The organism is Pseudanabaena sp. CCNP1317, from assembly GCF_034931345.1.
In the GTDB taxonomy this organism is placed as follows: domain Bacteria; phylum Cyanobacteriota; class Cyanobacteriia; order Pseudanabaenales; family Pseudanabaenaceae; genus Pseudanabaena; species Pseudanabaena galeata.
Genome location: NZ_JAYGIF010000103.1, coordinates 1 through 53328 on the forward strand (window position 1 = coordinate 1; position 53328 = coordinate 53328).

At 43.8% G+C, this 53328-nt stretch carries 40 protein-coding genes and 7 pseudogenes; 27 read left to right on the forward strand and 20 right to left on the reverse strand.

Annotated features, from left to right (window positions below):
• Positions 1 to 166: 166 nt before the first annotated feature.
• The 9 genes from VB775_RS18565 to VB775_RS18605 all read left to right on the forward strand — a co-directional run bounded on the left by VB775_RS18565 (position 167) and on the right by VB775_RS18605 (position 11270).
• Entirely contained in the window at positions 167 to 583 is a 417-nt protein-coding gene (locus tag VB775_RS18565) for a DUF3122 domain-containing protein (RefSeq protein ID WP_281009951.1), read from the forward strand.
• Positions 584 to 791: 208 nt separating this feature from the next.
• A complete protein-coding gene (locus VB775_RS18570; protein WP_281009845.1) occupies positions 792 to 1187 on the forward strand; it encodes an SCP-2 sterol transfer family protein in 396 nt (131 codons plus the stop codon).
• 291 nt (positions 1188 to 1478) lie between these two features.
• On the forward strand, positions 1479 to 1832 hold the full coding sequence (locus tag VB775_RS18575) for a rhodanese-like domain-containing protein (RefSeq protein WP_281009846.1): 354 nt from the start codon (positions 1479 to 1481) through the stop codon (positions 1830 to 1832).
• 43 nt (positions 1833 to 1875) lie between these two features.
• A complete protein-coding gene (locus VB775_RS18580; protein ID WP_281009847.1) occupies positions 1876 to 3180 on the forward strand; it encodes an efflux RND transporter periplasmic adaptor subunit in 1305 nt (434 codons plus the stop codon).
• A gap of 23 nt (positions 3181 to 3203) precedes the next feature.
• Positions 3204 to 6479 (forward strand): efflux RND transporter permease subunit, encoded by a 3276-nt coding sequence (locus tag VB775_RS18585; protein ID WP_281009848.1) that lies wholly within the window; start codon positions 3204 to 3206, stop codon positions 6477 to 6479.
• A 9-nt stretch (positions 6480 to 6488) separates the two neighbouring features.
• Positions 6489 to 7166: a DsbA family oxidoreductase gene (locus VB775_RS18590; RefSeq protein WP_281009849.1), complete on the forward strand. Its 678-nt coding sequence runs from the start codon at positions 6489 to 6491 to the stop codon at positions 7164 to 7166.
• A gap of 122 nt (positions 7167 to 7288) precedes the next feature.
• Positions 7289 to 8731, forward strand: a complete 1443-nt coding sequence (locus VB775_RS18595) for a cytochrome ubiquinol oxidase subunit I (RefSeq protein WP_281009850.1) — start codon at positions 7289 to 7291, stop codon at positions 8729 to 8731.
• Between the two features lie 93 nt (positions 8732 to 8824).
• Entirely contained in the window at positions 8825 to 9838 is a 1014-nt protein-coding gene (gene cydB, locus VB775_RS18600; protein WP_281009851.1) for a cytochrome d ubiquinol oxidase subunit II, read from the forward strand.
• Positions 9839 to 10037: 199 nt separating this feature from the next.
• Positions 10038 to 11270 (forward strand): FAD-dependent oxidoreductase, encoded by a 1233-nt coding sequence (locus VB775_RS18605; RefSeq protein WP_281009852.1) that lies wholly within the window; start codon positions 10038 to 10040, stop codon positions 11268 to 11270.
• A 101-nt stretch (positions 11271 to 11371) separates the two neighbouring features.
• Here the strand turns inward: VB775_RS18605 and VB775_RS18610 are convergent, their stop codons facing one another.
• The 3 genes from VB775_RS18610 to VB775_RS18620 all read right to left on the reverse strand — a co-directional run bounded on the left by VB775_RS18610 (position 11372) and on the right by VB775_RS18620 (position 13339).
• Positions 11372 to 12313, reverse strand: a complete 942-nt coding sequence (locus VB775_RS18610) for a tyrosine-type recombinase/integrase (RefSeq protein ID WP_281009680.1) — start codon at positions 12311 to 12313, stop codon at positions 11372 to 11374.
• A 130-nt stretch (positions 12314 to 12443) separates the two neighbouring features.
• Positions 12444 to 12914, reverse strand: coding sequence for a hypothetical protein (locus VB775_RS18615; RefSeq protein WP_281009679.1), 471 nt, complete (start codon positions 12912 to 12914; stop codon positions 12444 to 12446).
• Positions 12911 to 13339 carry a nucleotidyltransferase family protein gene (locus VB775_RS18620; RefSeq protein WP_281009678.1) on the reverse strand — a complete coding sequence of 143 codons (429 nt, stop codon included), beginning with the start codon at positions 13337 to 13339 and terminating at the stop codon, positions 12911 to 12913. The genes VB775_RS18615 and VB775_RS18620 overlap by 4 nt, the downstream gene beginning before the upstream one ends.
• A gap of 134 nt (positions 13340 to 13473) precedes the next feature.
• On the opposite strand from VB775_RS18620, the gene VB775_RS18625 reads away from it, so the two are divergent.
• From VB775_RS18625 to VB775_RS18635, 3 genes and pseudogenes are all read left to right on the forward strand, one after another.
• The gene (locus tag VB775_RS18625) at positions 13474 to 13845 is read left to right on the forward strand and encodes a hypothetical protein (RefSeq protein ID WP_190401307.1); all 372 of its coding nucleotides are present in this window, start codon (positions 13474 to 13476) and stop codon (positions 13843 to 13845) included.
• An 83-nt stretch (positions 13846 to 13928) separates the two neighbouring features.
• A complete protein-coding gene (locus VB775_RS18630; protein ID WP_281009677.1) occupies positions 13929 to 14126 on the forward strand; it encodes a hypothetical protein in 198 nt (65 codons plus the stop codon).
• A gap of 1013 nt (positions 14127 to 15139) precedes the next feature.
• Positions 15140 to 15940 (forward strand): annotated as a pseudogene (locus tag VB775_RS18635) (Tex-like N-terminal domain-containing protein); the annotation flags it as partial.
• A gap of 5 nt (positions 15941 to 15945) precedes the next feature.
• Here VB775_RS18635 and tnpC read toward each other — a convergent pair.
• Positions 15946 to 17424, reverse strand: a complete 1479-nt coding sequence (tnpC, locus tag VB775_RS18640; protein ID WP_281009676.1) for an IS66 family transposase — start codon at positions 17422 to 17424, stop codon at positions 15946 to 15948.
• Here tnpC and VB775_RS26560 point away from each other — a divergent pair.
• A pseudogene (locus VB775_RS26560) lies at positions 17371 to 17481 on the forward strand (alpha/beta hydrolase); the annotation flags it as partial. The gene tnpC and the pseudogene VB775_RS26560 overlap by 54 nt on opposite strands.
• Before the next feature lie 52 nt (positions 17482 to 17533).
• Here the strand turns inward: VB775_RS26560 and VB775_RS26565 are convergent.
• Positions 17534 to 17635 (reverse strand): annotated as a pseudogene (locus VB775_RS26565) (hypothetical protein); the annotation flags it as partial.
• A gap of 312 nt (positions 17636 to 17947) precedes the next feature.
• On the opposite strand from VB775_RS26565, the gene VB775_RS18650 reads away from it, so the two are divergent.
• Together VB775_RS18650 and VB775_RS18655 are read left to right on the forward strand one after the other, a co-directional pair.
• Positions 17948 to 19060, forward strand: a complete 1113-nt coding sequence (locus VB775_RS18650; protein WP_281009675.1) for a mechanosensitive ion channel family protein — start codon at positions 17948 to 17950, stop codon at positions 19058 to 19060.
• Positions 19061 to 19184: 124 nt separating this feature from the next.
• A complete protein-coding gene (locus VB775_RS18655; RefSeq protein WP_281009674.1) occupies positions 19185 to 20849 on the forward strand; it encodes a mechanosensitive ion channel family protein in 1665 nt (554 codons plus the stop codon).
• 105 nt (positions 20850 to 20954) lie between these two features.
• On the opposite strand, the pseudogene VB775_RS18660 reads toward VB775_RS18655, so the two are convergent.
• Positions 20955 to 21155: pseudogene (locus tag VB775_RS18660) on the reverse strand (ISKra4 family transposase); the annotation flags it as partial.
• Between the two features lie 84 nt (positions 21156 to 21239).
• Between VB775_RS18660 and VB775_RS18665 the strand changes: the two are divergent.
• Positions 21240 to 21413 (forward strand): annotated as a pseudogene (locus VB775_RS18665) (IS982 family transposase); the annotation flags it as partial.
• 20 nt (positions 21414 to 21433) lie between these two features.
• Here the strand turns inward: VB775_RS18665 and VB775_RS18670 are convergent.
• The 4 genes from VB775_RS18670 to VB775_RS18685 form a co-directional block, all read right to left on the reverse strand.
• Positions 21434 to 23599: a DEAD/DEAH box helicase gene (locus tag VB775_RS18670; RefSeq protein ID WP_281009673.1), complete on the reverse strand. Its 2166-nt coding sequence runs from the start codon at positions 23597 to 23599 to the stop codon at positions 21434 to 21436.
• An 87-nt stretch (positions 23600 to 23686) separates the two neighbouring features.
• Positions 23687 to 25006: a BREX system ATP-binding protein BrxD gene (gene brxD, locus VB775_RS18675; protein ID WP_281009672.1), complete on the reverse strand. Its 1320-nt coding sequence runs from the start codon at positions 25004 to 25006 to the stop codon at positions 23687 to 23689.
• A 148-nt stretch (positions 25007 to 25154) separates the two neighbouring features.
• Positions 25155 to 27785, reverse strand: a complete 2631-nt coding sequence (pglZ, locus tag VB775_RS18680) for a BREX-6 system phosphatase PglZ (protein WP_281009671.1) — start codon at positions 27783 to 27785, stop codon at positions 25155 to 25157.
• Positions 27786 to 27863: 78 nt separating this feature from the next.
• Complete coding sequence (locus VB775_RS18685) at positions 27864 to 28196, reverse strand: DUF433 domain-containing protein (protein WP_281009670.1); 333 nt, start codon at positions 28194 to 28196, stop codon at positions 27864 to 27866.
• 85 nt (positions 28197 to 28281) lie between these two features.
• Here VB775_RS18685 and VB775_RS18690 point away from each other — a divergent pair, with 85 nt between their 5' ends.
• Positions 28282 to 28749 (forward strand): DUF29 domain-containing protein, encoded by a 468-nt coding sequence (locus VB775_RS18690; RefSeq protein ID WP_281009669.1) that lies wholly within the window; start codon positions 28282 to 28284, stop codon positions 28747 to 28749.
• A gap of 202 nt (positions 28750 to 28951) precedes the next feature.
• Here VB775_RS18690 and VB775_RS18695 read toward each other — a convergent pair whose 3' ends face one another.
• From VB775_RS18695 to brxE, 6 genes are all read right to left on the reverse strand, one after another.
• Positions 28952 to 33817, reverse strand: a complete 4866-nt coding sequence (locus VB775_RS18695; RefSeq protein ID WP_281009668.1) for a DUF559 domain-containing protein — start codon at positions 33815 to 33817, stop codon at positions 28952 to 28954.
• A 373-nt stretch (positions 33818 to 34190) separates the two neighbouring features.
• Positions 34191 to 34892 (reverse strand): Uma2 family endonuclease, encoded by a 702-nt coding sequence (locus tag VB775_RS18700; RefSeq protein WP_281009667.1) that lies wholly within the window; start codon positions 34890 to 34892, stop codon positions 34191 to 34193.
• Positions 34893 to 34970: 78 nt separating this feature from the next.
• Positions 34971 to 38639 carry a BREX system P-loop protein BrxC gene (brxC, locus tag VB775_RS18705; RefSeq protein ID WP_281009666.1) on the reverse strand — a complete coding sequence of 1223 codons (3669 nt, stop codon included), beginning with the start codon at positions 38637 to 38639 and terminating at the stop codon, positions 34971 to 34973.
• Positions 38640 to 38902: 263 nt separating this feature from the next.
• Entirely contained in the window at positions 38903 to 39532 is a 630-nt protein-coding gene (locus VB775_RS18710; RefSeq protein WP_281009665.1) for a DUF1788 domain-containing protein, read from the reverse strand.
• Positions 39529 to 40365 carry a BrxA family protein gene (locus tag VB775_RS18715; RefSeq protein ID WP_281009664.1) on the reverse strand — a complete coding sequence of 279 codons (837 nt, stop codon included), beginning with the start codon at positions 40363 to 40365 and terminating at the stop codon, positions 39529 to 39531. Before VB775_RS18715 ends, VB775_RS18710 begins: the two co-directional genes overlap by 4 nt.
• A gap of 325 nt (positions 40366 to 40690) precedes the next feature.
• Positions 40691 to 41248 carry a BREX-6 system BrxE protein gene (gene brxE, locus VB775_RS18720; RefSeq protein ID WP_281009663.1) on the reverse strand — a complete coding sequence of 186 codons (558 nt, stop codon included), beginning with the start codon at positions 41246 to 41248 and terminating at the stop codon, positions 40691 to 40693.
• Between the two features lie 232 nt (positions 41249 to 41480).
• On the opposite strand from brxE, the gene VB775_RS18725 reads away from it, so the two are divergent.
• Together VB775_RS18725 and VB775_RS18730 are read left to right on the forward strand one after the other, a co-directional pair.
• Positions 41481 to 42287, forward strand: coding sequence for a ParA family protein (locus VB775_RS18725; protein ID WP_094536001.1), 807 nt, complete (start codon positions 41481 to 41483; stop codon positions 42285 to 42287).
• A gap of 2 nt (positions 42288 to 42289) precedes the next feature.
• On the forward strand, positions 42290 to 43426 hold the full coding sequence (locus VB775_RS18730; RefSeq protein ID WP_281009662.1) for a ParB/RepB/Spo0J family partition protein: 1137 nt from the start codon (positions 42290 to 42292) through the stop codon (positions 43424 to 43426).
• 66 nt (positions 43427 to 43492) lie between these two features.
• On the opposite strand, the gene VB775_RS26570 is transcribed toward VB775_RS18730, so the two are convergent.
• Complete coding sequence (locus VB775_RS26570; RefSeq protein WP_407073016.1) at positions 43493 to 43714, reverse strand: transposase; 222 nt, start codon at positions 43712 to 43714, stop codon at positions 43493 to 43495.
• A 463-nt stretch (positions 43715 to 44177) separates the two neighbouring features.
• Here VB775_RS26570 and VB775_RS18740 point away from each other — a divergent pair, with 463 nt between their 5' ends.
• The 4 genes from VB775_RS18740 to VB775_RS18755 all read left to right on the forward strand — a co-directional run bounded on the left by VB775_RS18740 (position 44178) and on the right by VB775_RS18755 (position 47764).
• Positions 44178 to 44468, forward strand: a complete 291-nt coding sequence (locus tag VB775_RS18740) for a YiaA/YiaB family inner membrane protein (protein WP_281009661.1) — start codon at positions 44178 to 44180, stop codon at positions 44466 to 44468.
• Between the two features lie 309 nt (positions 44469 to 44777).
• The gene (locus VB775_RS18745) at positions 44778 to 45437 is read left to right on the forward strand and encodes a Uma2 family endonuclease (RefSeq protein ID WP_281009660.1); all 660 of its coding nucleotides are present in this window, start codon (positions 44778 to 44780) and stop codon (positions 45435 to 45437) included.
• A gap of 489 nt (positions 45438 to 45926) precedes the next feature.
• Positions 45927 to 46523, forward strand: a complete 597-nt coding sequence (locus tag VB775_RS18750) for a hypothetical protein (protein WP_281009659.1) — start codon at positions 45927 to 45929, stop codon at positions 46521 to 46523.
• A gap of 173 nt (positions 46524 to 46696) precedes the next feature.
• Positions 46697 to 47764, forward strand: coding sequence for a hypothetical protein (locus tag VB775_RS18755; protein WP_323216903.1), 1068 nt, complete (start codon positions 46697 to 46699; stop codon positions 47762 to 47764).
• A gap of 125 nt (positions 47765 to 47889) precedes the next feature.
• Here VB775_RS18755 and VB775_RS18760 read toward each other — a convergent pair.
• Positions 47890 to 48048, reverse strand: a pseudogene (locus VB775_RS18760) (DNA topoisomerase); the annotation flags it as partial.
• Between the two features lie 31 nt (positions 48049 to 48079).
• Here VB775_RS18760 and VB775_RS18765 point away from each other — a divergent pair.
• The 4 genes and pseudogenes from VB775_RS18765 to VB775_RS18780 all read left to right on the forward strand — a co-directional run.
• Positions 48080 to 49258 (forward strand): annotated as a pseudogene (locus tag VB775_RS18765) (DNA topoisomerase); the annotation flags it as partial.
• Between the two features lie 71 nt (positions 49259 to 49329).
• Positions 49330 to 49581 (forward strand): type II toxin-antitoxin system ParD family antitoxin, encoded by a 252-nt coding sequence (locus VB775_RS18770; RefSeq protein WP_281009656.1) that lies wholly within the window; start codon positions 49330 to 49332, stop codon positions 49579 to 49581.
• Positions 49582 to 49638: 57 nt separating this feature from the next.
• Positions 49639 to 49884, forward strand: a complete 246-nt coding sequence (locus tag VB775_RS18775) for a DUF433 domain-containing protein (protein ID WP_281009655.1) — start codon at positions 49639 to 49641, stop codon at positions 49882 to 49884.
• Positions 49885 to 50241, forward strand: coding sequence for a DUF5615 family PIN-like protein (locus VB775_RS18780; protein ID WP_281009654.1), 357 nt, complete (start codon positions 49885 to 49887; stop codon positions 50239 to 50241). It begins immediately after the preceding gene.
• An 82-nt stretch (positions 50242 to 50323) separates the two neighbouring features.
• Here VB775_RS18780 and VB775_RS18785 read toward each other — a convergent pair whose 3' ends face one another.
• Positions 50324 to 51448 carry a hypothetical protein gene (locus tag VB775_RS18785; protein ID WP_281009653.1) on the reverse strand — a complete coding sequence of 375 codons (1125 nt, stop codon included), beginning with the start codon at positions 51446 to 51448 and terminating at the stop codon, positions 50324 to 50326.
• A gap of 36 nt (positions 51449 to 51484) precedes the next feature.
• Entirely contained in the window at positions 51485 to 53080 is a 1596-nt protein-coding gene (locus tag VB775_RS18790; protein WP_281009652.1) for a hypothetical protein, read from the reverse strand.
• Between the last annotated feature and the right edge of the window lie 248 nt (positions 53081 to 53328).

Below are 53328 nucleotides of genomic sequence, written 5' to 3' on the forward strand. Positions count from 1 at the left end.
CAATCTATTCCATTTCCCTTGGAAGGTGCTATTTTAATCCCTCTTGATTCGGTATAGCTCAAATGTATGACTGGTCTATATTTGAAGGCTATCTTGCAGGTTTTTACACGTATCCTGTAGCTACCCCGGATTCGGTGTAATCGATACGCCTAGTGCATCCGCCGCAATTCACCAACTTGAGGAAGCGCCAAATCAGATGGTTTATCAGTCACGCCAATCTCTCAAAGATCAGCATGGTAATACTTGGCAAACCGTTGCTTTCAAGCGATCGCGTCCTGATGGCAATAGTAGCTTTGAGTTGCGCCTAGTGGGATTTCCTAATTTAGTAGCGATCGATCATGCTCAGCCCTTAACTTTAAGCAATTCCTTGGGTAAAACCCTCACGGCTATTGATACCTCTAGCAATATTTTTAAAGAGGGAGCGCAGGCGAATGTCGGACAGTATGATCTGCAACCTTTGTTATCAGAATTGCAAGCGGAGATTCCTTTAAAGATTTCTTTGCCCACGCTCAAAGGTGATGCGATTAGTCTATCGGTTCCACCTTCATTAGTCGCAGAATGGCAAACTGTGGCGAATTATTAAAGCCCTCACAATCTCTCAAAAGCTATGGCGTACACGCAAGTTAGCTATACCGTTAGTTGCTAAAGATCCCCCTCAATCCCCCTTGTAAAGGGGGAAGAAGAAAATTCTCCCCCCTTTACAAGGGGGGCTGGGGGGGATCTACACCCCGAAACGAAGACAGAGAGAAGCTAAGGTCTTATAAAAATTTAAATTAACTTAGGAGAGAACAATGGCAGATTTATTTTCCCATGAATGGATGAAAGCTTTTGGTGAACTATGGAATGCTGATGCAGAGATTGTCAATGAACTTGCGAAGATACATTTTAACTCTGTAATTGGCTATGGCTTTGAAGATCAAGACAAACCCAGTGGAATACTGGTGGTTCAGGAAGGCAAGGTGGTTTTTGCAGGAGCCTATGATGGTCAGTCATTAAACTGGGATTTACGCGCCGATCGCCCCCATTGGCAAAAGTGGACGATTAAAGGCTTGGATATGTTGGGTTTGAGTATGGCGTATATGAGCCGCAAGCTGCAATTCCGCGTTGGCGACTACACAGCCATGATTAAAGATCCAAGGATGGCAAGTCCATTTATCAAATCATTTGCAGTGATGAGCAAGGTTTAGGAACCCTCTCCCCCCAGCTCCCTCTCCCATTAAGGGAGCTACCGTGTACACACAAGTCATAAAAACCTGTCAAGTCAACAATTATCTGCCCCCTAGCCCCCAATTCTGGGGGAACAAGAAAATAAAAGTCTTTCAAAGTCCCCCAGAATTGGGGGATTTAGGGGGCTTAGATCAATCGAAACGTAGACAGTTAGACTTGTGACACGGTAGTTCCCAAAAGGGTAGAGGGGCTAGGGGTGAGGGTCTGGTCAACTTCCACTTAACATCAGTAATTTTTAAAGGAATAACATCATGAAACCAAAATCAGCAGCTAAAAAACAAACTAGCCAACCCCTAGCTCCTTCGCCCCTATCTCCATCACAATTAAAGTCTCGCCAGAGTCAATTAATGGTAGTGGATGTGCGGGGATGGTTTGAGTATTTCATGGGACATATCGCAGGGGCAAAGAGAATGAGCCGCGATCGCATTCTTAAAGAAGTTCCCCAAGATCAAGCGATCGCGATTACTTGCCTATCTGGACATCGCAGCGATATGGCGGCGCAATGGCTAGTTGCTCAGGGCTACAGCAAAGTCTATAGCCTCAAGGGTGGTTTATTGGCTTGGCAAGGTGCGGGTTATTCTGTGCATCGTGGCAACCAACCTTAATTTTTTTAAGAACTGGCGTTAAATCGCAGGAGTGGAGATGGCTATGATCACAAATAAAATCACAAATAGTAAAACTCAGCATTTTTGGCAGTCGCTATTACAGAATAAACTGCTGTTGATTGGCTCAATTTCGGGCTTGGTTTTACTTTCGGGCGGCACGATCTGGTGGTTGACTCAAAGCAGTAAAAATGGACAGTCAGCCGCAAATTTGGCAGCGGCAAGTTCTACGGCAAATCCCATACAGGTAAAAACGGCGATCGCCCGTCAACAGGGTGTGAATAATCAGCGCGTGCTTACAGGCAGTGTCGAACCCTTAGAAACGGTGACGCTCACTAGTCGCGTGATGGGACAAATTCGCCAGTTAAATGTGCAGGAAGGCGATCGGGTCAAGGCTGGACAAGTACTGATTGACATTGATGTGGCGGACATTCAGGCACAGGGCAATCAAGCTCTGGCTGGGGTGAGCATGGCGCAGTCCAATTTTCAAAATGCGGAAGCGAGACTACAACAATCGATCGGACAACTGCTTGAAATTGAGTCGGACTTAACTGAGGCAATGCTTGAGCAAAGTCGGATGTCAAGGTTGCAAGCAGAGGGTGCGGTTAGTCAACAACTGCTCGATCAGGCAAATACGCGGGTAAAAATGAGTCAGGCGCGACTGCAACAAACCCAAGCAATGATTGGTCAATCGCAAGCCACGATGAATCAAGCCCAAGCACAGGTCAGTCAAGCCCAATCGCAAGTATCACAGGTTATGGCGAATCTCGACTATGGCACGATCTCGGCTCCCTTTGATGGGGTGGTGACACGCAAACATAGTGAGGTTGGGGCAATGGCTGGACCTGCACAACCTTTGTTGACCATTGAAAGTAGCGATCGCTTGCGATTTAGTACCCAAGTTCCTGAATCGATGATCTCGCAAGTTCGCACAGGGCAGAAAGTATCTATTTTGATCGATGCGCTTAATCGAGATGTCACGGGTACAGTCAGTCACATCATTCCATCAGCCGATCCCACTACTCGTAATTTCACGGTCAAAGTGACTTTGAATGGCACGGCTGGTGTAATTTCAGGGATGTTCGGTCGCCTGCAATTAACCAATCCCACCGTGGCGCAAAAAACTAGTGATCGCCAAGTTTTGATGATCCCTAAAAATGCGATCGTGCAGCAGTTTGGTATCACAGGCGTTTACAAAGTAGTTGCGGGGCAAGCCAATTTTCAGCCCATTACCACAGGACGGATCAATGGGGAAGTGATCGAAGTATTTTCAGGACTAACTGATGGCGAGCAATTAGTATTGCAACCATCTCCTGACCTCAAAAATGGAACTGCGGTTCAAGTCAATTAGTTCACCATCACGGTCATTTCACCATGTCTGAACCTATTAAAAACCCGCCCAAATACAGCCTGATTGGGCAAATCACAAACTATTTCATCAATTCCCAGTTGACAATTTTGGTGATTGCCGTGCTGGTGATTTTTGGGATTGGTGCGGTTGTTCTCACTCCCAAAGAAGAGAATCCCCAAATTATTGTCCCTGCGGCTGAGGTTTATCTTCCCTATGCAGGGGCTTCAGCCTCCGTTGTCGAACAAACCCTGACCAATCCCATTGAAGCCAAACTAAGGGAACTGTCGGGCGTTGAGCATATCTATTCCGCCTCGCAAGATTCGGGTGCAAAGGTAACTGTCCAGTTTGTCGTGGGACAGAACTGGGAAGACTCACTCTTTAAATTACAGAACCATCTCTATAGCAATCAGGACTTGCTGCCCAAGGGCGCAAGTTATCTGGTGAAGCCTGTAATTATTGACGATGTGCCGATTGTGACCCTGACGATTACGGGTAAAGACTACAGCGACAATCAATTGCGCCGCATCGGTGAACGTCTCTTAGAAGACCTTCGCAGCATTCCTAATACCGCCAATCTCGCGATTACTGGCGGACAACCCCGTGCGATTCGGGTCGATCTTGACCCTGACAAACTCGCCAGCTACAAACTCTCAGCACCGCAGATCGCTCAACGCCTCCAGAATGAAAATGTGCGGTTGCCTGCGGGGGATGTGTCCATTGGCAAAACTCGTTTATTTATTGATGGCGGCAATCTCTTTCAGTCCGTTAATGATGTTGGGGAGGTAATTGTCGGCTTTGGACAGGGTTCCAAGTCGCCGATTTATTTGCGGGATGTGGCGAATGTGATTTATGATTTTAGCGATCGCACAACAATCTCACGGATTAATTTTCGCCAAGATTGGGATATTAGCATTCCCTATCCCGACACCAAAGCCCAGCCTAAAGGCGAATTTGTAGCGCAACCTGCGATCACGATCGGCATTGCCAAGCAAAAGGGAACTAATGCTGTCACCGTTGCCCAACAGATTTTCCAACGGGTTGAAGAACTAAAACCGCAGTTACCATCGGGCATCACGATCGCCGTGACCCGTAATGATGGACAGACCGCCGATCGCGCTGTAGGGGATCTTTATCAAAGTTTAGGCATCGCCATTTTTACGGTGGTGGCGCTCCTCGTAATTTTCCTTGGTTGGCGCGAATCCTCGATTGTTGCCTTTGTGATTCCCTTGACCCTTGCGGGTACTCTCGCAGTGGGATTTGTTTCTGGACAAACGATCAATCGGATTACCCTATTTGCCTTGATTTTAGCTTTGGGAACGCTGGTGGATGATGCGATCGCCGTTACCGAAAACATTCATCGCTATTTTGAAGAAACGCCCAACATGAACTGGCGGCAGAAAACCCAAGCCGCAGTCATGGCGGTTAATGAATTGGGAACACCTGTCATTCTTTCCACAATTACGGTCATTCTTGCCTTTGTGCCGATGGCGTTTGTCACAGGCATGATGGGTCCCTATATGCAGCCCATTCCCTTTAATGTTCCCGTTGCCATGATCGTCAGTACCACCTTGGCGCTAACGATTACGCCCTTCTTGGCATTGCGGATGATTAAGATCATACAGGAAAATGGCGAACATCAATTAACTCCCATTGAAGATACAAAGATTTATCGTCTCTATGCAAAGTTGATGAATCCTTTACTCAACTCGGCAAGCCGTCGCCGTTTTGTGTTGTTCTTCATTACAGGATTGATGTTAGCTTCCTTCCTATTGCCGTTAACCCAAACGGTGAAGTTTAGAATGCTGCCCAAGGCGAATAAAGATACATTTTTAGTGCAGTTAGATACACCCTTGGGAACGGAGCTTACTGAAACCGATCGCATTGTGCAGGATCTCGAAGCAATTTTGCGGCAAAATCCTGAAACTACTAATTTTGAAACCTATGTGGGCATGGGCGCACCAATTGACTTTAACGGGATGCTGCGCGGTGCAATCGATCGCTTTGGTGAACATTACGCTGATATTCGCGTGCATCTCACCAATAAAGATGCCCGTTCTATTCAATCAGAAGGCATTGTTTTAAGTCTGCGTCCGAAACTAACAGAAGTTGCTCAAAAAAATAATGCGATCGTGAAATTAGTGGAAGATCCCCCAGGTCCGCCTGTGCGATCGACTATGCTTGCGGAAATCTATGGTTCTGACTATAACAAGCAGCGCCAACTGACTAAAGAAGTACGCGCTGTTTTTGCTCAAACCGCGCAGGTTGTGGATATTGATGATTCTGTGAAAAATCAAATTCCGCAGATGCGTCTGGTCGTTGATCGCGAAAAGGTCAACCGCGCAGGGCTGACTACGCAGGATGTGGCTCAGACCATTAACATGGCGATCGCAGGTTCGCAAGTCTCGATCATGAAAGTATCAGGCGAACTCGCCCCCGTTGGCATTCAAGTGCGTTTTGCCAATGCCAATCGCCAGAGCATTGACGATCTCAGTCGGATTCAATTACCGACTAGCCAAGGTTCCCTAGTGCCGCTAACGGAACTAGTCACCTTCACGCCTAGTACCGTCGATGAGCCGATCCTGCATAAGGATCAACGTCCCGTTACCTATGTCATGGGTGAAATGGGCGATCGCTCCTCGGTCTATGCCGTAATTGAACAAATCATTTACTTCTTTCAGAATCCCTTGCCCAAAGGTTATTACATTCAATGGGATGGGGAATGGAAACTCACGCTCGATGTATTCCGTGACTTGGGACTGGCGATGATGGTAGCGGTGGTACTGATTTATCTAATCCTCGTCGGACAGTTCCGTAGCTTCAAAGTACCGATGATCATTCTCGGTGCGATTCCCCTTGCCTTGATTGGGATTCTCTTAGTCTTTGCGGTAAATGGTGTTTATTTCAGTGCCACAGCAATGATCGGTGTAATTGCCCTTGCAGGGATTGTGGTCAGAAATGCGATCGTGCTTCTAGAATTTATCGGCGACAAGCTCAAGGAAGGCGGCGAATTAAAAGCTGCCATTCTCGAAGCAGGAGCAGTCAGATTTCGCCCAATTTTATTAACTAGCGTGACCACAATGCTAGGCACGCTCTCGATTCTGGGCGATCCTGTCTGGTCAGGTTTAGCATGGGCTTTGCTAGGTGGAATGTTAACTTCTTCTTTCCTGACTCTATTTATTATTCCGATTCTGTATTATGGCGATCGGATTACCCATAAAATCACAGAAGACGAGCAGGAAGATTTAGATGCTCCCGAATCTCCTAATTTCCCTTCCGATCAAAGTCCTATGCCTAGCTAATTAAATCCTATGGAACCAATTCACATTTCTTACTATTCCGATGTTCTCTGCATTTGGGCTTATATCGCCCAAATCCGCCTTGATGAACTAGCTGCTAACTTTCCCGATCAAGTGGAGATCGACTATCATTTTTTCCCTGTATTTGGCAATGCCCATGAAAAACTAGAAAAAAGTTGGCGCGATCGCGGCGGATTACGCGGCTATAGCAATCATGTGCATACAGTCGCGGCTAAGTTTCCCCATATCACCGTGCATCCCGATATCTGGGTCGTCAATACACCAACTTCAGCTACTTCCTGTCATCTATTTCTGAATGCAATTCAATTATTAGAAATCAAAGGGCTGATTCCTAAATCAGAGAAACTGTTTGAAAAAGCCAATTGGGAATTTCGCCGCGCCTTTTTTGTGGAAACTGCGGATGTTAGCGATCGCAAAGTACAGTTTCAGATTGCTGAGAAATTAGGTATTGCGATCGCCGATCTGCAAGCTCAAATTGATAGTGGCGAAGCCTATGCTTTGCTATCAAGGGATTTTGAGTTAATTCGCGAAAAAACTGTGTCCGTTAGCCCCACGATGATTTTTAACGAAGGGCGACAAAGACTAAATGGGAATGTCGGCTATCGAGTCATTGAGGCAAATATTCGTGAGTTGCTGAATAATCCCGAAGATGAACATTCTTGGTGTTAGACGAATGAATCTTAAAATTTCTTGAGAAAATTTACCAAAAAATTATTTGCCAACTATATTACTACCCAAGTATATTGCTAATTAAGCTAGTGATAAGCGCCTAATCCACTTCAAAAGAAATCATGGATATCCTATCAAATACCGTCGCACTGTCACGAATGCAATTTGCGTTAACCGCCATTTTTCATATGCTCTGGCCAGTTCTGACTACAGGCATGGCAATCTATCTCGTCATTGTCGAAGGACTATGGCTGAAGACCCGTAATCCTGATTACTACCGCCACGCTCGCTTCTGGTCAAAGTTATACGTTCTTAACTTCGGGATTGGCGTTGCCTCAGGGCTACCGATGGAATTTCAATTTGGGACAAACTGGGCTCCATTTTCGGAAGCAGTAGGTGATTTCTTTGGCAGCATTCTCGGATTTGAAGGCGCAATGGCTTTCATGCTCGAAGCAGGATTCTTAGGGATTATGTTATTTGGCTGGGAGCGAGTAAATCCAGCAATTCACTATCTCGCCACAATTATGGTTGCCTTCGGTGCAAACCTATCTACTTTCTGGATTTTAGTCGCTAACTCTTGGCTGCAAACGCCATCGGGCGGTGAGATGGTCAATGGTAAGTTTATTGTCAGTGACTACTTTCAGGCGATCGCCAATCCCTTTATGCTGAAAAGCGTATCGCATATGTTCTTTGCTACCCTCGAAACATCACTATTCGTAATCGGCGGTATTAGCGCTTGGTATATTCTCAACAATCGTCATCAAGCTTTTTTTACCAAATCGCTCAAAATTGTCCTAGCCGCTGCGATCGCTGTTACGCCTGTGCAGATTTACATCGGACACCTCAGTGCCGAACAAGTAGCCCAATATCAACCAACGAAACTGGCGGCGATGGAAGCCAAATGGGAAACTAGTCCTGCGGGACAGCCTGCGGATTGGAGTCTATTGGCAATTCCAGACGAAAAGACTCAAAGCAACAAATGGGAAATTACGATTCCCAACGGGCTTGGCTATGTTTTAGAATTTCAAAAGAACTTAACCTCACCCGTTCTCGGCTTAAAAGAATGGAAATATAGCGATCGCCCTCACATGGTGGGCTTGATATATTATGCTTTTCGGATCATGAGTGGGATTGGCTTTTTCCTAGCAGGACTGATGCTCTGGAGTGCCTTGCAATGGTTATTAGGCAATCTCTCTGCGGAAAAAATTGCTAAACAAAAATGGCTCCTCCGCACTTGGATTTTTGCTGCACCATTAGGTTATATTGCCGTAGAGTCGGGCTGGATTGTCCGATGTGTAGGACGACAACCTTGGACAATGTATGGACAGATTCGCACGGCTGATGCAGCTTCCCATGTTCCCGCAGGAAATGTATTAACTTCATTAACCCTATTTGCAGTGGTTTATTCGATCCTATTAGTTGCCACACTGTACTTTGGCAGCAGAATCATTCGTCATGGTCCGAATTTGGATATACCCATTCCGGGGCTAGACAACAAACTAGCCATCAATATGGAACCCGCGACATTCATTCCCGATCAACGTCCAGCAGAAACTCAATTGTAATCGAGAAGATAGGCAGCGCAGAGCGCTGCCTATCTTCTCATATGGCAAGGTTTTCAAAATTTTGAGTATGTGACTAATTCCTAGGTAAATTTCATGGAAGCATTAAAAGATTTTCTACCTCAAGTTTGGTTTGTGATTCTGGCTTTATTCTTATTCCTATACGTCATGCTGGATGGGTTCGATCTTGGTGTGGGCATCTTTTCTCTAACTAGTTCTGACGAAGAACGTCGTGGGATTTTGATGACTAGCCTCGGCAATATTTGGGATGCTAATGAAACTTGGCTAGTGATCATGGGAGGTGCATTATTTGGCGCATTTCCCCTCGCCTATGGCACAATTCTCAGTGCCTTATACATTCCCATCTTCATCATGATTTTCGGACTGATTTTTCGCGCCGTTGCCTTTGAATTTCGCGAACATTCCAGTAATAAAACATTTTGGAATTTTGCCTTTGGTGCTGGCAGTTTTATCGCGGCTCTCGGACAAGGCTTTGCCCTCGGTAGCGTCATAGCAGGGATTAAAGTTGATGCGTCTGGACATTTCATTGGTTCGTCTTGGGATTGGCTCGATTGGCGATCGCTCTTGGTTGCCCTCACCCTGATCCAAGGATATGTGCTGATTGGTTCTACCTATTTAATTTTGAAAACCGAAGGAGAATTACAAAAGACTCACTTCAGGACTGCAAAAATTGCCGCAATTACCACCTTCATCGGCGCAATTTTGATCACGATCGCCACGCCTGTAGTTTATGAAACCCTAAGAACAAAACTATTTAGCGCCCCCTTAGTATATGTTTTTGCGGTGATTCCCGTTATTGGCGTGTGGTTGATTTGGAATCTATTAAGCAGCCTTAACCGTGAGCAGGAAAACACTCCATTTGTCTGGACAATTCTGCTATTTCTGCTGACATTTATTGGTCTAGGATTAATCGTATTTCCTTACATTATTCCCAACCAAATCACCATTTATCAAGCCGCCGCCGCGCCCAGCGCTCTTGTGTTTATGCTCACTTTTATCGGTGTTCTCATTCCGATCATGCTATTTTACAACATCTACAACTATGTCGTATTTCGAGGCAAAGTTGTAGGTAGTGCCTATGGCGATTAAGCAGTTGTATTGACGATTGGGAGCAAGAGGACTGGAAAACATAAACCAGTAGGTCAAAAGTACAGCGCCAAGTGTTGTAGCAGATTAACTTTACTACTTGCTCCCCTAATCATCACAAGTCATCATTGTATTGGTTATACTTCAGGAAAGGGTAATTCTTGCATTTGTGCGATCGCCTAAATTTAACATCAAGTCCCCTATGAAAAATCTAGTTTTGATTGGTGGCGGACATAGCCATGCGATCGCCTTGCGGTTATTTGGTATCTATCCCTTGGCCACAGATATCCGCCTTACCCTAATCACTGATGTCGCAAACGCCCCCTATTCTGGAATGTTGCCTGGACACATTCTTGGCTATTACAGTTTTCAAGAATGTCATATTGATTTAGTGAATCTTGCTAAGTTCGCTCAGGCTGACTTAATTGTAGATCGAGCCATCAATTTGGATTTAGCTCATAAACAAGTGCTATGTCAAAACCATGCCCCGATTGACTTTGATTGGTTATCGATTGATATTGGCAGTACCCCTGACTCATCGGCGATTGTCGGGGTCGATCAATATACGATCGCCGCCAAACCTGTACCTCAGTTTTTGACCCATTGGCAACAGTTATTAACATCCTTAGAAAGCGCTCAAGCGATGCCGACTGATCGCCCGTTACGCATCGGCATTGTTGGCGGCGGCACTGGTGGAGTCGAATTAGCTTTCACAATTAAGTCACGAATAGAAGCCATTCTGCAATCGCAAGGATTATCGCCCATGGTTCTAGGAACTCAGTTGTTAGAAATTCATTTGTTTCATCGACAAGTAACCCTAATGACGGGCTATCCTACAAATGTAGGAAAACGCTTTGAACAAATTCTACTTAATCAAGGAATTTATGTACATCTAAGCGAAACTGTAAATTTCGTCAAACCTGATTCTGACAATCAATCCGAGCAATATCCCCTACAAACACCAAAAATAATCGGCTGCGAATCAGGATTCACATTACTATGCGATCGCATTTTTTGGCTCACTAATGCTATGGCTCCATCTTGGATTCGTGACTCAGGTTTAACCACTGACCAGAAAGACTTTATCCTCATTAACAATAAACTGCAATCTATTTCCCATCCCTACATTTTTGCCACAGGAGATATTGCTTCTAGTATTAGCCATCCCAGACCCAAAGCAGGAGTCTTCGCAGTACATCAAGGCAAACATCTATTTAAAAATTTACAGCGCATATCATCAGGTCAACCACTACTTCCTTTTTATCCCCAAAAGCATCATCTTTCGCTAATCGGCACTGGATATAAAATAGAATCTAGCGAAAAATATTTACAAGCGATGATCGCTTGGGGCGGACTATGTTTTGGTCCATCAAAACTACTCTGGTTTTGGAAAGAATCCATTGATCGTCAGTTTATGCAGCAATTTCGAGGATGAAATCACTGATATAGTCAAAAATCTGCAAGATAGCCGTTAAAGCTTTGCCCAGACTAGTTTTCAGAAACTATTTTAGATTTGTAGTCAATACCACAACTTCTCTAATCCAACTTTTCCGATGCTTTCAAAAAAGCACGTTTCGCCGCAATCTTATTCTTACGATTGGTATAACGCCTAAAACTCCTGACATCCCTATGCCTTGTCAACTCCATCGCCAAAGAAGGATCTAACTCATACTTCACAATCAAATTCGTGGCAAACGTATGCCTGCCCCGATGCGAATGTAAATCAATCCCCGTCTTCTTTGCCAGATCGTCCATCACATGACGAATACCCCAATATGTCAACCGCTTACCCTGACTACGATTAGAGCAAGACACAAACAAAGCACTATCAGGCAATAACTCGACCTCTTGCGCCCTCCTCCAATCCAAATAAGCATCTAAATCTTGAATACCCAACTTCGTCAAAGGCACTTCTCCCTTACTATCCCACTTCGCCTCCTTAATCACCAATTCCCCATTCACATAATCCTCAATATTCAGACGACAAACCTCCTCCGCCCGCAACCCATGCAATAAAATCGAAAACAAAGCCCGATCGCGTAACATCACTTTACTCAACTCAATCGCTTCATAAATCCGCAACACCTCCTCATCTTCCAAATCTTTAGCCACAGGATCGGGCAATCGCTCCTGCTGAATGCCAATCGTCGGATCGGCAACTACATATTCTGACAGCAACATCCATCGATAAAAAGATTTCAGAGTCCGCAGCACCCGATTAACCGAACTTAGTGCTAGTTCGCGTTCCTTCAACAAAAAAGTTTTAAACTGTGTCACTTTGCGCCGACTCACATCCACCCAAGCCAGATCGCACCAATCCATAAATATCCATAAGTCCGCTTGATAAGCCTTACGACTTTTCGGTTGCAAAGACCTCGATGCTAAAAATTCATCAACTCTTGCTTGGCGAAGGTCTGTGGCGGCGATCTCTTTGGGTGGTTCACCATAAACAACTAAAATTGGCTCTGGAATGGACATATCTGTATCAATTGATTAGTAATCTATCCACGAATCACAATGATTTCTCGCCCTGCGGGGCTAATGACATTCTCCGTCGTAGTCCGATCACTTAGTGGCGGCAAACCCTTTCGGCGATCAAATATCAAACTTATTCTAATGCTTGCAAAAATTGGCAGAAGTTCTCTATGTCTCTAACTAATAGTGTGTAACTTGTCATAAGCTTATCCGTTAGCTCAGAAATTCGATTACTTTCTAATTCAAATCCATAGCGATGAATTGCGACATGCCGAAAGCCCCGATATTCATTTAAATTGTGTAGAGTATCACTAAGAATCACAGGAGGTCTTGTATGTGGAATCTCCAGCGACATCTGTTCTAAAAGTAGCTTGTGAGAACTCGAACCTGTCGGCAAGTTGTTTTCCACTTCCTTGGCAATATCTTCAAAAATGCGTTCAACACCCATATAAAAATTTTGCAGACTAAAAGCAGTTGCATACCAATAGTCATCATCTGCTGTTGTTTTTGCTTTTTGAGCTTGTGAGAGGGCCAATTGCACAGTAGTAGCAACTTTGGTCAACTCGTTATTCAGTCTTGCAATCAGGACATTATAACCGTTCATAATTCCATACCTTGAGCGATCGCCTCAATCATGTAATCAGACGCATTTTCTACCTCGATGAGATCGATTGCAAATTCACTAAGACCTTGTAGTTTACCAACTGCTTGGAAATAGTCAGATTTTGATAAGTTCCACACAGCAAGATCTATATCTGAATCAGCATGGATTTTGGGTTGCAGCATTGACCCAAATAGAACTACTCTTGTTGCCCTAAACTGTTGACGTAGAATTCTTGCAGCTTGTTTAGCAGTTTCAACACCACGACTTTGCAACTGTCTGAGACTTTCTTGCCTTACTTGTTCCCTTTTTCTCGCTGCGAGAATGTAGCCATACATTTTGTCAGCATCAACAACATTTTTGCTTTCTGCCTTTCTCTCAGTTGTAGAAGAGAACAAAATGTGAGAGGAAAGTTTATTACTATTCATAATTATCTCCTCTAAGCCAGCAACGAATTTCATATAGGATCAAATATACAGTACAAGGCACTATGTAAGCTTGATCGATCCACACAGAAGATACTATTGTTTCAAGTAATACGATCTAAATACCGAAAAAATCTATGTCTACGAGAGCGATAATTGGCAAACAAATTGATGATGACTCTTATTTATCCGTGTATTTACATCGTGACGGCTATGTTGATTATGCAGGGGTACTCTTGCAAACACATTATGCAACAACAGAGCAAGTTGATCAGCTTCTAGCTTTAGGTAACATGAGTGTGCTGGGAATCTCGATCAACAATTGCTTATTTTATAACCGCGATACCCAAGAATCATGGGGAACAGAAAAACCCAAACTCAGAAATCTGCAAGAGATTTGTTCCGAAGAGTGGGTATATATTTGGGATGGGACTCAATGGCTGGGCAGTGAATCTAACTCGTTTAATCTTATTCCCATCCAAGAACTATTGGTATCTCAGTTTAGCTAAACCTCTGCATCCTAGTTTTTTATCTACATACTCATGACAGAACAATTATCAAAATTAGCTTTAGTGTAGAAGATGAGAGAAAGATGCCTAGAAAAAAGCCTAAAGGATTTGCAGGAGAAAAATCTAAGCACAACCAAGAAATGCAGAAATTAGATCAAGGCGACAATACAAAAGGCAATAACCCACCATTCTGGGTTGAGCTTTTCGTTAATGTCATGATGATATCTAAACTCATTTCGGCGATCGCACTATCAAATTTTCGCAAACCCAAAGATAAATAAATGTTTAACTAACGAGCAGATACCCCCTCAATATATCGCAACGCGCCAAGCAAAGTCCTCAAACCTTGAAAACACGTCAACCAAACTAAGCATAAATACTCATTCACATAAATTTAATGACAAATAAGTATTGATTATTTGCTCTAAGACTAATCTGAGATAAGTTGGAGAACTTAGGGGTGAAAATTATTAATGGCATCAGTTTTGTAATTATGACCATAAGTTTGCCGCTGCGGCAAACTTATGGTATCAACCTCTAGGACAAATGACTCTAACACATAGCCAGTCAGCGTTTTGATAGTAGATGTCCGCTATATTCAGTCTCCTTAAGCCCTTTAGCCCAGCCACAGGCAAAATTTGTCTGTGACTGGAGTGGTAAAATCAGCGATGGGAGAAAAATCCAGATGCAGCAGGAAGATAACACCACGCTGCTCAAGGCTTTTGGGAGCTTCAAGAGTTTACGGTTTTCGGCAAGCTTATGCTTCTTATTCCAGACTTTCGGCAAACTTATGCTTCCTTCTAGAAGGACGAATCTAGGAGAACCTAACGGTGAAATCGGTATTTCAAACTCAGTAGCGGCAAATTTATGGTGTCAATTGCGGCAAGCTTATGGTCATATTCACACAATAAAGCTTCAATAAACTGATTGCTAACTTCATGCGGTGAAAGGGAGGACATAAGCTCTAAAGCACACTTAATGTAGTGAAGTACGTTGATCGCCAACATCTGAAAGCAAGCGTTCAAAAGTTTCCCAACTCATTCCATGTAGTAAGACTCGATTTTCAGATAGTGGTCTGGACTTCTCAATTACGGCTGTAGCAGTTTGCTATCTTGATAAAGTTGGAGTTGTTCATCATGATTGTTTAAACAAGAATACAGGCAGTTGCAAAACTAGATCTTTGGCTATGTGATGGGATCTAAAAATTTAGGTTCAATCTAGCTTATCAAAGATCACTTCGGAGATCGCACATCTGGTAAAGTTAGCAAGAAGCCTAGTGAAAGTTGAAATATTAATGCAAAACCTTGAACAACTGATTGCACAAGAACTTTCGCTACGCCCCGAACAAGTCAAAAATGCCCTAGAGCTATTTGCTGAAGGTGCAACCCTCCCCTTTGTTGCTCGCTATCGTAAAGAGCGCACAGGGGAAATGAACGAGATTCAATTAAGAGATCTGCAAGATCGTTATGCGTATCTGACCGAGCTACGCGATCGCCAAGCCGTAATCATTCAAGCAATCTCTGAGCAAGGCAAGCTTACTGATGTTCTGCAAGCCAAAATAGAATCGTGTTTGCAAAAAACAGAACTTGAAGACCTTTATCTTCCCTATCGTCCCAAGCGAAGAACTAAAGCAGCGATCGCTAGAGAAAAAGGACTAGAGCCACTTGCCGAAGCCATCAAAGCATTTAACCGTCCCAACACTAATACCGCCTCCTTGCCTCAAGAAGCCGCCAAATATTTATCTGAACAAGTGAAAACTGTCGAAGAAGCTCTTAAAGGTGCATCAGATATTCTGGCTGAGGAAGTCGCTGAGAATGGAGAATATCGAGTTTACATCAGAAACTACTTGATACAAACAGGAGTATTTCTCTCAAAAATCAAGGCAGCACATCCAGTGGACACAACCAAGTTTGAGATGTACCGCGACTATCAAGCAAGAGTAAAAGCGATCGCCGCCCATAATCTCTTAGCCCTATTGCGAGGTGAAACCGAAGAAATCCTCACTCTCACTTTAGATTTTGAGGAAGACCATTTATTAACTTACCTAGATTCGCAGCAAATTCAGGCTAAAACCCCAGCCATCAGGCAGTTTTATCGTAACTACTCAGGCTGGAGATTTGGGAAGAAAGGGTTTCCAAGAAACACTTGTTTGAGTGTCTCCAAAACATTAACACCTTGCTTTCTGAGAGTCGAAATATAGCCACGAATGCGACAGAACATTTGAGCACCATTGAGAGAGCGAAAAGTGCCAGATACTTTCTGTTTGAGTTTGATCATGCGTAAATCACGCTCCGCCTGATTGTTATCAAAAGGAACACGAAAATCATACATAAAAGCCAAGACAGCCGATTGATTTTTTTGAAGACGGTCGAGTAAGTTCTTGGCTGGACTTTGTTTAAGACGACCTTTCCTTGGTGGGATATCAGGATCTATGGGGGGCGGCGGATTAGCTTTAAGTCCTTGGTCAATTAATTCCTGATAACGGCGCTCAAAATCCGCTAATTTTTCTGAGGGCAAAGCGCTGAATCCATCAGTTTTGGCAACTCCTATCTGGTCTTTGATTTCAACCAATAACGAGATCATCAGCTCTGCCCATAGCTGTTGGTAACGTTCAACGATAAATATCAATTCCCTTAGATGATGTGCATTGCACAATGCATGTTCACAATCATATTGGGCATAACTAGACAAACCATCATGGACACTGATACCGTCAAAGTTGGGCAGAATATCCATCGCATCCATGGCTATTTGACCCCGTTTGGTATGCATAAAGTAGTAGGTTAACCCTGATGTACTTGCCACATGCAACCACATCAGTTTACCTTTGACCCGCATCCCTGTTTCGTCAAAATGTCCTACTTCGGCAGCTTGCATCCCCTCTTTTAGATGCTGTTCTACGGGTTCTAATTGCCCATAGCAATATTCTCTTGCGTTGTAGATTGTCCCTTCCGATAGTTTGCAGTCAAATATGTCCCTGATTAGTTCCCGTACCCTCTCTGTTGGCAGTAATTGTCCCTCCATCAGATAGACAATTAATCCCTTTAGTCCTGAGCCATACTGGACTACGTTGCTCACATCGGCAGGAAATTTTCCTCGATTTAATAATCCGCAGTGGTTACAGCATTTTACTTCGGCTTGATGTTCTGTTACTTTTAGGACTATTGGTGGTAAATCATGCACTTGTCTTAAGTCCCAATTCAATATCTCTGTGCCCACTAACGAGGCTCCGCAGCTTTCACACTGGTCTGCGCGATGCACGATGATTTCATCGATTTCTTCTCGCCACTCTAATGTCTTGCCTTCATGCCCAATTTGTCCACCGCTTTGCCGTTCACTTTTTCCTCGCAAGCTTTTTGTTCGCTTCCCAAATCCGTCACTCGATGGCGGTTTGCTACTGTTTTGACTATCTTTCTTTGCCTGATTTTCTAATATTTCTAATCGCACTTCTAGTTGCTCTATCTTCTTCAATAGTCCTTCCACCAAAGCGATAACAGCATCTTCGCCTTGGTTGATACGAACGGCATAAAATTGCACTACGTTACCGAGGGTAAAGGTGCGCTGATGTTGATGTTGCATGGATTTCCAGAATTCTGGTACTCTTGGCGACATCAAATCCCTGAATTTGCGAAAGATCGGAAGTCCAAGTGTAAAAAGTTAGACCTCTGCCATAGCCAAAATAACGAGGTAGAGCTACAGCTTGAGAATTTTTGACCGATACTGGAAATCTTTGTCCATCGGAAGAGGAGAGAATACCACCACCCCAGATTTTACTCAGAGAATGGTGCAAGATCTCAGCTATGGTTAATTTCTACCAAGTCTTTGCTCTCGCAGAAAAACCTCATCCAATGATAGTAGAACATTTAGATAAGACGGTTCCTCTATCCAAGAATCTCTTTAACGTCGTGTCTCTATTGATAGGGGCTCAATTGGGAACTCTATTGCTAAAGCTATTTGAGAAGTTGCTAAACAAGATTGCAGCAATGTGTTAGCCTTGAAAGTAAGTAAAGATGAAATTTTGCAGTCTAAGACTACTAGAAATACCCTAACCAATATTTCTAGTAGTCAAGCTGTGATTCTGCTGTGAGTGGATTGATTTGCTATGACAGACGCAATTAACGAGATTGCCCAAGTATCAGAGATTGCTTTAAGTAATGGCGATCGCCTATTACAAGTTGGCTTAATTACGATCGCAGGAGGGGTTGGGTTTGTAGGAGGAGCGGTGATTATTTCTGCACTAAGCTTCCTCTTCAGTTGGTTTACTCCAAAATTCCTAACGGAAATCTACAGCAGAGTTGTGATTGCGTTTAAATCCGTGGTATTGACGTTAATTACTTTAGTAGCAATGGAATTAATGCTGCTGTTAATTCCTGCAACAGAATGGCTAAGCTGGATTGAATTTTGTTTAAGCGTAGGCATTACGATACTCAGTGGATGGCTTTTGTCCAGACTATTTAGAGACTTTTTTGATACCAAGATTTTAGGAATTACCTTTGCATCAAACCCTAAAGTTAAAGGTGAATCAATCTTTTTACTTCGCTATTTGGGTGACTTTGCGATCGCAATTACCTTGATTCTCTTCTTCTGTATCAAACATGATATTAACGTTGTCGGTATCGCCGCCAGTTTAGGAATTGGTGGTATTGCGATCGCCTTTGCCGCCCAGAAAACCTTAGAACAATTTTTAGGGGGAATTGTGTTAACTCTTGATCGACCGTTTACGGTGGGTGATTACATTGGTTTGTCCGATGGACCTACAGGCAAACAAGGTACATTTGGGCGAGTCGAAAGTATCGGTTTAAGGTCAACCAAAATCCGTACCTCTGGTAAAGGCACGCTCACGATTATTCCCAACAATGCCCTCACCCAAGCCACGATTGAAAATTTTTCGGGCGCAAAGAAAGTTATGTCCGTAATGATGATTGCTTTCCCGCAGCATTTATCAAATGAAGAGCAAGCATTGATCCGTCAAATCGTGATGGACAGCACCATCGACATTTTTGGCTTAGACTGGCGTAGCACCGAAGTTGCCTTTGGGGATGATAATGCTCAAATTTCATTCTTTATTTTGGGTTCCAATGAATTGTCAATGGAACTGAGAAGACAGTTGCTAGATCTTGCTAAACAACAAATTACCAAGCAGCTAAAAAATCAGAATATTTCTTTTACTCTAGATGAACCAACAATTTATGTGGATGCTCCAATCTCTATCTAAACAAATATTTAAACAGACAATTATAGCGTTTACCAATCTAGTGAAGTACGGGTTTGTTTCCCCGCCTTTGGCGGGGAAACAAACCTTTTTACCTCGCTTGCTTAAGCTAATCATATTATTTTTCGTGGGTTGGTTACTAATATTCATTCCTATTGGGTTTACGCAAATTTCATCGCCAAATTCTGTTCAAAAATTCAGTCCTAACTTTAGCGATGCTGGTGCCTCTGTGGTTGTTGATGGGATTCCACTGTTTGATTTGCAAGCAGTAGATCGCTTTACAGCTAAGGAGCGATCACAATTTGCAAATAATGTTCTTATTGAGGCGATCTCTACCTCGCCAAACATAAATATTGAGGTAAGGAATGATAGTAGTACCAGTGCCACATCTATTTCCTTAAATAGTGAATATCTGCTTACGGTCACAGCTAATGACGTGTTACCAGATTTTTCACCATTACAACAAGCTAATCGATGGCGGGAAATTCTAGAAACGGCGATTGCTAAAGCTAAGGAAGAAAGAACTCCTCAATATTTTTTGCAGCGAATTTTTTTGATTTTAATGGCGATTGCGGTATTAATCGGATTGAGGATTTTATTTGGTATAGCAACTCGAATATTTAAGCTTAAAACTGGAATTTTCAACAAAATTGCTTTTGGTTTAGGATGGGTTGCAATCGCGGGGCTTAGTTCTGAATGGTTCCCACTTTTCCGAAGCTGGCGTTACTATATTATTTCCCCATTTTTTGAAGCCCAATGGCTTATATTTTTCGGTGCTTTAATCGGCTCTTTTATATTTAGCCACTACGCTACAGATTTAGTAAAATTTGCCTTGAGAAAATTAGCCCCTCAATCTGTCGAAAAGATTTATCAAGATGTTATTCAACCTAGCGATCGCCTGTTGCGATTTGTAGTTCTTAATATTGCCATTAGTTGGTCTTTGATTTTACTAGAGTCCTTAGCGCCTGTTGCTTATAACCTAATCAAACCAATTTCCAATCTGCTTTTAACTGCTAGTTTATATTGGATATCTGTAAAATTAATTAGTCGATATTTGCGTACTTATGGATTCAAGATCGGTAGACACTTTAGCCCTAGTAGTGATGACGCAATACTTGTCTTTGAAACTATTATTAATATCCTCATTTTTATTATTGCTTTAGTTGCCTTTGCCAAAAGTCTTAACTTTGATCTAATTGGCTTAGTTGCAAGTTTAGGATTAGTTGGCTTAGCTGTTGCTTTTGCCGCACAAAAGATTCTTGAACAACTAATTGCCACTCTAGTTCTCTATCTAGATCGTCCTTTTGTAGTTGGTGACTACATCCGCTTACCTGCGGGAGAATTAGGGAAAGTAGAAAGCATTGGTTTGCGATCAACCAAAATTCGCTCTCTTGGCACTGGCACAATTATTATCATGCCCAATTCGATCTTAGTTAGTGTCGAGCTCGAAAATGTGACTCTAGCCAAAAAGATTATGGTGTTGCTATATATGAATTTTGCGGCAGTTTTAGGAGAACGCGAACTTGCGCTTGTGCAGCAAGTAATTGTGGATAAAACCTCTGCATTGTCTGGAATCGATGCGAATAGTACAAATATTTCTGATGCTGATGGTACGGGTAAACGATTGCGCGTTAGTTTCGCAATTCTCGGCTCTCAAGATAATGCGATCGAAGTGCGTAAACGTTTACTAGAGTTGGCAAGCATCGAAATTGCTAGATCTCTTTCAGAACAAGGAATTGTCTTTACGATGGAAGATCCGACAATTTATATACAATCCCCAATTACAATTTAACTGGTTCTCTAGTTTTTAAGGCTGATAACAATGGGTGTGACCAGAATTTGATGAACAGATTTAGAGTGAGAAGCTATAGCATCTGATTTTATCCCAGAACTGCTGTCATCGACTGTTGTTATAGCTCAAAGCTCTAAGACTCAAAACAACAGAAGCGCCCTTGTCTTTCCATTTCATGTCAGAGCAGCACAATCGAGCTTTGATAATTACTTTACAGGCTGCCTCGGTGATCCCCGAACCAATGGGTAAGTTGGCGGACATAGCTTCAACATAATGCATTTGATGATGATGATTGCGAAAATAAGTAGGGCTTACTGAAAAAGAAATAAAAGCATACAAGCAATGGTTTGCAAGGCGATCAAAAACTGATAAGATGCAAGGAAAAGTAAGGTCAATGACCAACTGAAAAACATTTCTCAGATTGAGCATTCAAGACATCGCAGCTTTTTCAATTTCCTCGTTAACCTTTTGGCTGGTTTGGTTGCTTATTCCTATCGAGAGACTAAACCTGCTTTGGATCTTCTCTTCAAAGACCTGCCTGCTCTACCTCCTGCTTGCTTTTAGTTTGTCGAACTCACGTTAGTTTAGATAAAACGGTTTAAAAAAAGACTAGTACTTTCCCAATCGAGTAGATAACGTTCAATAGTCTCAAGAGCATAAGATTCAGGGAGTAGAGGTTGAAACTTGCTAAAGCGATAGAGAGGAAGTTGAGCAAGGATATTGGATCGATGTGCTTCGCTTTGCCAGTCAAAATCCGATCGCAATCTATCTAAAGCCGATCGCAATAACTGCACACTCACCTCAGAGCCTTCAATACCAATTTTGAAGTTATCAGCAATGACTTTCCATTCAGGGTGGAGATCTGCTAGGAGATACTTGATTGTGTAATTAATTTGTCCACCTGCAAATGTCCACCATGTGACGCGATCGCCATCATCGATCGCAGTGAAAGATTGCTGACGGAGAAGAACACCCAGATCTTCACGTTTTTCTGTGAGAGCATAACGAGATTGAGCGTCTATGTAGGGATAGTCGATGTCGGTAGTAAGGATCTCGTAAATTTTTTGACAGAGTTCATAGCTGAGGATTTGCGGCGAAAAGCTATTCCAGTTAGGCTTTTTACCTTTTGGAGAGAGAATTACGCGAATTGAGCGTTCCTTGTGATCGATCGCTTCAACTAGCCAAGCTTTGCCACCTAAGAGAAAGGAACTCATACTTGGTACTAATTTATCGGCAAAGTCTTGTTCTAGAGAACCAACGGTATAACCTGCTGTGGTCTTGACTTTATAGAGAACTGGGCTACTGAATACGGCATAGAGTTCCATAAAGTTTTTGCGCCCAAATATCTTCTCGGCTCTTTCACCGATGGACAGTGAGCCGCCCGATTGAAAAAAATAACCTTCCCTAATGCCATGCTGAATCAAAATTTGATATTCTGTCTCCGCGATGCCCTGAAAATCAGGAATGAGCAATAATTGCTGCCAAGCAAGTTCGGGACTAATTGCGCCAAATTGCAAAGTCAGCGCCAGTAATTGATGGACTAAAACTGTCCATGTGCGGTTATGACACTTAACAGACTCCACCCAGCCCGATCGCGCTAATTCGGCAATGGCGATCGCTTGTAAGACCGTCTCAATATTTTCACAATAAAAGGTAGTGTTAGCAGCCTTACCTCCGCGTCTACCCGTGCGTCCCAATCTTTGCAAAAATGATGACACGGTACTCGGAGCATTGGCTTGGAGAACAAGATCAAGATCGCCAATATCAATTCCTAATTCGAGGGTACTGGTGCAGAGAATGCAAGCATTAGTTCCCTTTTGAAAGTTCTCTTCGGCGGTTTCGCGTTCAGTGCGAGAGACAGAACTATGATGCACAAATACATCGGTACTACGATCGCGCATTCGTTCCGCGACATCTTCCGCAAGCGCTCGACTTTGACAAAAGAATAAGCTCTTATTACCTAGGGCTTTGCGACTGGCTTCACGGGCGATCGCGCCAATCTCGTCACGCTGTAGGATAGCAATTTCACGCTTAGCAGGAATTTTTGGTGGATCAATCACGATTCTTTGACGCTGTGATGAGCCTTGCATCCAGTGGAGAATTTGCTCTGGATTGCCCACAGTGGCGCTCAGTCCAACTCGCTGCACATCATGGGCTTGAAATTTTAGAGGGTGCGGCGAAGCCGCGCCCTCTAAAATTTGGTTATTGGCGGCGGTAATTAGACGCTCTAGTACAGAGAGTAAATGTGTACCGCGATCGCTACCTGCGAGGGCGTGAATTTCATCAATAATTACTGCACGAAGATCACCGAAAAGCTTAGTGTGAGGGACTTTTGCTGATAGAAGCATCACTTCGATAGATTCGGGAGTAGTGAGGAGAACTTCGGCAGGTTCCTTGAGAAAAGCTTGCTTATCTTTCCCTTTAATATCGCCATGCCAGACAAAACTGCGTAAGCCCACCATTTCGGTATAAGTGGCAAAGCGATCGCATTGATTATTGAGCAGAGCTTTGATCGGCGCGATGTAGAGTATGCCCACGCCCTGCGGTTCATTTTCAATTAAATTTGCTAATAGCGGAAATATGGCGGCTTCAGTTTTGCCCCCTGCGGTCGGCGCGAGAACGACAGCATTTTTACCATCAAGGATGGCTTGACCTGCTAGTTCTTGGACGGGGCGTAATGATGACCAACCGAGGCGATCAGCGATCGCCTGTTGTAGTCGGGGCGGAAATCTGGCAAAAGTGGAATGCATGATTAAAAATCCATAGAAAGCGCAAAATTTTCCCTCACCCCCTAGCCCCCTCTCCCAAGTGGGGAGAAGGGGCTGGGGGATGAGGGTCTAAAATTCAACAACGGCGTAAACTTCATTTTCTTCTGGTTCAGGATCGTAATAGGGCAGACCTGACTTAATACGAAGTTCATCATCATTGAGGGTATCTGCGGGCAGAGCTAATGCACTGATCGGATCGAAGTCAGGGTTATCGGCAACTAAATCCAGAAGATTCACATATTGTCGTAAAAACTGACGCGGCACTACCCCCACATCGCCTTTAAATCCTTTAGTTACTTCTGCAATCAGGCGATCGATAAATTCAAGGGTGATTTTCCGTTCTAAATGAATGCGATCGCCATCGTTAAAAAGTTCACGCAGTCTGAGAGCAACTTCCTTTAAACGAATGGCATCAAAGGGGGTGAGTTCCAATTGGGGCTGACGCGGACTACTAAAACCGCTATAGGTTTCAAACTTGATGCGATCGTGAAGCGGTGTTAGTCCCGCAATGCCACGCTTCGTATCAAAAAAGTCAGGCGTACCTGTAAAAATCCAGAGCAATCCATGAAAGCGATCGGCGGCATCACAGATTTGACGAATACCATTTAAGGATTTACCGCGCACGTCTTGACGCATTCGCAAGATCGTTTCTGCTTCATCAATGACGATCGCCCAGCCCTTGTAACCTGCCGCCTTGACGATCTGCAAAATGCCAAGTAAATAGTCGAGGGCTTCACGGCTGCCAATATCGCCTTTAATCCCTGCAATTTTTTTGGCGCTTGCTGCAACATTTTCACTGCCTGATAGCCAAGAAATGAGGGCGCTGGCTTCGGCAAAGTTTCCCTGTTGCTTGAGGGTAAAGATGGTTCGCAATACTCGTGTCATGTCTTCAGGAACTTGTCCACCTGTCATCGAGGCAAGTTCTTCATCGAGGCGATCGCGCACCGCATCATCAAAATTAGGATCATCTTCATCTTTCCCCCCTGCGATCAGCATATCTTCAACTCTCGCAATCCAGCGATCGAGAATGTCGCCTAGCGCTCCCCTTGGGCATACATTTGTGCCAAGTTCCTGTATGGCTTTGCGATAGACATCATCAAATTTATGGAAGTGCAGATCATTATCAGAAACAACTATAAAACTAGTGGCAAAACCGCGATCGCGGGCTTCGAGGGTGGCAAGGCGAGACATAAAGGTTTTACCGCAACCATAACCGCCACGCAAAAATTTAAATACGCCTTCACCATCAGCAGCGAGTTCGAGTTGGCGTTGGATTTCCTTCCGCGATCGATCTATGCCGACAGCAAAGGCTTCTAGCCCCCGTTCTGGAACAACTCCCGATCGCAGTTTTTCAAAAATATGTTCGGTATCCTTAGCGTTCAAATTCATAGCTACACAGTTTTATTTTTTAACTGACGTTACATGGAAGATTATAAGACCCTCACCCCTAGCCCCTCTCCCAAAAAGGGAGAGGGGAACAAGAAATTAGTCTTACTCCCCCTCGCCCTTAATGGGAGAGGGGGCTGGGGGGTGAGGGTTATCTCTTAATATACCGCTTACCTGAAGGGACATTTTCAGCTTGGACAGTAAAGGGAACTTTAGCAGTAAATTCATCAAACTTGCTCGCAAAACTTCGCGCTTTACGTGGTGAACCGAGCATTTGCACAAGTTCAGTTTCCACGATCGCGCCATGTTTTTCTAGATGCTCAAATACCTTGACGATCGCAGGATCATCAAAATTGTCTTGCCAGCGATCGCTAGTCGCACTTATCAACCCTTGATTTGGTTCAGGAACTAGATCGGGAATTAGATCTTGAATAGGATCTGGAATTTGTGGTTGTGCTTTAGCGATCCTATTTTTAATGGATGCTTTAACAGCTAACCGCTTAGTAATTGTGAGAACAGGAATTATACGCTCCTGTAAACTATTGCCACCGTGAGCAAAGGAAGCATTACTGAGTTTAGATTTCCCCTTAAAAATAGCGGTGTCATTCCGAAATAGAAGATAACCTTCTTGACCATCATAATTGAGCGATCGCAATGGTACAGATACACAATCAGCCTCGCGGCGGTAATCATCGAGACGCACATAGCGGCGAGTAGCGGTGGCATATTCCACTTCCTTAACGGTGTGGTCGAGGAGCATGAAGCCATGATCGGCGGTGAGGATACAGGTATGAATCCCAATCTTTTGGAGATTATGGATCGCGGCTTTCAGTTGTTGAATCCAATTGGTAAATGTAACTAGACCCACATTTGCTTCACCTGCATCATCGATTTCGCGGCTATGGATGACGAGCAAGGCTGCCTTTTTAGCTTGACTTTCTAAAGCCTCACTGGTTGATTGGGCGACCTGTTGCAGCGAGAGACTGGATAACGAATGCCGATCGCGACTAGTACTAAAAGTGCGATCGCCCATTGCCCGCGCCCGACTATCAGGATCTTTGACCGTATATTCTCCCGCTTTAATGCCTTTACTAAAGTCTTTGCCATCGGGTAAGCGGATTTTGCCATCCTGCGACACAGGGGCGATCGCATTCATACCCATTGCCGTAATCGTAGGTAGTTCGGCATAGCAGCCGATGAGGTCAGTCTGGAACTCCTCTTGATTGAATTTGTTTCTTAATTCCATTGCCATTTCATAGCGAAAGGCATCGACGAGGAACAGAGCAACGCGATCTCCTTGTTCAGCTTGTCCTAGAGAAGGATGGCGCGAAGCGCCATCCTTCTCTGGAGTAGTAATCAATGGCAAACAGTGACGCTCAAAAATATGGCGCTGCTGTAATTCCTCTTCAGGTAAGAAGCCCACCCGATCGCATAATTTCGCAAAGTCTCGCGCCAAATCATCTGCCCAATCACGATAAAGCTGGCGCAAAAAATGTGTCACTTTCTCCATTGACGCATATTGTGGCAGGTTACTATTTGTGGTTATTTGCAAGCGTAGTTGTTCAAAGCCGCGATGGTAAGAATCGACAATCCAAGCCTTTTGGGTATAGAGATCAAGGGCTTCGCGTAAAGTTGTCACCCCGTTTAAGACATGATGGTGTTGCGTAATTACCTGTCCAAACTGGGCGGCTCTTAAGACCCAAAACCACAGGCGGCGTTTTTGAGAATCGTGGAGAATCCAAAGGGAAGGCTCTTTCAGTCGCGATCGCCCCCAGATGATCACCTGTTGCCAATTTTGCGCGAGCAGGGCTTGAATAGAGGCATTGAGCATAACTCGATCTTCGGTGGCGAAGGTGTCAATTTTGCCGAGATCATGGGGCGTGATTTGTTCGAGTTCCAATTTGATTTTGGCTTCGACTTCTTCAGCGATCGCAATGTAACGCAGGGGATGGCGATCACGGAGATGGTTAATTAGATTTTGACATTGTGCTTGTAATAATTTGGGAAGCGATCGCAAGGGTTGTAATTCGGGCAGATAGGGCGATCGGGTGAGGTCGTTGGTATATTCCACACACATCAACCAAGCGACAAAGGCAAATTCTAAATGGTCTATATCTACAGCATCATTCTTAAGGAAAAATTGTAAAAAGGCGATATCCATTCCTGTATGAATATAAAAATGTTCGATCAGAATATTTAGCTCGGCTGCACTATGGATTTTGGTGCGGAGATTGCTATCTTGATTGAGCAAACCATCGAGAATCCATTGATGATCTAACCCTGCTAAATAATTACGGAATTCATCACCAAGGTCGCCAGTTGAAGAATTATGTCGATTTAATTGTTGATCTAGCCAAGTTTCGGCTCCTGCGAGGGTAAGGTCGGTCGTTTTTAGAAAATCTGCGATCGCATCAGGAGCGACTTTACCTGTAACTGCTTCACGCACAAGGGTAGGTAGGGCTTTTTCGTAGCGTTTTCCTGCTCGATAGAGTTCTAATAATGGAGTTTGCTTAACTGTTTGGGTGTTGTGGTTTGGTAAATGGATTAATAGCCGATCAGGATCAAGTCCATTGCCATAGTTTTCTAGTTGCAGCAATAATTCCAGATAGCTCCCCCGAAAGCCCACCACAGGAAAGTCAAAATTCCCTGTTTGATAACGAGTGATTAGGCGATCAACAAATTCGGTATAGCGGCTCTCAGCATCTAGCCAAATCACTATTCCCTGACGGCGGATGCTTTGTTTAATGTCTTGTTCGAGATAGTCAGCGATCGGATTAGTCATAACGGTAAATAATAGATTTGCCCATCTAAGTCTTCAGGCTGACAACATTCAAATATTAAGACGATATCAGCGAGTGTTTTAAGCAGATTGTGTAGACTGACGGGCAGCAATGCGATCGCGTAAATGTTGAGGGTTAAATCTTGCCTGATTTGTTTGCTGAATAATTTTCGCTTGCTGCTGGCGTTGAGTCAGATAAGTTTCAACTTCGTGCTGATGGTTGAGGTAGTAAGCGATCGCAGCGTAAACATCGGCTAATTTTAGAGAAGGATAGCGAAAGGCAATTTCATCGGCAGTGGCTCCCTGTTGATAAACAGAGATAATCGTATCAAGGGTGACACGAGTGCCACCAATACGGACAACTCCATCAGCATCAAGTTTTAGGGGTATTGGTTGAGGAGCGATCGCAAGCATATTTTCTCCCTATAGTTTGGTATTGTGACAAAATGATCGTAACAGTTTATTCATGCTTATTCATTTGTTATCAGGAGAAAAGTAAATGACTCAAGCAATTTCACCACCACAATCAATAAGCAAGGATATATACGATCGCGATTTGCATTTGTGGTTAGAGACAGCGATCGCCCAGTTAAAGGCGGGTGATTTAGAGAATTTGGATGTAGAAAATTTGATTGAGGAGTTAGAGGGTTTGGCAGGACGCGATCGCAAAGAATTAGATAGCAGATTAATTACTTTGCTAGAACATATCCTCAAACGCTGCTATGTCAATCTGCCTGATTGTTTTAAGGGTTGGCAAAATACGATTCTCACGCAAAGGGATGAACTCAGCTTGCTACTGGAACAATCACCAAGTTTGCGCCGCTATTTTAGCGATCGCTTTGATCGCAGTTTTCAGGCAGCTTTACGCAGGGTCGATGATGGCTATCCTAGCTGTCAATTTCCTAAAACATGGCAATTTGAGCGCGATGTCGATGCATTGTTGAGCGTCAAGTTTTGGGAATTGTAATCGGTATCGATAGGCGTAGGGGCATAGCATTCCTGCGACTATCTTGGCTTGTGGCAACCATTTTGAAACAGGAATGCTTTGCCCTCTTGGATGTTGGCAAGACCCTCACCCCTAGCCCCTCTCCCAAGATGGGAGAGGGGAACCAGAAAATAGTCTTACCCCCCCTCGCCCTTAATGGGAGAGGGGGCTGGGGGGTGAGGGTTTATTCTTCCTGCAATTCAAACGCCATTTGATCTTCTTCTTTGTTCTTTTTGCGATCCCTGCGTTTTTGTTCCTTTTGTCGCAAGTCTAAAACTAGCTCAGGATTGTCTCTGATAAACGCATCGCGCAAAGATTGGGAATCTGGTTCTGCGATATGAAAATCAGGGGCGATCTCATCTTGCAAACGCAGTTCCCACTCGTAGGCTTTGGCGGGGTGATATTTCCAGAAGACGCTGTGGGCAACGGCTAGGGATGGGTCTTTTTGGCATTTGGCATCGACGCGGCTGGGGAAATAGCGGGCTGCGAGGTGCGCCCAGTCATAGTCTTTTTTGTTTTGGGCGGTGCTGAGTTCTGACCACCATGTTTTGGGTTTGTTCCATTGGGGTTCGAGCAATGTCCAGAGGGCGGCGCTGTTGATCATTACGCCGTCATCGAGATCCATTTTGAAGGTGGCATCGACTTCACGGCGCGGATCGCTAGATTTTGTTGGTGGTGCGCCACGTTCAGCGATCGCTTGGACTTTGTTGATCAAGTCTTGCAGTTCTTCTTGGAGTTTGCATAGTTCGCTATAGCGTTTTTCGGCGGTGGCGATTGCCTTTGTGTCAGGTTGGTTACGCGCTGCCATGAGGTCGTTGATTTCACCGATGAGGTGGTTTTGGTCGGGGAGGAGGTGGTCAGCGAGGAGGGTTTGCAGGGTGTTGTCTGTCCATTGGTGTATGGGGATGATGGCGACAAAGTTCTTTTTGGTGGATGAGATGGGGAAGTAGATCGGGCGTTGGTCGTAGCGTTTGAGGTGGTCTTCTTTGAAGTAGTCTTGGCGCAACCATTCGCGGAGTGTTTTTTTGGTGATTTGGGAGCCATGTTCTGTCCATGCGTGATGGATGGGGGCGGCGGCGGGGTGGGTAAGGCGATCGCCGATTTCGGGGAGATCTTGGCTGTAGGCGGAGAGGTAGAGGATGGGAAGACCCTCACCCCCAGCCCCTCTCCCATTGAGGGAGAGGGGAGCAAGAGATTTAGAAGATAAATCTTCTCCCCCTTCTCCCGTTCTGGGAGAAGGGGGCTGGGGGGATGAGGGTGATTTTAAGCTACCACCCTCACCCCCAGCCCCTCTCCCATTGAGGGAGAGGGGAGCAAATTCTCTTGCTCCCCCTTCTCCCGTTCTGGGAGAAGGGGGCTGGGGGGATGAGGGTCTTCCAAACCGCCCCAATGCTAACCCCACGGCGTAGGAAATAAAGTCTTGGGCGGTGGGTGGGTCGTATTCGGGATGGTAGGGGGGGAGGGGTGTGCCTGCGGGTCGGTCTACGGCGGTTTGCGCCCATGTTTGGGCGGTGCGCCAAGGGCTAGGACGGGGGCTAATAAATTCTACGGATGTCTCGCGTCCTGCTTCATGTTCGCTAAATGCTTTTTCAAGTTCTCTAAATATCTCGTCTGCGGATTCTATGGGGAATAACGGAAGACGATTTACATCTCCAACTTCAAAACCTACACCTGGATTTAGTGACTGTAAAATTTGTTTGCCAAGCTGACTATTCATCAAACATACTAGACTTGATGGATTATCAGAATATATAGAAGAACCTTTATTACCTAAAATACTCGGATATCTATGTATTCTAGAAAGAAAAGATTGTCCAATCATTGCAAAAGCAATTCCTTTACCATAAAAATATTTTTCGCTTGATAAAATAAAAGCCTCTCTATTTGTCTGGGTAGATTTTAGAAGCTTTATTTCTAACGCCTTATATTTCCAGTTCACTAAAAATCTTAAAGGCTCAATCCAAGCTAATCCAGAAGCTCCATTAATAAATGGATGCCATGTATTTTTTGAAGGATATTCTTTCCATAAATCTTTACAAAAACTAAATTGTATAAATTCACTTTCCCAAGGACTTCTAACAAATCTTGTATTATCTCCTGTTGATTGCGCGGCTCTTCCTGGAGAAACTTCTTCAATTTTCGGAGTTTCGGCGTAGCGTTTGAGAAAGGCATCATCCCACCAGTAAATGAGAGGCTTTTCTTTGATGACATTAAAATTTTGCGTTTTGAACTCATATCTTCCCACTTGAGCCAATAAAGCCGCACGTTTATTTGGTGTTTGTTGAGAAGATTCGCTAATTTGTGAAGTTTTTGGCTGAATTGCAATACTTAATCGATCAGAAGGTTTTGATTTTCGAAAAATTGTCATAGAAACCGATACAACTTGACCAGAAATTCCTTCAAACGCACCCGTTTCTAAATCTCCTAACAATCGCAAATCATAACTCTCAATCAAAAACTCCCGAATCGCCGAATACTGACTGATAAACATCCAATTTCGCATCGTCAGCAACGCCGAAAACCCACCATCCTTCGCCAACTCCAAACCACGCTGCAAAAACGCCGCATAGAGATCCGCCTTCCCCTTGGGGTAATGCTTCGACAAATGACCAGCATCCGCCATCTTACTTGTCCCCTGATACGGCGGATTGCCAATCACCAGATCATACTGACCCTCCCGCACCATCCGCACAAACCTCACCCCCGCCGCCAACTGCTCACCCCACAACCGCACCCCCAGATCATCACTCTGCGACCTTTGCTGCAAAAACCTCTCCAACGCCTCCAAAATACTTGACTGAGCTTGAGTAGCATTAAATTTGCCCTCACCCCCAGCCCCTCTCCCAGAACGGGAGAGGGGAGCAAGAGAAAGAGAAGATAAATCTTCTCTCCCTTGTGCCTCAGAACGGGAGAGGGGAGCAAGACTTCTTTCTCCCCCTTCTCCCTCCTTGGGAGAAGGGGGCAGGGGGGATGAGGGCAAAATCGACAACTGCAAAGGTTGATTAATCTGTGCTTCATAATCAGCGATCGCCTGTGTCACCGCCCCATCCACCTTCAGCAAACTACCCCACACATCCGCCCCCTTCAGCGCCTCCACAATCTGCATCGTCAACTTCGGCGGAATCCCCGTCGCCGATCGCACCTCGTCATAAAAATTCAACAACTCAGGATCATCCTTCGGCAAATTCGCCAAATTCAAATTCGCCGCCACCAAATTAATCTGCCTCGGCGCAGCATCCTTGCAAAGCCCCTTCGCCTTCAGCCACAACGCCGCCGCCGCCATCTGCACCGCCCGCGCATCAATATCAATCCCATAGAGATTATTTTCTAAAATGCTATTGGCAATTTCCGCATCCGTCCAAACCTTACCCCGATGCCGCGATTCTTCCTGATAAAAAGCAAACAGCAAGTCAAAAGCGATCACAAGGAAATGCCCCGACCCACAGGCAGGATCGATCAGTTTGAGGTGGCGGAGGGAAAGACCCTCACCCCCAGCCCCTCTCCCATTGAGGGAGAGGGGAGCAAGAGAGGAAACAGATAAATCTGCTTTCTTTTCTACTCTTGCCCCCCCTTCTCCCGTTCTGGGAGAAGGGGGCAGGGGGGATGAGGGACTCACAATCGCTTGACGAACAATATTGATAGCTTCGGCTAAATCTTCCTCAATAAGCTGACTACTCACTCGCACAAATCTAAGACCTAAAGATTCCAGTAGCTCTTGACGTTGGCGATCGTTTTCTTGTTGAGACTCATGAATTAAACCATCAACTTCAATAACCAAGCGTTCCGTAGCGCAATAAAAATCAACAACAAATACACCGATGGGCTGCTGTCTCCTGAACTTACGCCCTTCGATTTGGCGACTACGCAAAGCTTGCCATAGTAAATTTTCACTAGCAGTCGGTTCTTTGCGAAACTGTCGAGCCACTTCGACCATTTTGGCTTTGAGATGCGGGGGGATTTCCCAATATTCTTTGGTGTTAGGAAGACCCTCATCCCCCCTGCCCCCTTCTCCCATTAAGGGAGAAGGGGGAGTAAGAGAATTTTCTCCCCTCTCCCTTGATGGGAGAGGGGCTGGGGGTGAGGGTGGCTTCACCCAATACTTCCAACGCTGTTCTTGCTCATTCTCAATAGCCATCAACTCATCTAGCGCCACCTCCCCCGCCTCGCGCCTTTGCCGCCAAACTTGCCGCCGCGCTTCGAGATTTTCTAAGGTGCGATCGCTCACCGCCTCAGCAATCCAACCATTCAACCCACAAATATCCAGCCATTGATTATTCAAGCTATTTTGCAATAGCCACTCCACCATATAGCGCTCCGTAAACATCTGCGTCTTACTGGCGATTTCGTGCGGCTCCACCTTACCGCCATCATTCATCTTTTGATCAATGCTTTCCCGTTCAGGATCATTCCAATATTGATAGATCCAGCCCAAAGTCGTATCATCGCGCCATGCATCCGCCTCAACCTTGTCTAGCTCTTCCACTAAATACCGCAAAGTCAACGCAGGCATGGGAATAAGCTCAATATACCCATTCAACCCGCCGCGCCCAAATAAACCCGACAAGTCGATCGCCAGTTCATCAAACACCAAGCGCAACAATAACCCATAGCCCTGATCTTCCTCTTGCAAAAACTCTGGTGCATAGTCCCGAAATTCCTTAAAAGCGGCGCTCTGCCATCCCCCCGTCACCAATTTCGGCTTCAGCAACCCCATCGCCTCTAAATTCTTAATCACCGCCAACCGATTCAGCCAAGTCGCCGCCGCCAGTTTTTCGAGATCCTGCCGATGGCGATCGCGCAATTCCTGCTTTAATTTCGCTGATTGCTTGCCCTTATAAACCGCAAGATCCCCCTTCACCAATTCTTCTAAATATTTCTCTAATCGCTCCCGCTTACAATGACGCTCCTCATCTAGCTGCACCTGTTCTAGGTTTACGCCCATCAAGTATGTGGACTCAACGGCGTTGTGTAGGTCAGTAATCAGGCGATCGCGCAAATTGCGAATGGTTTTGGAGAGTTGAGCTTTAGTTGTAGGAGAGAGGTAGGTCATTTATGGAATTTTGACTCAATATTAATTCGGTATTGATTTGGTAGGGGCATAGCATTCCTGCAACCATCTAAGGCATCTCACTAGGTTTTGAATATAGGAATGCTTTGCCCTAAACTTAACGCTATCACAGCTAACTCACAATAGCGAAGAGGGTAGAGCATTTGCGGATCGAGATGTTGGTGGAAAGCTCAGGAATTGTGGCGCAAATGCTCTACCCCTACGAAACATAAAAATTACGGGGTCGGCGGCAAGATGTCACTGAGGGTGATCACAATTTCAGAAAAGGCGAGGGGAGCCGCTTTATTTGGCTCACAATTCAGTTATAAAGAGTGTGCGGCGATGCCGCGCACTCATATTTATTTATTTATTTTATCTATTCAATGCCTAGCGATCGCAACTTAGCCTGTAAAGCTTCCACTTGTTGCTGTGATTGCGATGCTCTTTCATCACTGGTGAGATAGCGATCTCCATTTTGATCGAACCAAGTCAAAACTTCACGCTGATAGGGGTCAGTTGGTAAAGTGCAACGCCCAATCCCCAAGCCGATCTCTGGCATCCAAAATGGTTTACTGTTCTGTAATTGCTGTAATTGATAATCACCATCAATTAATTGATATATTTCTAAGGGCAAGTGACCATCACGCCGACAAAATTCGGGATTATAAATCAGGTAATATTTCACCCCAAGATGGCGATAAATCTCTAACTTTTTCTCGTACTCATCACCATAGGTGTGGGACACCATTTCTATGGTCAAAATCGGTACGATATTATTCTCTTCCCACATCACGTAGCTTTTACGAGACTTGCCAGCCTTGCGCCGTTCCACGCCGACACTCAAAAATCCATCAGGAACAATTGGCACTCTAGGGCTTGCGCCTGTAGTGTGATAAATCCCCATATCGACCCCAAAATACCAATCATGGCGATCTTTCCAGATATATTCCAATAGAAATAACAAGAGGTTTGGTAAATAATTCTGGTCTTCGTTATCCACAGGAGTATCGTCTGAATCGGGTAATTCGTCACTATCAGGGAGATTATTAGATAAATATTGGCGATCGAGTTGCAGCATGGTTTGACTCTAAACTCTAAAAATATTCGCGCTACATAGCATTATAAAGCTAGTGGCGGCGTAAAGCCGCCACTAGCTTTAGATCAATCGAATCCGTACATTTTTCTTATGCTCCAACTGCTTCAACAGGCGATCGCGTAGGGTATCGACCAAGGCATTTACCTCTTCAGGATTGCGAAGTTCGCGATTGCGTAAATCAGTAAGCACATCAAGGGTAAGCACCTGCTCTTGAGTCTCTTCGGAAATGAGGCGATCAAGGGTGGCATTAGCTTCCATTTCCGCTTGCTCTAGCTGTCTTACAGCCGAGTCGCGTAATTGAATCAGTGTGGGATAGAGGGCATCTTCTGTGGTTTTGATTTCGGCTTGTCGAATCGGACGGATCACATAGTCGGCTTTGTCTTCACTGAGTCGTGCAAAACCCTGCCGCGTCTTTACCCTTGCCGCCACTGCCTCTAATTGCAAATATTGAGCATCGAGCAGTTCGCGCCGCACCTCCCGATAGCGAGTGGCGATCGCCTCAATGTTCGGGGTTAAACTTGCCAGATCGCGCCAAGGACGTTCCGCTTGCAGTTGTTGACGCAGGGCGATCGCCATCAGTTCGAGGTCTGCTAATTTGCCCATACCGCGCAACTGTTCCACGCAATGACTATAGACCTCATGGGCTTTTTTTACTTGAGTGATCGCTTCATTGGTCAGTTCGCTATTTTCGATCCCAAGGCGCTGAATCCCATCTTGCAAGGTATCTAAATGTTTTTTGACAGCTCTAACCGTGTCTTCGATTTGGCGCGATTGACAGCAATCGGTGAGGGCTTTTTGCAATTTTTGCAAGCTGTCAGGGAGTTGGTGGCGATCATCACCATTTTGATCGGCTACATCCTGTAATCGTAAGGGTAATCGGTTATATTTTCCCTCTAGCTCCCGCAATAGCGATGCTTTATAAGGAAAATATTTAAACACAGCATCGGCGATCGCCTCTTTCTCACGGTCTAGTTCTACTTGCAAATGGTCATTAAAGAATTTACAAATGGCAGTGCGATCGCGAACGGTGATATCACTTTCTGTGGCAAGTAAAATTTCTGCCTTTTTCAGATCGCGCTCTTTTTTAAATAAATCCTCCACACCCGCATCGGCATAGGAACTAATCATTTGCTGATTTTCAGTACGGATACGAATTTTATTCGCCCGTAACAGTCCCAACAGGCAAGCCCGCACCAGATCGGAAGCGTAGCCATAGGGCGCACTGCCAAATATGGTTAATAGACTATTGCCAGCCATGCCATTATTTTTGGCAATCTCGTTATAGATCAGTGTCGGTATTTCGCCGTTACAGGTGGGGACATATTTCCCTGCATCGAGGCTCAAGATCCCTAATTCTCGCTCCATAAACTTAGGCGATACTCCTGAAAGTTGTTTTTTGAACAATTGTTCTAATTCACTAGGAGCGATCGCCATGTCCTGAAAATAGGTATAGACCTCTGGCAAAATGCTCTCGGCAGTGCGTTGCAATAAGCTCGAAAATGTCGAACCCTGCGAGTCCAGTTGCCGACCCCGAAAATAAAAAGTTCCCCGCACAAACGCATTAGCGATCGCTTCTTTAAGACTTGCATCTAGGCGTTCCGCTTCTGATTGCTCCTCGATCAGCAATCGTTGCTTATTAGGCGACAACGCTGCAAATCTGCCTTGATATTTACCGATCATTTGCCGCGATCGCACCTGTCTTCTCGCTAGTTCAGGAACATCCACCACATTACCGACAATCCACAACAGGCGATCGCGATAGGTTTCTTGTCCACTCTGAGCAATCCAGATCGTGACATCTTCTCTAAGATCATCACGAATGTAGCGCAAATCGACTATGGCTGTCGCCGCATCATTGGGTGAGATCAGACGCTCATCCTTGCGCTGACGTTCATCGCTAAAGTAAGCCTGCCAACGGAAAGAACGTCCTTTATATTTAGGTGGTTCACTATTGCCAACGAGATCCTTGAGTTTTTCCATCAAGAGCGCGGTCAGTTGATCATCAGTCACACCCGAACTATCACGCTCCCTTTGCCATTCCTGCCCTGCGGAACTTTGCAGTTTATAGCCCAACTTCTCAGAATAAGTAATATGTCCGCGATCGCGTAATTTATCGAGGGCAATCTGTACCTCTGATTCATTGTTACCAGCGCCGAGTTCATCATAAAGACATTGACTAATCAATTTTGTCGTTGTGGGCTGTGCTTCTTGAATTAGTTGTAATAAAGCGATCGCCTTCGCCACTTTGAGGGTAATGAGATTATCGACAATTTGGCGATCGCTCAAGATCCGCGTCATCGTATTTTGAGTATCCACATCCAGCGCCGTCTGCTGAATCTCGTAGATCGCATCAATGGTAACTAAGGCTCCTAAGTTGCGATCGCCTAGATTCTGGGTGCGAAAGAGTTCCCCTAACATTTGCAGCAACCCGCGCACGGCATAGTCATCACCCTTGACACGGGTTGAGGTCAAGCGCAAGCTACTGGTAATCTGCATAAACAGATCGATGTAGTTGGGCAGTAGGGGATAAACCTCTAGAAAATCCTCTTCCGAAATATTTTCACAGCCATAGGCATAGAGCTTCAAGTCAGAACGATGTTGTTGAAACAAACTCCGCAACTCTACTTCATGGACAGGTGACTTTTGCAATAGCCGCTTATGCACCACATCGCGAATATTCGCAGGTGTTAGATGTACGCGATATCTAGGCGGAAAGCGATCCTTGAGCTTGCCAATATTGCCTTGGTCGATGCCGTCCTCTAGTTGCTGCTGTCCCGTTGCCAATAGCCACACTCGCCCCTTCAGTTTTTGACCAAGATCCTCCACAAAAGACTGCAATTTCAGCATTCGATTGTCATTTTGATGAATATATTGACTGACTTCATCAATGGTAATAAACAGAGTTTTGCTAGGAGCGCGATTATTGAGCATGGCAGCGATCGCCTTAGTCGTATCATCCACAGCCGAACCTAGCCCCGTTCTATTGCCAGCCCGACTATCGATCCAACTCATCGGCTCAATGTACTTTTCAGGCTCAAGACGATGCAAAATCAACGAAAAATCTTCTTCGGCTAATTCACTATTTTTGATCTGCTCCCAAGGTTTACCAATTGTGGCGATCGCACATTCTAAAAAAGTATCCCAACGCCCATCAATCTCTAACTTCAGTTCATGCTCCGCCACATAGTTACTGGTTTTGCAATAGCCCAACCGCTTTTGAATTTCCCGCTTCGCCACTTGGTGAATATCTTCATTATCACGGGCTAAAGAGCCAATATCAAACACGACGGCGATCGCCTCGATGCGCTTGGTTAATTTTTGCCAAACCTCTCTAAATTCAGCAGACTTAGGCGAATCATCCCGCGCCAATAAAGCATCAGCAAGTTTTTGTCCATTAGGCATTTGGCGATCGTCTAGCGCCAGTCCTAACAACTTGGCAAAGCTCGATTTCCCTGAGCCATAAAACCCCGAAATCCAAGCCGCAGGCAAGGTCACACCTGCTCGACTTGGTTGTTCTAAATCTTGGGCGATCGCCTTAAGTAAGCGCACAAACTGCTCATGAATGCCCTGATTGGTGCGAGTATGGCGCGGATCATCTTCAGCATAGCCCCCCGTAATGATGTATTCCGAAACCTCTTCCCATAATTTAGCTGGCTCCTGTTCATGGAAATAGACCACAGGGGCAATGTCCCGCGTTACGTCCCTAGCAAAAATATCTTTAACAAGCATCGTGTTTTCTCCAATTATTTATCAAAAGCGATAATTGCCCTCATCCCCCAGCCCCTTCTCCCCACTTGGGAGAAGGGGAGCAAGAGAAATTATTGAGTTTTTCTTGTCCCCCCTCGCCCTTAATGAGAGAAAGGGAGCAAGAGAAGTTGTTAAATTTCTCTTATTCCCCCTCGCCCTTAATGAGAGAAAGGGAGCAAGAGAAGTTGTTAAATTTCTCTTATTCCCCCTCGCCCTTAATGGGAGAGGGGGCTAGGGGGTGAGGGTCAAGAATAAATGCGGGGACGATAATCGCGATCGGTGGTTTGTTCTCCCATAAATGATAGCGAACTTACATCTTGTCTGTCTCCAGGGTAGAGCAGAACGATCGGTAGATTGCTCGTCTTGCCATCAAGATGACGAAGTAATCCTGATGAACGAAAGAAAGGATACAAACCTCCCGCACGGCTTAAAAGGATTAACTTTTTGTCAGGTGTAGCATCAGGCATAAACCCATTGATTTTCCTAATTATGTCCTGTGCAATCCCATCAGCCCCTTCAACTTCAGGAGTTAACTTTTCCTTGAGATAGTTCAAACCGCGATCGCTGGTCTTATCCGCTAACCTCTTTTCCATCGCAATTAATCGCTCTAGAACCTGTGGCGACTTATTTTTTAATCGCTCAATAAATAGTTGCAATAGCGATATAGGTAAAACATTCCAACCCACGGCTTGCAATTCATCTTGCATTTGTTTCAGCTTGCGACGCATCTCAAACTCCCGATCAGGTGGATAAACCGCGATCGCAAATTGATAATTCCGCATGGTGCTAATTTTTGCGCCACCTTCTGCTATGAGGTCAGTCTTGAGAGCAGATACCACCCGATCAACGGCACTAGCCGAACTACGATTAGTCATGACTCCAATCTCTCCCGATCCAATCGCAATGCCCAATCCTTGAGATCGACACATTGCCAACCAAAGTCAATCAGTTCTCCCATGCGGCGAAAATCAATATGTGGTAACCGTTGTAAACGACTCTCTAACAAGCTCCCACTCAAACCCACCGATCGCCAGTAGGGATTATCTAGCAAAGTTCCCTCAAAAGTTAAACCGCGTAAAAAATATAGCCAATATTCTACAGCGCGATCGCTCACTTGGGGATATAGCAAATTGCGTTTACCCATCTTGTCCGAACATAGCCCCGCCGATGCTGCTGCCGCAATTAGCCCTGTTGCCATTCTGGCGATCGTCGCAGGCGACCAATGATCACGTCCCATGTTTTGACTGACCCAACGTCCTACAATGTCGCGATCAATCATTGCTTCCGTAATATCTGCACTTAAAGTCCGTCGTTGTCCCAAATAATGATCGGTAAAAGCGCGATAAAGGGGATCGGCCAGTTGTAAATGCCAATGACAGAGATTGCGCCGAGTTACCAGATCGCGGGGCTGCCATTGCTGCAAAACCAATAGCGCCGCAGGATAAGCATCATAACGTTGCGAAAACTCCTTCAGCAGTAACTGCGTCCGCGCCATACTCTTACTACCAAACCAACGCTTCTCAAAGGCTATTTCCGCAAGTTGATTGATTTTGTCAGTTTTAGTATCAGCTTTATTATTAATGCGATCGCAAATCTCTGGCTGGTAATTTTGCCAGTAACTATAACTCTCTTCGATCGCCAAAGGAACACGCATTAGCCTTGTATGCAACTGCACGACCTCCGCGCCATAATTTGCAGATAAGTCCATAGATAAATCCATATTTGTATTAATAACTTTGATGTTATCCAGACCCTCACCCCTAGCCCCTCTCCTAAAAGCTACGCTGTACACATAAGTCTCTCTATCTACGTTTTAAGGTTTAGATCCCCCCCAGCCCCCCTTGAAAAAGGGGGGAGAATTTTCTTCTTCCCCTTTTTTCAAGGGGGATTGAGGGGGATCATTAGTAACTCACGATATAGCAGATAACTTGTGTGTACACGGTAGCTCCCAAAAGGGGAGAGGGGAACAAGAAATTAATCTTACTCCCCTTCTCCCTTAATGGGAGAGGGGGCTGGGGGGTGAGGGCTGCGCCTTAATCAATCCGATAAAACGGCATTGAATAATTTTGATCAAATGGGACAAGCGCCGCAACTAGAAACAAGAGATTTTGTTGGTCAGAATCAGACCTTCTAATCTCCCTCCCGCCAGCCACAAGTTCATATTTACTCTCACCACAGCGATCGCTAATTTGCTTAGCGATCAACCCACGATCAAAACCATCTTCCCATGCGATCGGCAACTTCAAATTTTCACCCAGCCGTTTTCTTGTCGCAAGGCGATCATACAATTTCTCATCTAAGTCAAATCCCCAAAAGAAAATCGTCCGTAACTTGTCAGGATTAGCCATTCTTTGTCTAGCCCGCCGATCCGTAGCGATCGCCGCCTCACGAGCAGCTTCCCACCCTGCATATAACTTTGTACGTGGCAACAATCGCACTAGGAGATCGCCACCACCCAGATCATCGATTAAATCAGTGCGCCACCAACCTAATCGTGATGGCTCACAGTTTGCTTCACCTATCCATGCGATCGTCATTTGCCAATCCAAGATCATATCTAACAAATCTAGATCAACTGCAAGAATACTCATATAAGTTTCTAATCCTCTTAATTTCTCTACACCGATCAAAAACGCATCATATATCAATATATGGCAAAGCAAGTTTTGCTTAGGACATAAAACCCAAGAAGCGAATAGCGGCGCTTCGCGCCGCTATTCGCTTCTTGGGTTTTGGTTTGTACTAGACTCTTTTTTTGCTGTATGACTTTGTAAAGTCATATATTGATATATGATGTCCTTGATTGTTTAGACATATCAACAAATGCAAACCCGAATTGCCGTTCTCAGTAATGCAGGTGGAAGTGGCAAAACCACATTATCCGTGCATATTGCTTATGAAATGAGCCTTTACGGATTGTCAGTTGCCTTAATGGATCTCGATCCCCAAGGCTCCTTGAGCCTTTTTTGCGGTTTGCCACAACCCGAACCCGAACAAACTCTAGCGTCAGTACTAAACAATGATTTTTCTGGACAATGGCCCTTAGAAAAGTGTTGGACAGAAACCACTAATAAAGTAGAGGTAGTCCAAGGAGGGATGATCTTAACAAGAGTCGCCGATGAAATGGTATTACATCGCCGAGGAGCCTATTTACTAGGCGACTGTCTCAAAGACCATCCTATCTCCCACGATCTAATTATCTTTGACTGTCCTGCAACCCTTGGACCTTTGACCTTATTAGCTCTATCAGCTTGCACCCATGTTTTAGTTCCAGTCCAACTTGAGCCAAAGTCAATTCAAGGCTCTGCCAAATTAATCGAATGGGTGTATCACAACAGCAAACAACTAAGGCTAGATCCTCAACCTCAGGTCATGGGATTTGTACCTAACCAATACGATGCCAGACGCGCAACCCATCGCCAAATATTAGAAGATCTCCCAACTCAACTTGACCAATTAAAGATTCATTGTTTCCCTCCTGTTAGAGACTCAGCAGAATTTATCAACGCCAGTGGGCAAGGTTTACCATTACATCTATATCGCCATCAGCATCCCGCCCAAGCTGACTTCAAAGAAGTTTCTGAATATGTTGTTAAGTTAATCGGCAAGAAAGTTAAGAGGAAAAAATAATCATGGCAGCTCGCAAAGCCCCCAATATCGCTGACTACTTCTCAGGAGCAAAACAAACTCAACAACTGTCCAATGCCGAGGAAGAGATTGCTCAACTCAAAACCGAAATTGAGAGATTAAGAGCATCTGGCTCCGAGGAAGTCGAAACTCAGCTATCCACATTAAAGGAACAATTAAAGTCTCAATCTGGAGTAGTAGATTTAGAAATTACCCAAATTATTCAAAACCCTGATCAACCCCGTCGGACTTTTCTGAATGAGAGTATTGAAGCCATGTCTCAGTCCTTAGCATCAGATGGTCAGCTTTCACCAATTATTGTCATTGCTCAAGAAGATGAGAACTATTTACTTTTTGACGGGGAGCGTCGATGGCGTGCAGCGAAGGATCTAGGATGGTCAACGATCAAAGCCGTGACGATGGATGAACCAAAGGATCTGCACCGTAAGGCTTTATTGACATCATTACATCGGGAAGATTTAAACCCTCTCGATAAGGCTGAAGCGATCATTAAAGAGATTTCGCTAAACGCAGGTTTAAAAGCTGATGACATCCCCAGAGTTTTATCGACAGTCATTCGTCGATTGAACAAGCAAAAGCGACTATCTGAAGTCATGGCTAATTTATCATCTGATTCCTCCAGCCAAAATGTGAAGTCAGATTATAACCATGTCAATGAAAGTGAACAGGCTATTTTAAAAATTCTACTGGAGTTACAACTCAATCCTGCTTCTGTTGATGCTAACTTGCTACCAATGTTGGGCTTAGCCGACGATCTCAAAGATGCAATTCGCAATCTGGGGCTAAAGGGTGTTCATGCGATCGCTTTGCAAAAACTTTCGGCAAAGAATCTAAATTTGTCACAAGCCAAGGCAAAACGACTAAGAGAGGATTTAACTAAAAAGGTTGTCCAAGAGAATTTGTCAGTTTTACAAACTCGCAAGCTGGTCAATCAGGCGATCGCTAAGTATAGTCCTAGCACAGAGAATGCAGTAGATGCAAATAAACAGTTAGGTAAAATCAAGCAAAGTGTTGATCTGATTTCTTCAGATTTACTACGATCTGCCGACCCTACAAGCTTAAGAGATGTCTATGATTTGCTAAAGCAAAAGATGACAGAAATTGAGTCTTTAATTTCATAGTCATCTAAGTTTAGGTTATTTGTGTTGGTCATATATTGATATATGACCGATTGTTAACAGCGGTTTTCAAATGAGCGTGGTACGAGCGTCACATTCGTAAAACCAGCCAAAGAAGTCAGAATCGGAAACAGAATTGAAAGCGAGAGTGATAGCCGCATGAAGCTGCTCAGTGGTTCTCGGAGCAATCGAACGCAGAATGGATTTGACTTTTGACCAAAACATCTCAATCGGTGATAAATCAGGAGAATAAGTGGGCAAGAAAATCAGTTTAGCGCCAGTATTCTCAATATTTTACCTTGCTCTTTCTCATTTGAAAACCGCTATATTACTCACTAGAGGATGCTAACGCCTCATAAAAAAGCAGTCCATCAAACAGGCTGCTTTTTTGTTGATTGCTTACAGCCTATTGAGGCTTTAAGGGGTACAGAGAAAATTTTGAAAGCGGCGTTTCAAAATTTTCTCTGGGTTTTAAGTTAGCGCAAAGCGCTGTACTCACTCGAATAATCGAAATAGCGACCTGCACTTTTTCGATTGGAAACTTGTTACCTCCAATTTTTTGTCTGGATGAACCAATTCCCCTACTCGCTAGGGGACGAGATCGATTGGAAACTTCAGCCTTAGATTCTGACAACGATTATAACTTCACCCCACTTCACCCCACTTCTCCCCCTCTCCCCCTACTAGATAACACTCATTGTTGTTGCACCTCTAGAACGGACAAAGTAGGTGCAACAACATTTAGGAGACGATCATGAACGATAAAAAATACGGTACTGCTCCCAGTCATACTCAAGCATGGATTTTTCAAACTTGGTTATCTTTTCTTGTCTCTATTTCTGCCACTTCTTTAGGAATTGTTTATCTGCCAGCAGATCCGTGGGTTAAAGGTTATTTAGGCATGGGTTTACTATTTACCGTCGGTTCGACCATTAATTTATCAAAAACTGTCCGCGATGTCGAAGAATCTAAACGCCTAATTAATCGCATTGATGAAGCAAAGTTAGAACGGATATTGACTCAGTACGATCCCTATAAGGAGTAGTTTTTTCCAGTCATTGGTTATCAGTTTTTTCGATTATTCTCACTCTTTTTACTAGCTTAGGAGAGTCTAATGAGTTGTTTGAAGAACCGATTGGTAAGCTTTTGTTTGATAAAGGTGTTGTCAATCTTCTTATTTTTAATGTTGATTTCCTTACTCACTCGAACAGGCGATCGCTAATAAATTAAACATTTAAAATCGCAATAAACTCACATTGCCACAAAAAAGCTACCCCACTCAAGAGAATGGGATATTATAGGATTAGCAATTGGGAATTTAGATCTTACTTTTTATTTTGAGAGGCAAGAGGTTATGGTTGCAATAGTTGAGAAAGAAAAAGTCTTAACTCAAAGCATTATTCCGAAAGGATGGATAGCAACAACTTGGGAAGATTTCTTGCAGATATCTCAGGCAGTAAGCAATGACAAGGCAAAATTTTACTATTTTCAAGGGAATTACTACAGCGAAATGGGTGTTGGCGCAGATCATGCTTTTGTAAATACAGTGGTAATCATTCTGATTTCACTTTACTGTATGAAGAGAAATATCTTGGCTAAAGGCTATACGAACTGTAGCTATCGCAAAGAGGGAATACGTGAATGTCAGCCAGATATTTCTTATTATGTAGGCGATCGCACTCAGAATGCACCTCAAAGTATCGCGATCGTCGATCTTGATGAAAGTTTACCCCCTGATATCGTGATTGAGATTGCCGATACCTCATTAGGCTACGACCTCGGTGCAAAGCGCTTACTATACGAAGAAGTGCGCGTTGGTGAATATTGGGTGATCGATGTCCAGAACATGAAAATCACTGCATTCCGTATTTTGCAGGGTTTAGGAAGCGAAAGGATTACAGAATCCTCTGTGTTGGGAGGATTACGATTGAGTTTATTAGAGGAAGCTTTACAACGTAGCCGTGAAATAGATAATTCCCAAATTGGTTCTTGGTTTATGGAGCAGTTAGGTTAGAGAGATAGATTTTCCCTGATTGCTATTAATTTTTGATGTTACGTAGAAAGAATCCTTGCCATAGCATAGCAGGGCAAGAGATTCATTATCTGCATTCCACGTAACATCAGCTAATTTGTTGCACTTAATTGCTAGGGCACGCGATCGCCTAAACAAAAAAGCATTCCGTCAAACAGGCTGCTTTTTTGTTTGCTTACTCACTCGAACAGGCGATCGCCTAAAAAGGGCACTGGTTGTTAAAGAAGTGATGAATAGCTACAAGGCTTATCCAGCAAGGATTTATGGTGATTGAGTAGCAAGGTCGTGAAAAGCTTGCCCAGAAATACTTTGAGAGACTTATCCCTCTTTAACAGTCCAGTGCCATTCTTTACAAAAGCAGGAATTTGACAACTATCGTTTTCCCTTACTCGCTAAGAGAAGCGCTCTATTGGGAACAAGTCCCCTGTAATAAGATTCAATTACAACTACAATGAATTAATTATAAAGTAGATGCTAAAAATAAAACTAATCACTCACCTTGGCTGGTTTCTGGCTATTTCTCTGGTGTCTTTGATGCCTGTTAACTCAAAGACAGATAAATTGTCAGAATTTTTGTTTTTACAACCTGCTAGCGCCCAGCAAAGCAACGTTGATTTGCTGGATTTTCTGAAATGTGAAGGAGATTGTCGTCAACTTCCCATTGACAATCGATTTCGCAACTCTCCAATTACCCAACGACTGATCAATCAATTGCCGAAATGGAGCAATATTTGTCAGAGCTTAACAGGCATAGGATTTTGTTCTGTGGCTAAAACCTATAGATTTAAGGATGGAACAATCTCTTTAAAAGCTTTAGGTACAGAAGGTTTCTTTACAGATATCAAGTTTAACTCTGGGATAAGCTCAGGAAGAGCCATGACGATCGCCAGACAATCTTTTAATGATGGCAAACCCTATGCTAAAACTGAAAATTTAAAAGATAAAATCATTTTGTACAGCGGTTCTTACGACAATGGCAATGAAACAATTTATTTACAACAAACTTACCTGATTTTAAATTCCCGTAATCAAGTTAATAGAATTGTCTCGATAGCGACATCTCCTTGATTTTTGGATAGTTTTTAAAATCTTAGAACTTACGCAAAAATGATTTAAAATCTGTATTCTATCGTAAGGGCAATTCATCAATCGTCCCTACGTCTTATCCTTTTGTATAAGTCCTAAATCTATTTCTATTGCTTCGCGTGAGAGTTACACCTACAAAAAAATTGATAAATAAAATGATTTTAAATTTAAGATCTATTGCTGTGCAAAGTTTCCTGCTTCTTTCGTTTTTAATGTTGAGTGGTTGCTCTAAAAGCGATCAGGTAGATGGTCAGGTGACTGCTCAAGCAAAGACTCAAGCAAAGACTCAAGTAACTGCGATCGCCAATTCCACTGTTCAGCCAAGTCAAATCCCAAAGCCATTAGTAACCAGTCAAGCAGTGAGTACGAATCTCGAAACATCTAAGCTCAAAAATCTGAGACTACAACCAGTCCCCCCCAATGGTTTCCATCAACTCAATGAAATCGGTTTAAAGTATTTTCAAGGTATGGGACCTCTAGAATATGCGGTGCGATTAACGGGTATTCCTACCACTCCAGCGTGGCGCATTAGGTTGCGGCTCTATCCTAGTAATGAAAAATTAGGACGCAGCTATCGGGTGAAGGTAGATCATTACAACTTATCGCCAGCTTTATATCGTGATGTCGTCAGTGCCTATGGAAGAGAAAATGCCGATCCGAGTCTAAATAATACAACTCCTCACCAACATATCCAGATGGTTTTTATTCCAGTGATGAATGTAGCCGCCAATTTTGAGGAATCATCCCTACAGCAATCGCAATCCAGCGTTACCCAAAACCCTCGCGATTGTGGACTAGGGTTTGGTTGTGCCGATCTATTTAATGAAGCAGATGACTCGCAATGGGTCAATGAGCAAAAACTGAATTTGGTACGCGCCCCTTGGGAGCAGATGCCCAACAACATTTATGCCATGGTGCGAGGTTTGGCGGAGCAATCAGGTAAACTACAACTCAATGGAGATGAGATGTTCTGGACAGATGGAGAAATTCCTGAAGGGATCAGTAGCACTCGCCCTTGGATCGAAGTCTTGATCGATAACTATGCAGGTAATGGTGGTGGCTATCAAGCCCATTGGATTCAACGTGCTGCCGATGATAGCATCAGAGCCTCTGCCTTTCGGATGTATACAGATGAAAGGATGGAAGGAAATGCGATCGCCTCTCGTTCTTATGTCTGTTCACGCGGTAATGTAGCTGGCAAGCTCCGCACCAGATGTCCCTAAATTTATGGATTTAGGTCTGTAATCCAGTGCAAAGCGTTGTGAGGTGAAAAAATAGCAATCATAAATAACAAAATCACTTTTTAGGACTACTAGGCTTAGCGACTTTACTAGATGATCGCTGTAGACATTCCTAAAGCTGAAGGTTCGAGAACCTTACCCTTGAGTAAAACATAGGTGCGATCCTTCAGCGTCTTGACGATCGCCGCAAACGTACTCGGTCTACCCACACCCTGACGCTCTAGCACCTGAACTAGCTTTGCCTCGCTATATCTAGCAGGAGGTTGAGGTCATCGAGAACAGGCAACTGCTCAATCCGCTCATGAAGCGATTCGTCCTACCTATTTGAGTATTACTCCAAAAACGGTTAGAGATCATCTCAGTGCCAAACAGCATCAACTCTATGAGTTAATCTGGCGCAGAGCCGTGGCTTCTCAATGTGCTAATGCGCTGATTCAAAAAAGTCGGGTGATTATTCAAGCTGGTTCGACGCTTTGGCAGACTAGGGGCAGTATTCTCACCTTTGCGGGTTATACGCGCTATTGGAATGATTTGAGTAAGGATAAACATATTCCTGCTTTAACAAGCGGTCAAACTTTGGCTTTGGTAAATGCGGGCTTTACGCAGAAACAAACTCAACCTCCTGCTAGGTATAGCGAGGCGAAGTTGGTACAGGTACTAGAGCGTCAGGGTGTGGGTAGACCGAGTACGTTTGCGGCGATCGTTAAGACGCTGAAGGATAGAACCTATGTGTTGCTCAAGGGTAAGGTGCTTGAACCTTCGGCTTTGGGAATGTCTACGGATGAGGTGTTGCATAAAACTTTTCCTGATTTGCTCAGAGCCGATTTTACCGCAGGGATGGAGACGACTTTGGATGAAATCTCGGTGGGTAAATTGGAGTGGCAAAGCTATTTGATTGGTTGGCATCAGTCCTATTTTCAGCCGATGCTGGCGAGGGCATATACGAATCTTGGTGCGGATTTACAGCCAAGTAATCGTAAAAATGAACTTTCGGATGTGGCTTGTCCTGCTTGTAGTAATTCACTCAGTAAAATTCCTTCTAAAAAAGTGAGTGGTGGGCATTTTCTCAAGTGTGAGCATGGCTATGAGAATCTGGTCATGTTTTGGAGCGATCGCCGTAATCAGTGGGAGATTCCTCAACCGAAGGGCGAAAATGCAGTGACGGCGGAGGTGACTAGTTTTGCTTGTCCTGTCTGTGGTAAGCCTTTGGCTAAGTTTCCCTATGCGAAGGATGGTGTGGATAAGGTGATGTTGAAGTGTGCGGATGTTCAGGCGCGGCAACGCAAGGATCATGCGGATGTGGTCTTTTTCTGGTCTTCTCAGGAGAGGTGGTGGTCGAAGAAGTTTGGTGATTTGGATGAGGCGGCTAAGCCGAATTTGGGTAAGACTGGAACTGGGAAGGAGAAGAAAACTGCTCAGGGAAAGTCAAAGCGATCGAGTAAAGTCACTAAGCCTAGTCCGAAAAAGTTGTCTTGATTATAGTGTTTGACAAAAATTGGCAATATTTGCCATAATTGAATTGTCAGAAATATACATAACTACTAGCTATGACTACAGTAAATATCTCTGTTCCTGATTCTATGAAGACTTTTATCGATGAGCAGGTTTCTAAGGGTGGCTACAGCACTACGAGTGAATATATTCGACAGTTGCTGCGTCAAGAGGCGGAGAGGGTTGCTCAAGCGCGTCTGGAAACTTTGCTGTTAGAGGGTTTGGATAGTGGTGAGGCGATCGAGATCAATGATGATTGGTGGCAACAAAAACGGATTCAACTTCTTGAGAGACTTCGCAAAAAGTAATGAGAAGTATGGTTATGTATGATGGTTGTGATAAATCCAGTTAAATCCTTAGAAAATATGAAAGAACAAAATTTGTTAAATCGGATCTCTTCTAATCCTAGAGTGATGGTGGGAAAGCCAGTCATTAGAGGGACTCGATTATCTGTTGAGTACATTCTCAATCTGCTGGCTCATGGTGCAACTGTGACGGAGATTTTGGAAGAGTATGAAGGTTTGGTTGAGGCGGATATTAGGGCTTGTTTGCTGTTTGCATCTCGTGCGTTGGAAAGTGCAAGTTTTATGCCTTTGGCGGAGATTGCTTAGGTGCGGTTTTTGGTGGATGAAAATACGGGTGTTGTGGTTGCGCGTTGGTTACGCAATCAAAATCATGAGGTTTTCTCGGTCTATGAGGAGGCAAGAGGGACTGATGATGATGAAATTCTGCAAAAGGCTTGGGATGAGAATTGGATTTTGATTTCTTGTGATAAGGATTTTGGTGAAAAGGTTTATCGGGAACGAAGACTACATCATGGTGTGGTTTTGCTTAGGCTTGAGGATGAGCGGAATGCTAATAAAATCAATGTTTTACAAAGTTTATTAGAAAATTATGCGGGGCAGTTAGCGGATAGTTTTGTTGTGGTTACTGAAAAACAGGTTAGATTAGCTAGGGCTTTGTCTTGAGATATTTAGAAAAAGTTGAAAGTTATAAAGTGAATAGCGATCACCTCTCATCAAAATCAATCAGCGATCGCACTGTGTAGAGTTAACAGGCTGCAAGTTTAGTGATTAGTGGTATCGCTAAACGTGAACCAAGAACTATTTGTGATGCTGCTACTATTGCAGGAGATGCGAAGAAGGGAACTGTCAATTCTGGAACAAAGGAGATAGCTAATATACTCAGCGTATAGAATGCTGCCGTACTCATAGCAGTTTTTGTAGCTGAAACCTGAAGATATTCCATAAATTCATCGACTGTAATTTCGCCACTTGCAAGTTCGATTAAGTGAATGCTATTTTCTGCTATCTCATCAATCAAAACTGCTGTAACCGTTGCTTTAGAGCCAATTTTTATAATATCCTTACTGTTCTTAATAATAGCTTCAGCTCCATTACGGAAGATACTACGGATGATTTCAACCTGTTTTACATTAGCATTACCACGCACTTGATTTACCTTACTATTTTCCAGAAAGATATTAGTAGAATCAGAACTACCACCATTCGCATAACTGTCGATATGGCTGCCAACTTTTGTTTCTAACCAATCAAGAACTTTTTTTTCGCTACTCTCTACGAAAGCTGGAATTTTTTTGAATAGTTGAAACGCATCTGTACAAATACGTCGGACTCCTCCTCTCATACCTGCTGTTCTCATTCTCCTTGCAACACTAGGCATCGCATTTAATAGTTCAGAAAAATCTTGTGGTATACCTTGCAAAGATTTATTAATCGTGGTGTATGTAGCTGCCCCAACAGCTACCCCGCTAACTACTAAGCCATACAAATCAACATTATCAAAATTGTCTACTGCTTGTTGATAAGTTTGGATTGTGGCTTTACTAGCGCCATCTAGTGTTGCTTGTAAGTTAAGTTGTAAATTTGCAATGTCATTAGAAGATAGTTTAAAATCTGGTAAATCAATACTTTTGATGTCTTTTAGAATTTCAGACGCGCTAGGAATATCTATGTTAGGCAGTTGGATACGATTAACTGTTGTTGAGACTTGCTCCTTTGTAGTTTCTATAAACTTGGTCGTACCATCAAGCGCATTCTGAATATTTATTTCTGGGATTCCCCAAGAAATCATATTACTCGCAAAAACTGGAGGCGTATGAGCTACAAAAATCGTCAAGGCAAGGACAATAGAAATTATTTGCTTAAAAAACATGATGATTTATTTGATGTAGAATTTTTAAACTGTTTGTTATTTCAAAAAACTTAATGAATCTGGCTGCTTGATATGTTCAATCTCTTGTATTGTCTGCACCCAGTCTTGTCTTAATCGTCTACGCTTTTCCTCTTCGCTGAATTCATCACCCCAAACATCTGAAGCAACTTCCTGTAGAAAAATTTGCCATTCAGTACGAACACCTTCAGCGCGTAATACACGATCAGCAAACTCTTCGACAATAGCGAAAGCTGCTTGACTTGGCTCTTTTAAAAGGCTTTTAAGTTCCTTTTCGCAGTTATCAACGGCTTCAGATTGAGCCTTGGAAAGATTAAGAGCAATTCTCTCGGCGGGGGAAGATGTATCTTCTTCTACTCCTAATAGATAGTCCCATATAATACTTCCACTTTTATCTTTCTCAAGCTTATATTTTGTTCTATTGGGAGTTAAGACATCTAGGTGTCTTCTAATTCTATGTTGAACTAGTCCACGATATTGAAGCTCAAAAGTTGCGAGTGTTTGAAAACCAAGTTTTAGACCAGTCAAGTCATCTGGAATTTTTTCTGATAGATTATTTAAAAATTCACTGCCATCGCCTTCCGCAATTTTTCCTAATTTACACTGAGTCTTGAGAATATTGACGACACGACACTTTGCGTTCTCTAAAGACTCCTTTAGTGCAATATCCAAAGAAAGAAATTGTTTTGAAAGATGAGTACGCACTTCATGCAAGCACTCAACATAGGCACTCATATATGCACCCTTACAATCATTTTTCTGCTCAATTTCTTTCAAATCGGGAATTCCTGTTTCTAAACGACAAGTCGTAATCGCAGAATCAACGGCTACATTAAAGCTTTGATCGTCGGTGTCTCTTTCAGAAATCATTGATGAAGTTAGATCTTGAAGCTCTTTTGTTAAATCCTTCCAAAATTTTTCAGAAAGTGTAGTGAATATCCGAAACCAGCCATCGCCTCCTGTTCCCAGAGATTTTTTAGCTTTTTCTAACTCACTAGAAATATCTCTTTGTATCTGAACTAGTCTGTCTTGACAGGCGGACGCATATTGTCGATCTAATACCTCAACTCTTTGTCCCAGATAATCAAGAACTCGATCTAATATTTCAGTTTGTGCTTCTTTTGAATCAGAACAATCTGTGATTACAACATCTTGGACACGAATATTTTTTTCTGAGATTGTTTCAGCAAGGCTTTTACAATTTCTCAGATTGTCAGATTTTTTGTCAGCGTCTCCCGTAACTCGGTTGAGTACCATGAAAGACCATTCTTTTACAGGAAGGTCAATTAATGCTTTATTAGCCAAAGTGTAAAGTGAAACATCTACATCTGCCCAAAAATCACCCATACTATCTGGTTTTCTTACGAATAGAACTAAGTCTATGTCCTGCCCTAATGTCTTGATCATTCGCTCTGGATCACCAATCCCAGTATCTCCCAGACCTGGCATATCAACTAAAACAATTTGTCCAATATCTACGTTTGGGAAAGAGCAGACAATTTTCACTTCACGAACAGCCAAATAACTGAAGTAGTCACGTTTACCATCTACTGTATCTTGAGCCACATACTCGCGAATTTGATTTTGGTTAATACGAAGAGGAATTTCTGACAAAAAATTACTATATTTATCAAGATATGGTTTATGGTATCTTTGCAAATGTCCATATTTTGTTTCATCTTGAGCATTCCGTAGCTCTTCAGGAAGTATTGGTAATGCATTAGCAAATTCTTGAATATACTTTAGACGGTCAGAACTTGAGCTTTGAGAAAATGGGATAATCGGCTAAAGAATTTAATACTGCCGCCAAAATTAATTCATGATTACAATCGAATTTTCAGAAGACGAGAAGAAAAAACTAC

Bases quoted from the DNA above. Each gene is read 5' to 3' on its own strand.
- VB775_RS18570 (WP_281009845.1), top strand. From the start codon at position 792: ATGGCAGATTTATTTTCCCATGAATGGATGAAAGCTTTTGGTGAACTA.
- VB775_RS18575 (WP_281009846.1), top strand. From the start codon at position 1,479: ATGAAACCAAAATCAGCAGCTAAAAAACAAACTAGCCAACCCCTAGCT.
- VB775_RS18580 (WP_281009847.1), top strand. From the start codon at position 1,876: ATGATCACAAATAAAATCACAAATAGTAAAACTCAGCATTTTTGGCAG.
- VB775_RS18585 (WP_281009848.1), top strand. From the start codon at position 3,204: ATGTCTGAACCTATTAAAAACCCGCCCAAATACAGCCTGATTGGGCAA.
- VB775_RS18590 (WP_281009849.1), top strand. From the start codon at position 6,489: ATGGAACCAATTCACATTTCTTACTATTCCGATGTTCTCTGCATTTGG.
- VB775_RS18595 (WP_281009850.1), top strand. From the start codon at position 7,289: ATGGATATCCTATCAAATACCGTCGCACTGTCACGAATGCAATTTGCG.
- cydB (WP_281009851.1), top strand. From the start codon at position 8,825: ATGGAAGCATTAAAAGATTTTCTACCTCAAGTTTGGTTTGTGATTCTG.
- VB775_RS18605 (WP_281009852.1), top strand. From the start codon at position 10,038: ATGAAAAATCTAGTTTTGATTGGTGGCGGACATAGCCATGCGATCGCC.
- VB775_RS18610 (WP_281009680.1), bottom strand. From the start codon at position 12,313: ATGTCCATTCCAGAGCCAATTTTAGTTGTTTATGGTGAACCACCCAAA.
- VB775_RS18615 (WP_281009679.1), bottom strand. From the start codon at position 12,914: ATGAACGGTTATAATGTCCTGATTGCAAGACTGAATAACGAGTTGACC.
- VB775_RS18620 (WP_281009678.1), bottom strand. From the start codon at position 13,339: ATGAATAGTAATAAACTTTCCTCTCACATTTTGTTCTCTTCTACAACT.
- VB775_RS18625 (WP_190401307.1), top strand. From the start codon at position 13,474: ATGTCTACGAGAGCGATAATTGGCAAACAAATTGATGATGACTCTTAT.
- VB775_RS18630 (WP_281009677.1), top strand. From the start codon at position 13,929: ATGCCTAGAAAAAAGCCTAAAGGATTTGCAGGAGAAAAATCTAAGCAC.
- tnpC (WP_281009676.1), bottom strand. From the start codon at position 17,424: ATGCAACATCAACATCAGCGCACCTTTACCCTCGGTAACGTAGTGCAA.
- VB775_RS18650 (WP_281009675.1), top strand. From the start codon at position 17,948: ATGACAGACGCAATTAACGAGATTGCCCAAGTATCAGAGATTGCTTTA.
- VB775_RS18670 (WP_281009673.1), bottom strand. From the start codon at position 23,599: ATGCATTCCACTTTTGCCAGATTTCCGCCCCGACTACAACAGGCGATC.
- brxD (WP_281009672.1), bottom strand. From the start codon at position 25,006: ATGAATTTGAACGCTAAGGATACCGAACATATTTTTGAAAAACTGCGA.
- pglZ (WP_281009671.1), bottom strand. From the start codon at position 27,785: ATGACTAATCCGATCGCTGACTATCTCGAACAAGACATTAAACAAAGC.
- VB775_RS18685 (WP_281009670.1), bottom strand. From the start codon at position 28,196: ATGCTTGCGATCGCTCCTCAACCAATACCCCTAAAACTTGATGCTGAT.
- VB775_RS18690 (WP_281009669.1), top strand. From the start codon at position 28,282: ATGACTCAAGCAATTTCACCACCACAATCAATAAGCAAGGATATATAC.
- VB775_RS18695 (WP_281009668.1), bottom strand. From the start codon at position 33,817: ATGACCTACCTCTCTCCTACAACTAAAGCTCAACTCTCCAAAACCATT.
- VB775_RS18700 (WP_281009667.1), bottom strand. From the start codon at position 34,892: ATGCTGCAACTCGATCGCCAATATTTATCTAATAATCTCCCTGATAGT.
- brxC (WP_281009666.1), bottom strand. From the start codon at position 38,639: ATGCTTGTTAAAGATATTTTTGCTAGGGACGTAACGCGGGACATTGCC.
- VB775_RS18710 (WP_281009665.1), bottom strand. From the start codon at position 39,532: ATGACTAATCGTAGTTCGGCTAGTGCCGTTGATCGGGTGGTATCTGCT.
- VB775_RS18715 (WP_281009664.1), bottom strand. From the start codon at position 40,365: ATGGACTTATCTGCAAATTATGGCGCGGAGGTCGTGCAGTTGCATACA.
- brxE (WP_281009663.1), bottom strand. From the start codon at position 41,248: ATGAGTATTCTTGCAGTTGATCTAGATTTGTTAGATATGATCTTGGAT.
- VB775_RS18725 (WP_094536001.1), top strand. From the start codon at position 41,481: ATGCAAACCCGAATTGCCGTTCTCAGTAATGCAGGTGGAAGTGGCAAA.
- VB775_RS18730 (WP_281009662.1), top strand. From the start codon at position 42,290: ATGGCAGCTCGCAAAGCCCCCAATATCGCTGACTACTTCTCAGGAGCA.
- VB775_RS18740 (WP_281009661.1), top strand. From the start codon at position 44,178: ATGAACGATAAAAAATACGGTACTGCTCCCAGTCATACTCAAGCATGG.
- VB775_RS18745 (WP_281009660.1), top strand. From the start codon at position 44,778: ATGGTTGCAATAGTTGAGAAAGAAAAAGTCTTAACTCAAAGCATTATT.
- VB775_RS18750 (WP_281009659.1), top strand. From the start codon at position 45,927: ATGCTAAAAATAAAACTAATCACTCACCTTGGCTGGTTTCTGGCTATT.
- VB775_RS18755 (WP_323216903.1), top strand. From the start codon at position 46,697: ATGATTTTAAATTTAAGATCTATTGCTGTGCAAAGTTTCCTGCTTCTT.
- VB775_RS18770 (WP_281009656.1), top strand. From the start codon at position 49,330: ATGACTACAGTAAATATCTCTGTTCCTGATTCTATGAAGACTTTTATC.
- VB775_RS18775 (WP_281009655.1), top strand. From the start codon at position 49,639: ATGAAAGAACAAAATTTGTTAAATCGGATCTCTTCTAATCCTAGAGTG.
- VB775_RS18785 (WP_281009653.1), bottom strand. From the start codon at position 51,448: ATGTTTTTTAAGCAAATAATTTCTATTGTCCTTGCCTTGACGATTTTT.